Raw genomic sequence first — 57,671 nt, forward strand, 5'->3', positions numbered from 1 at the left:
TAAAAGTAATATTAAATGTTGCCTAACATTAACACTGAGACAACGAATATTTTCCAAATAACGATTTACCGTTCCATCAATATTATTACCAGACAAAAATGCTACATAAGCTTCTGCTGAGGCTAATAAATCATTCACAAATAGAATAGGTTCAGTATTATATCCACATCTATGTTCATTTTTGAGAAACCAATCATAGACTTCTTTTTCTGCAATATAATTTCCATCTTCTGCATATCTTGCCAAAATAAAATAGCGCAAAAAACGCATCGGTCTTTCCTGAGAATGATAGAGTAAATCTATCATTTTTTTCCATTTTACTTTGATTTTCTCATAGTCTGTTTGTTTAGCTTTAGCAAAAATCAAATTTTTGAGTAAATCCATATCATCTAGGGGTAAACCACGATGATTTAAAGTTGAATATATTTTCAAAGCATGAGCAACACTAGCTGTTTTTACGCGAATTAATTTAACATTTTTGAGAAAATAGGCATAAAATTTTTTGATATGAGAAATAGCAACTTCATCTAATTCAAATTTAAGAGAAAGAAATTTTCTAATCTCAGCATAAGCATTCTGAATATGTTTAACAGAACGAGTAGGAGACCTTTGGTCTAAATCTGTTTGCATAGCAATACTTTCTAGTATTCCCCTACTTTCTTCATATTGTAGTTCTACCCTATGTTTAAACTGGTCATTACCCCAGTCATCTGTATATAGAGAAGTAATCTTATTTTTTAATGCTTCAATACGTTCATTTGAATTAATAGTTAATAAATAATCTCGAATTGCACAGAGAACTAAATAAGCAGTAGTCATCCGTTGCTGCCCATCAATTACTTCATACAAATTATCCCCACGACTACAAACAATTATACTGCCAATAAAATACTCAGAATAAGAATTTTGATTTTGCTCAGAAAATTCTTCATATATATCTTGAATAAATTCATTTACTTCTTTTTCCTCCCAAACATATTCACGCTGATAATCAGGAATGACATAAAACTCATCAAATAACTTTTCTAGAGTCATGTCTTGAGATTCGATAGTTGCCATATAATGACCTCAATAGTTTTAACTAGCGAGGCGATCGCTATAATTTTTCAAGCAACCGCCTAAATTAGTAGGCGCTATATACAGTGTCTTTGCGTAAGTCCTGATTAACAAGAAATTAATAGCAAACTCCTCCATTGAATGAAGAAGTTATGGTGTTTTCTTTATAGTTTTATGACAATTTTATAGTTCTTTATCCTGCGAATTTTGATGATTTCAGCTTACGTTTTAGGGCTGCGGTTACACCTAAAGTTGCTAGAGCAAAAAGACTTAGATTAGAAACTGGTTCAGGAACACTTGAAATATTAGATACATTAGATAGATTAGATGAAAATACATTTAAACTACCTTGTGTTTGATTGGTTAAACTACCGTCTATAAAATTCATGTTTTCTTCATCTTCAAAATTTAATGCTAAAGTAAAGTTGTCTTCTCCTACTGCAAAATCAAAAGTATAAATCCAACTCCCAATCACATAATCAGGTGTTACTACAATAACGTGTTCTGATGTTGATGACGTTAAACTATCAACATTTATTAAATCCCTAGAAGAGTCAGTAAATTTAAATTCTTCAACTAATATATTTCCATTTGTCTCTTGATTAAAATCTTTAGTCAAGCTAGGTTCTTCACTGAAAAGAATTTCAAAATTACTACCAGAAAGAAGATTATGTCCTTCTTCTAGCGAACCCTTTACTTGAAATTCTTCAATTATTGATGAAGATGACGCACTAGCAGGAAAGCTAAAAACAAACTGTAAAGCTATTAAATTCAAACCTATGATTCTAGAAATTATTGATTTTTCACCTTTGCTCTTTTTCATTATCATTCGATTTTTCCTCCTAATGAACTAAGTGATTTTCCTTTAATATTATTAAATCCCATATTTCCAAGATTAAATCAAGCTATAAAAAACTATCTTCATAGAACTTTATAAAACTTATCAACTATTCTAAAAATTAGCTGATATTAATCCTGGGAGTAGTAATTTCGAGCTGATTTATAGAGAGAATATTCTGTATTAGCTACAATTTCTTCTTTAACATTTCGACCTAATTCCTGGTGATCAAAATTTTCGATTTTCAAATAACGATTTATCGTGTCATGGCTAATATTTTCTAGGTGATTGGCTAAGTTTGTGATAGTATAATTCGTATGATAATTGAGTAAATATTGGTATGGGATCAATATAATTAAAATCCATATAGTAGGCTCAAATTAACTAATATAATCTCCTCATGATTAGAGTATTTTGGCAAAATTTATTTACAGTTAGCAACATTTATAATCATGAAAATCAACTATATTAGCCTGTCTTGATATAAGTTATGATGATTTTGTCATTTAGGCGATCGCTATAATTTTTCAAGCGATCGCCTAAATTAGTAGAGGCTATATATAGTGTCTTTGCGTAAGTCCTGATAATATAGCGCTACGCATTAAAGTTAGGACATGAATAGAAGCTAAAACCCTTTTGTATTTCCCTGTTGCCTATTGCCTGTTACCTGTTGCCTGTTGCCTTGCGCATAGCGCTATACTAATTAACCGAAGTAGGTAGACCCTCATGGGTCTAACCCTAGACAGTAAAAAAGAACTAATTTTCCGAATATCCAGCTCCCGATAGATTTCACAAAAATTTTCTTTCTATTAATTTTTAGTGAAGATTAAATTCTCCAAATTCTTCCCTCCCAAAAATAGTTAGGAAAACGCGAGCTAGTATCTCAGAACAGCAAATTCTAACGAAACATACTACTAACTGAAGTATCTTCGTGAATGCGCCAAATAGTTTCACCCAATAAATTTGCCACCGAAAGAACAGTCAACTGAGGAAAATTATGTTCCTCCAAGAATGGGATAGTATTAGTAACAATCACCTCTTCAAATACCCCACTAGAAAGACGCTCAACTGCTGGTGGTGAAAATACTGCATGAGTAGCACAAGCATAAACTTGTCGCGCCCCTTTTTCGCGCAAAAGTCGTCCCCCTTCGGAAATAGTACCACCCGTATCAATCATGTCATCTACCAACACAGCAGTTTTTCCCTCAACATCACCAATCACATTTAACACTTCTGCCACATTGTGAGCTTGACGACGCTTATCAATAATTGCTAATGGGGCATCATTTAACTTTTTCGCAAAAGCTCTAGCTCTTGCCACCCCACCCACATCCGGAGAAACAACAACAATATCAGATAAATTCTTACTTACTAAGTAATCTAAAATTACCGGTAAACCGTAAACATGATCGAACGGAATATCAAAATAACCCTGAATCTGGGCAGAATGCAAATCCATTGCTAGAATACGATTAGCACCTGCCTCAGTAATCAAATTGGCCACTAATTTAGCAGTAATTGATTCTCGACCAGCAGTTTTACGGTCTGCTCTAGCATAACCATAGTAAGGAATAACCGCAGTCACTTGTCTGGCAGAAGCACGACGACAAGCATCTACCATGATTAACATTTCCATCAAGTTGTCATTAACTGGACGACAACTAGGCTGAATTAGATAAACATCACAGCCTCGAATTGATTCCTGAATTTGAACATATAGTTCTCCATCTGCAAATCGTTTACGCACCATTGGGCCTAAGTCTAAACCCAGATATCTAGCTACTTCCGTAGCCAAAGGAACGTTAGCAGATCCAGAGAAAAGCCTCAATCTATTATGATCGTTAGCAGTAGCAGGCACAGGAGCCTGAATTGGTAAAGTAGCACGGATCACGGCAAGCCCTCGCAGCACCTTTATTCATTGCGATCTTATCATCTCAAACTAAAAATATTCTTCCGTATTTTTATTGATAGAAAGATCGTTTTTTTTAGTAATATACCAAGAATATTTGCTAGGTTAAGTCAGATGAATGTTGAATATTTACTAAGAAAATTACAGAGGTCTTTAAAAAACGTAAAATCTCTTAAGTAAATTCAATTTTTCTGATAAATACTAACTTCTTAAGTCAAAAGTCACAGTTCCAAAGTCAAAAGCAATATATGTTTGACTAAAAAGCTTAACAGAGTATTAATATAGCTTGTAAAATGACTTTAGAGTGAATTGGTATCCGGAGTGAGATTATGAGTTTAAAGGACAGAATTACAGAAGATATTAAAGTGGCGATGAAGGCCAAAGATAAGGTTCGTCTGGAAACAGTTCGTAGCATTAAAAAAGTAATTCTAGAAGAGGAAGCCAATGCTAGGGCAGCAGGAAAGGATTCTCTTACAGAAGCTCAAGAAATGGATATATTGACAAGATTGGCTAAACAACGCCGGGATTCCATAGAGCAATATACTAAAGCAGGTCGTCAGGAACTAGCAGATGGAGAGGCCGCAGAGTTGGCCATTCTTGAAGAATATCTACCAAAACAATTGTCTGATGAAGATATTGCTCAGATCGTTGATGAAGTTATTGCTCAGGTAGGGGCGAATTCTCCTAAAGATATGGGTAAGGTGATGGGTCCCGCCATGCAACAGTTGAAGGGTAAGGCTGATGGAAAGAAAGTGCAGGAAGCAGTTAAGGCTAGGCTTAATTCATAGTTAAAAATTAAGCTCACCTCAATACTATAGTTAAGGTCATAAATCTTGCCATTTTTAATGGCCTTAACGACATGGGAAGGGAGTATGATTTGATGGAGTATCTTCATTCTTTTCCTAAAATTAAACTCTATTATCAACAGCTAAAATACTAATTAAATGGATTACTAATTTCCCACAAGTATAGGAACTTTTAATCTGTTAATAATAGAGTAATTTGTAGATGTAGGCATCTACAGATAATTCAGAAATCAAGTGTTTTGGAGAAGAGGAGTGTCAACTACTATTGGATAAGATCAAGTAAGAGTAATTTTTTCTATGTTTGAAAAGGAGAAAGTGGGTGGGGATAGTCAACAACCTACCACTTCGTGTTTTATAACTCTAACCAATTGTAAACACCGCTTATGAGGTGTGGGATATTAAACCCAAAAGAAAAAGATAATAGAGATAATTGATCGGGAGAAATAAATCATAAATATCTGAAAAAATTACTCTGGTTTGCTCTCGAAATCGATCGCTAAATTTATTTATTCATACAAAAAATCTTAAACTAAAACACATTTCAATTATACCAATTACTAAAAGTCATACTATACTTAGGCGACACTTCAATTATTAAATAATAAATACAGGCAGAAAAATATTTTTGATAATTCTTAGTCAGTTCGTGTTAATTATTCTTATGTTTATTATTCCCCTATTCCCCCACTCTCTCACTCAAGAAAATGTAGAAAAGTTTTTGAGAAATGATGTTATCTATTGCCTGTTCCCTATTAAATTAAATTTATTATTATGCAACCACCAATTCCTGTAGGAACTATTTTACAAAACCGCTATCGCTTGATTAATATTCTCGGTCAAGGTGGGTTTGGACGTACCTACCTAGCAGAAGATACAGGTCGTTTTAACGAGCGTTGTGCCCTCAAAGAATTTATTCCCCTACAGACAAATGCCTATGCAGTAACTAAATCTCAAGAACTATTTTCTCGCGAAGCAGCTATTCTCTATCAAATTCAACATCCCCAAATTCCCAAATTTCGAGCCACTTTTGAAGAAAATCAACGTTTATTCCTTTTACAAGATTATATCGAAGGCAAAACCTATCGCAGCATATTGCAAGAGCGTCAAATAACAGATAGTTTGTTCTCAGAAGCAGAAGTGCTAACTTTTTTACAACAAATTTTACCCGTCTTAGCTCATATTCACAGTTTTGGTATCATTCACCGAGACATATCTCCCGACAATATCATTAGGCGAGAAAGCGATCGAATGCCAGTATTGATAGACTTCGGAGTAGTTAAAGAACTCGCAACAAAAGTTCAATCTTCCCACTTAGCAGCACCCTTGACAAATGTAGGAAAATTTGGCTACGCTCCCTGGGAACAAATTCAACTGGGAAGAGCAACAGCAAATAGCGATCTGTATGCTTTGGCAGTTACAGTAGTTGTACTATTGACGGGAAAAGAACCCCAACAATTAATCGACCAAACCACATTAACTTGGAATTGGCAACGGTGGGTAGCAGTTAGTCTAGGGTTAGCTGAGGTCATCAATAGAATGTTAAGTCATCAACCGGGCGATCGCTATCAGTCTGTTACTGAGGTAGATCAAGCTTTGGAAAGATTACCCCATATCAAATCTCAGCAATTACCTACCATAAATCAAGAACAAAATAATCCTTCATCTTCTCAACAACCAACAATAGGAGCAACTCCAAATCAAAACCTTAACCCCAATAGCAACCATAGCTTTTTTGATAATCACCAGTGGGTTGCAACTGCATTAGTAGCAGTATTAGTTGTTTTATCTGGCGTCGTATCTTGGAGTGCAGTTAATTTTTTCCTCAAGCGCAGACAACAAGAAGCTCAACTTCAGCAACCAACGAAAATGAATCCTATACCAGTACCGACCCTCGCCCCTCCTCCATCATCGCCAATACCCACTTCATCCCCATCTCCAACAACTACATCAACACTATCACCTACTTTGCCATCACCATTACCTGTTGTTCCTGTACCATCTGGAACACCAGAAATACCTATCACAATACTACCGAATGCTACTCCTATTCCGGAGACTCCTGCTCCTGTGATAATTCCATCTCCATCAATTACTTCAGAAGAACGTTTGAATATATCCCCAGGAGAACCGATATCTATTGAAGGTCGCTTGAGAGGGAATGAAAGTATTGACTATATAATTTCTGGGAGTCTTGGGCAAAATTTGAATTTATTAGTTACAGGAGAAGGAGTATTAATGAGTTTAGTAGCAATAGACGGTGAACCAGTAGATGGAATTTCTGAGAAAGTATCTATCTGGAAAGGAACTCTACCTAATGATGGCGACTACAAAATAACTCTCGCTCCCTTACCTGGTTTACCTGGTACTGACTACAAGCTAGACATTAATTTAGTTAACCCTATACCTAAAGTTATTCCTAGCTCTGAACCAGAAGCAACTGAGTTACCCGCACCCATACAAGAACCGGAAGCAACCGAGTCACCTTCTGGTCTACAACTCAATAAACCTTCTAAGAAGGAGAGCAAAAAATCATTCCCCATATCAACTCCACTTGAAGAGCTTGATAAACCTTCTAAAAAGCCTAAAAAGCAAATTGTGATTCCAGAAACAGAGGCAACAGCTTCACCAACTCCAGCAGAAGAAACTTCATCTGATGCTCAAATTTTAGTTGAATAGTTGTTATTTGCAGAACTTTTAAAGTAGTCAGGACTTATACCAAATTGATAAATGTTTGCCACAAATATCTAGGGTATTTCTTAGGAGTCAGGAGTCGTATGGGAATAGCTTTAATACCATTTTTTAGGGCGTAAATTACCTTTTTAGTCAAAGGAATATCTCCTGCATTTGTCTTTTTATTGCTCTTACTATTCGTAACATTCTTTTTTCAAATTGGTATTACACATAACCACCAAATATAGGGTTAACGGCCGTTAACTCCTACAAATGGTGTATAATTTCGTCTGCGTGCGTCAGAATTAGAAACAGTTAACTAAGAGATTTCTTGAAAAAAATATCCTCCTATACTTTAATTTTTTAATTTATAGCAAGGAACAAGTTACTTAGGACTTATGCCGATCATGAACCTCAGACAGGGAAATATTTTGGCATTGCTCAAATGTAATGTTAAGTAGCTGAAGGTAAAATTGAAAAACTGATGTTTAGCGTTGAGACTTAATCTAAAAATCATTACCACTCAGCAACGCCAATGTTTTTCCCTGTTCCCTATTCCCTGTTCCCTATTCCCTGCTATTTATTTTCATCCAAATTATCAAGATTGAAAATAAAAGGAGCTGTTTGAGATTTGTCATTTCCCAGAATTAAAACTTTAGGCATCTGAGAACCACCTGCTTTCCAAGCTTCGATCGCTTCTTTTTGTAAAACCAACTCACCACCTTGTGCTTTTAGTGTTTCAGCTAATAGTTTTTGAGCTTCTGCTTTACCCTTTGCACGGTTAATATCTGCCTGAGCTTCTTGTTCTGCTTCTTCAGCAACATATACTGCTCGTTGTGCTTTTTGTTCGGCAATTTGCTTCTCTTCAACTGCTCTAGCAAATTCAGGAGAAAATGTTAAATCAATTACGCTAGTATCTAACACAATAATGCCATATTTATCTAAACGAGAACCTAAAGCATTATCAAAGTCTGCTTTCAATTCTACTCTTTTAGTAATAGCTTCTTCAACAGTTCTTCTAGCTGCAGCAATTTTAAAAGATTCTTGAGTTTGTGGTGCAATTACTTTCGCAACTAAATTCTGTAGAGTTCCTTGTTCTCTTCTGATTTTTACTACCAGCACGGGGTCTAAGCGAAAGTTAATTGCAAAACTTGCTGATAATTGTTGTAAATCTTTTGTAGAACTTTGGGCTGGAACTTCAAACTTTTGTACAGTCACATCATAGATATCAACTTGAGAAATCAAAGGAGGTTTAAAGTGAATGCCTTCTAAGAGAGCGCCATCTCTAGCTTTACCTAAAATACTAATAACACCAGCTTGACCAGGATTAATAATTACAAAGGAATTGAAGCCAATTAGCAATACGAATGATAACACAGTTGCTAATATTAATGTTTGTAAACTTTGTTGTTGATTTTTCAATTTTTTTCTCCGAATTTTGAGACTATGAGTTATTGGTATATTTTCTTTGTTAATCTTAGTTCAAATTGAAAATTACCATTCAAATTATATAATATTTTTAGACTTGTTTAAGAAGGAAGAAGGAATAAGGAATAAGTAAGAAGAAAGAAGGAAAAAAGAAGTAGAGAAAAGTGAATGGCGACTCAAAACCCAAGGAATTATAAACACCCTGTAGGCGGTAAGGTATTAACCCCAAAAAGAAAAAGATAATTACTACTTTTTTGACTAATGTGCTTGATATTAAGTAATAGTATTTTTTGCACATTAATACTAAGTTTCAAAATAACAAAAGTTATGAAAGACTAAATACTGCCATTGAACAAATCATATTGGGAATAATTAATATAGTTGAAATTTGTACTACTTTTACTTTGAATAAAGCGATCACAATATACATATCCTAATTCCTTGCCTACAGAGAGAGAGTAAGACAAAATTATTTGTCAGATTATGTCCGGTAGCATCGGTATTGTAAGCGCGAAGGTAAGGAAGAAGGAAGAAGGAAGAGGCAAGAGGCAAGAGGTAGGAAGGCTTAAGTTAAGAGCAAGAAAAAACTTCAATTTGCTATATATATTCATATATTCATGCTTGGGTTTACACAAACGCGCCCCAACGGACATGATATCATTGATACTTAATATCATATCCGTTTAATTAGCTATAAAAAAACTTTCTTCTCCTTGTCCTTCTTCTTTCCTCCTGACTCCTGACTTCCCCTCCTGGGAGGGGGAGGGGCGAGGGGTGGGTTGACTCCTGACTCCTGAAATGGTATATTTATTTTTAATTCACAATAGCAAGTTTTCTAGGCATCAGTCTTTCCAAAATTTGTTTCAGTACCATTGCTGTCCAATCAATATCTGCTTCCGTTGTTTCTCGTCCTAATGTTAAACGAATACCTCTAGTTGCAGCCTCTTCTGTATATCCCATTGCCAGTAATATTGGACTTGGAGTTACCTTTCCACTATGACAAGCTGAACCAGCACTAATACCAATTCCAGCCAAGTTTAACTGTCGCACCAAAGTTTTACCTGTAATTTTATCTTCCGTTTCCTCTATTTCAACTTCTGGGGGAACAATGCAGAAACTAACATGATGAGGTAGTCTGTGCCATCTATCCCCAGTAGAAATTACATAAGGAGTTTGTGCCATCTGTTCAAATAAGCGATCGCGCAATCTGATTAACCTTAATGTTTCTGTCGTCATTTCCTCATTAGCTAATTCTGCTGCCACTCCAAAACCAGCGATCGCTGCTACGGCCTGAGTACCAGAACGTAATTTCAATTCCTGGCCACCACCAGTCAATATCGGTACTAGCTCTACACCTTCTCTGATATAAAGCGCCCCCACACCTTGAGGACCATAAATTTTATGACTTGATAAAGATAATAAATCTACTGGCAGTTTTTGTACATCTATTGGTAAACGTCCTACCACCTGAACAGCATCAGTATGAAATAAAACCCCATGAGAACGACAAATATTACCTAGTTCCTCAATAGGTTGGAGAGTGCCTACTTCACTTTGACCATAAATTATTGATACTAAAACTGTATTTGCTTGTAATGCTGCTTGTAGTTTTTCTGGATCTACCCTTGCTTGTCTATTGATAGGTAATCTTGTAACTTGCCAACCCCAATTTTCTAACATTCTTGCTGGTTCTGAAATCGCAGAATGTTCCACACTAGAAATAATGATATGTTGGGGTTTTTCATAGCAACGTGCTACACCCATGATTGCCATATTATCAGCTTCAGTCCCCCCAGAAGTAAAAATAATTGACTCTGGCACTGTATTGATCAAATTAGCTACTTTTATTCTTGCCCTCTCGACTAATGTTGCCGATCTCTGGCCCCATTTATGTAAGCTAGATGGATTACCCCACTGTTGGGTAAAAGCTTGTTGCATAACAGCGATCGCTTCTGGCCTTGTTGGTGTTGTGGCACTATAGTCTAGATAAATTTGCATCATGTCTATCCGTTTTTATCATTAACTTCTACAATATAATCAAAATATTGTCACAGAATTTTTGAGATAAAGGAGTGAAAAAGTAAATAAAAATTGTTTAAGTAGTCAGACAAAATTACGCGATATATCTACTCTGTAAATTCCCAGATATTTGCTTAAAAATTCTAATAGGACTGCTATATATATGAATTATTTTTAATGTGGCTGTTGTAACTCAGATATTTCTATACTTTTAATAGTTAAATTCTAAAAAGTTAGCGAATAATTAAGGTTTAAAGCCTCTCCTTTAAAGGAGAAAAAAGCGGTCGAGGAATAGCAATGTCTCAGAGCAATATCCATGATAGCAAGATAAGAAAAAATTTTCCTGTCTCGTTAATCCTCTTGTTTTCAAGGAGAGGCAATTATTAATTATTAATTATTAATTATTAATTGTTGAATAGCTACTTAGGTTTACAAACATTATAATCTTCATGTGACATAACTTTCTGTGGTATGACAAAATTACCATAATCTTGACAAATCATTCTATAGTTGCGAGTAACAGGTATACTTACTATGAAACGATTATGGCGGAGCCGTTTACCTCCAAATTCTCGATAGCTTTGATTATCATTTAATGCAGAAATAATTGACCTGGCTTTAACCACTACATAATCTGGTAAACCTCTCAAGTCTATCAAATCACCATCGAAAGAAGCTTCCCATTCTAACTTTTTTTCTCGCTTTTCCGCTATTTTTTCATCAACTCTTTGCTTTGCCATCTCCTGTTGTTCACAACGATGGCATTTTCTCCCATATCCCTTATGGCCACACGGAAAAGTCCTTTTTCTTTTCGGCATAAAACAGCAAAGTTAGTTGTTACCAAGTTCTCTCAGTTTTGGTCATCGTTAAATATTTTGTTCAAGACCTGATTGAAAAATCCACAAACTACTTATTACACTTTAGTAGCATCATAGTGCACTCTCAATTTAACATTATCGGCCATTATGACACAATATTCAACATCAATATTTTCTAATGATTCAAATAGAACTAACAAAAATGTTTAAGATTCAGGCCACTGCACTAGGTATTATAAATTAGTGTAGTTCTTTAGTTAATAGGGCTTACGCACCTGCAACCTAATTTTTATCCGAAGCGACCTACAGGGTTTGCAGGAGCAGTCCGGAACGGAAAGCAATATCAAATCCTAGTTTTTTGTACCTCATGGAGATGGGGAGGTGGGGAGATGGGGCAGGACTCATTCATTGTCACTAGAGAAAAATTGATAGGGAGATGGGCAACCACCCCTAACTCCTTCCAGGAGGGCAAGGCTGTTTCATCCGATGCGAAAAACAGAGAGGGAGATAGATAGATGGGGATAACTAGGAAATTTTGGCACACATAGTCAGGATTTCAGTCAAATTTATCAATTATCCTTGAAGGTCAAAAATACGAATTTTTGTCATTTAAGCGACGTTGAACCAGATATCCTCTCAGAGTTTAACTACAGCTATTGGCTAAAAAATCGGCAAATTTTAGTAAATTTCAGTGTTTCCCTATTCCCTCATCTCCCGTTCTCCCTAAATCGTTAATATACTATACTTTGAAACAGCCCTCCTTACAGGAGGGGGGAGATTCGTATATTTGCACAATTAAATGTATTTCATAATTCATATAAATATTATCTGACGACAAAAAATTAGCCCTGGGGAGATGAGGGGAGAAAAGCCTCTAAATTAAATACGTTACCAAAATATTCATTTAATGGCATTTACATAACTTCCCTCTTTTGTCAAGTTTTATCTTAAGAAATATGTTTATAAACCATAGCCCTTTCAGGGGGACTTTTGCTAAGATTTCTGTGGGCAGGTCATTTCAGTTATCATTTAGCCTCCTATGGTCGGAACTGCGTTAACAGTACCTCTGCAATAAGGAGACTTGATATCAGAAATATTCTCTTTTTTATCCCCTTAAAAGGGGAGACTTTAGACCACAATTTTTCGGTAAGCAGAAATACATTCAAACTCATAATATCTACGCTTTTTTCTCCCAAGTCATCTTTGTCCTCCAAGTCTAGTCCAACCAGAAAGTAAAAAACCTACCCTTGTGAACTATCTCACCCTAATTAATAGGATATTGGCTTTCCTTAAATCAGTGCTATTTTTTTCTACTCAACTGCGCTTTGTTTATATTTTACTATTGGTTCTGAGTCTCACTGCTTGTCAGAATACAAATCAGCAGTTAGTTCCTCATTTTCCCCAATTACCACAAGACCCCTTAATTGAAGCTTATTTTAATCAGTCCCAAGCTTCAACCTATACTGAGTCTGATCGCCAGCAAACTAGGTTGGGAGATAATCTTGAGGAAATAATCATTGATACTATTGCTAATGCTACTTCTAGTGTAGATGTGGCGGTTCAAGAGTTACGTTTACCTGGTATTGCTCAAGCTTTGGTCGAACGTTATCAAGCAGGGATAAAGGTACGAGTAATTATTGAAAACACCTACAATCGTTCTTGGGGAAGCTTGACTGAATTTGAAGTAACTCAACTATCTGAACGGGAGCACGAACGCTACATAGAATTTTTTCAGCTTGCTGATAACAACATGGATGGTTATCTTAGTCAAGATGAAATTAACGGCAGTGATGCTCTTGTGATCTTAACTAATGCAGGGGTTCCCTTGATTGATGACACTGCCGATGGTTCTAAGGGTAGTGGCCTTATGCACCACAAATTTGTGGTTGTGGACGGTCAAACTATTATTGTTACTTCAGCTAATTTTACTAATAGCGGTATTCATGGAGATTTTTCAGAATCTATGAGTAGAGGAAATGCTAATAATCTTTTAAAAATAGAAAGTTCTGAATTAGCTGAACTGTTCACAGAAGAATTTAATCTCTTATGGGGAGACGGACCTGGTGGAAAACAGGATAGTAAGTTTGGCGTGAAAAAACCATTTAGACCTGTCAGACAAATATTTATTGGAGATACGAAAGTGGCAGTAAAGTTTTCTCCTATTTCTAATACTAAATCTTGGCAGCAAAGTACTAATGGTTTAATTAATCAAACATTAGAATTAGCACAAAAATCTATTGATTTATCCCTCTTTGTATTTTCATCACAACCATTAGTTAATACTCTAGAAAATCAATCTAAAAAAGGAGTATTAATTCAAGGTTTAATCGATCCAAGTTTTGCCTATCGCTATTATAGTGAAGGATTAGATATGATGGGTATTGCCTTGGCTAATAAATGTAAATATGAAGCAGATAATCGGACTTGGGAGAAACCAATTTTTACAGTAGGAGTACCAAATTTACTCCCTGGCGATCGCCTGCATCACAAATTCGGAATTATTGATAATTCGATTGTTATAACTGGTTCTCACAATTGGACTGAAGCAGCTAATAAAAACAACGATGAAACTTTATTGATAATTGAAAATTCTACAGTAGCAGCTCATTTTGACCGTGAATTTCAAAGACTTTATCAAACAGCTACTCTGGGTATACCATCCTGGTTGATTAAAAAAGTAGAGAAACAACAAAAAGAATGTGGCAATCAATTAACAGAAACTCAAAATCCCACAATAGATACTAACACTAAGATTAATCTCAATACAGCTACTGCTAAAGAATTGGAAACATTACCTGGTGTTGGACCAAAATTAGCAGAGCGGATTATTCAAGCTAGACAAAATAAACCTTTTACATCTTTAGCTGACCTAGACCAAGTGTCTGGAATTGGACCTCAAATATTAGATAAGTTAAGCGATCAAGTCACCTGGTAAGTTCAACAATTAATCATTAATAATTAATAATTAATAATTAACAATTACCTCTCCTTTAAAACTGATAGGATTGACTCAAAAAAAAATTTTTCTTTATTATCCCCTTAAAAGGAGAGGCTTTAAACCACAATTTTTCGGTAAGTAAGAAGGAAGAAGGTTTAAAAGTATGAAAAAACTTACAGCAGTTTTCGAGTCTTGGAGGTACAAAGTTTGATTGCCCTAGGGAAAACTTAACTGGGAAAGAAAAACATAATAAAAAAGAGGGAAAAAAGTTGAATTTTTAGAATTTATGGAATTTATCATTTTTTTATTGTACGAATAAATCTTTCTAATTCCTCCTGACTCCTGACTCCTGACTCCTGACTTCATGACTCCTAAAAAATATCCTAGCTATTTGTAGCAAACATTTATCAAATTGATATTATGGCAATTTCATTTTATAGCACTCTGAGCAGATACGGTTGTTTTTCCAATTGTTCTGCTCATGGTTTTGAATTAGATGGTTATTGGTGGCCAACTAGCGAACATTATTTTCAAGCTCAAAAATTTCCAGGTATGCCTGATGCTGATGAAATTCGTTTAGCAGCAACACCAGGAGAAGCAGCAAATCTGGGAGGCGATCGCAAACGCCCATTACGTTCAGATTGGGAACAGGTAAAATATGATATTATGCAAAAGGCAGTATTCAACAAATTTGCTACTAATTCTGAGATTCGGGAAATATTACTGTCTACTGGGAATGAAGAAATTGTTTATAAATCTCCCGTGGATTTATATTGGGGTCAGAGAAAAGATGGTAGTGGGAAAAATAAATTAGGCAAAATTTTAATGGCAGTACGAGATATGTTGAGTTCAACAATTAATAATTAACAGATAAATTAAACAGTTAACTGGTATAGGATTTTGTCAATTTCGTCAGGCGATTGCTCCTATCTTGAGAGTTATATAAATTATATAGTCATTCCAGTTAAGATTGAGACAAGGGTTTCTTACCTTGAAAGAGTTTCACCTAAAAAAGTGTTCCAGTCTTATTCAGAATGACTATAAATAATTTTATAGATAACTTCAATTTGTATAACTCATAATTTTGATATGGGAGTCATATTTGAGTTTTGTAGAAAATATCCTGAAAAAAGGAGAGAGCTAACAAAAGTAAAATTTTGAGACTGTTTATCTATTTTGGGATTTTTTACAAATTCGACAATGATTGCCATAGTTAAAATTAAATTTAATAAATTTTACAAGTCATATAATGTTTTAAACCAGTTAATAAATATTTGAGCTTGGGGATGTTTGGGATTTAATATTCTTTCCATAACAGCATTATGTAATTGGCGACCGGGAGTATTTTGCCATGCTAACCATGTATGAATATTAGGTTTATCAGTATGATTTTCTATGAATGGCGCACCTTGATTTTTAGCTTCTTTAACTGCTGTTTGTGCATAATTCCAAAGCAATTCTTTTTCGTCAGGAATTATATAAGTCAGAAATGTTTCTAACATTCCAGAAATTTTATTATCTGGCATCACCCAAACTCCAAATTTAACACCAAAACTTGTCTGATGAATTAGACCTATTTCTGGTAAATTTTCAGGAAAATCAGGAAGACTTGGTAAACAAACATTTCTAATACTTTGCCATCTATCCTTTGAATTATCATCTGCATCAACCATTAGACCTAATGCAGAAAGTCCAGATGCTTTTAACTCTGTAGAAATTACATTTTTATTTAGCAGTTTTTCTATGCCATCAAAGGATTCAATATATACAAATGGTTGTTTATTTTTATCTTCCCAAGGAATATCATTAGCTTCTATCAAATATGGAATAACTCTTTGATCCTCAGCACCCTCTACCAATAGTTTATTTTTAGGAGGTAATTTTCTTGTTTTTGTTGCCATTACTATCGCACCTCGATGTGACGTTGTGCAGCAATAACAATTTCAGGTTCTGTGAAAACTACAGAAGCATTTTTATTAGCTTCTATTCTGTGAATTGTAATTTCTTCACCCTCTAAATCTTCATTTTGAATAACATCAGCAAGACTACTCCAACAATCACTATTATGAGTAGTAGCAAATACTTGAACATCTAATTTTTTTGCTGTTTTCCAAATAAGTTTCCACATATCAGACATTGTAGAAAAATGTAAACCCGTATCAATTTCATCTACAAGTAACACTCCACCTTAAGCAGAAACAAGAGCGATAGCTAATGCTAAAATTCGCCACATTCCTTCTCCCATACTGCCAATAGGTATGGGTTGTTTTTGGTCAGAAACTTTTACTAGAAACCCACCTCTTGCTCCTACAATTCTATTATTATAACCGTATTTTTAAGGGCTTATTGAAGCAATACGTTCAATTTTAGATTCAATAATTTGTAATGCTTCTAGGATAAATGTTTCCTCTAGTGTTAAAACAATCTTATCAAATAATCGAGTCATTTCATTAATATCCAAAGATAAAGGTGTAATAAATTGAGATTTTATAACTGCTTTTGTAGTTATTCTAGATGACCTTAACATACGAATATCCATACCTCCATCTGGTGATAATCTGCGTCTTATGCTAACTTCTTTTTTTTTCCAATCAAGCATAAAAAAAATATCTTCTAATTCATCTATTTCTAGTTCATCAGTAATTTCTTCTACATTATCAAATAAACTTAATTGTCCCTTCAATTTATTCGGTGAACCTACTTGTATTGAAGCAATTAGATTTTCCTGATATTTATCATTAATTCCTACTACAGAAAACTCACTTCCTCCTGAAATTTCACGCCCATAAAAAAGGTGACGAATATCTAGCAGTTTAGAGCGTTATTTCAATAAAAACTCTCCTCGATAAAACATAATTTTCTGGAATTGTTCGGGTTGGTACGAGCAATATAAAAGTTGAATAGCTTCTAAAATTGAAGTTTTTCCACTATTATTCATCCCCACCAACAAATTAACTCTGCTAAGTTGTTGAAGTTCAAAAGATTGGAAGCAACGAAAATTATTTATACTCAACGATTTCAACATATTTATTTCCTGTTTATATCTACTTAAAAATAAAAAAAAATTAATTTTAAGACGATAGTAAATTTTCAACTTTTTCTTTAAGAGATAGATAAATCCTTTTCAATTATAGCAATTTAAGTAAAGGTGAGGACATTTCTAAATTATCACACTCAGTCATCGATTATTTTTGACTTTTGCTTTTTGACTTTTGCCTTGCGCGTAGCGCTATACACCCCAAACTCGATTTAGATTAATGTTTAAATAGTTATGAACCAGAACATCTCTAAATCCAGCTATTTGTCGCCATTGAATAAACGCTTCTACTCGCCATTGGGGTGATTCAAAATCATCAATAGAAATAAAGGTTGGCTCCCCTCCGGTAGTTAACCCCAAACCCAAACGTCTTAGTTTTTCCTCGACTTGCCGACCAAGGGTGTTAATTTTTTGCCATTGCGTTTCGGTATAAGGTTTGGTAGGTCTGGGTTTTTCTTGATAGCGAGAAACAGTAACGGAAAATTCCAGGTTAGACTCGGAAGGTTCGGTGGTGCCTCTTACTGGGTTTGCTGCAGTGGGTTCGGGAGTACAGACCAGAGGAATGTGATTTTCTGCTGTCAAAAAACCAGAGGTGATGTCTAGAACAACCCAACCAGCTCCTGGTAAATAAACCTCGGCCCAAGAGATAATTTTAGTTATAGCAATGTATAGAGAAACACTAAAAATATAATTTAGGTATTTATAGTTAATAATTTTACTGATTTTTTGAGATTTAATAATTATTTATTTATGAGTGGGTTAGCAGATAATAAATGGCTGTGATTAGAGGAATCAAAGATGATTTTTGAGTTGATTTTGATTGATTTTCATTCTTGGAACTTTGGCAAGAGATGTAATTATATTAGCATAAATAAATATAAATAATTACTATATCAAAATACTGACTTAGAAGTAATAAAATTTTATATATTATTTATATTTTTGAGAAAACATTATTTGACTACAAATAGGAAAAATTAGTTGACCGGAAGTTATGAGAATTTCTAATTGTCATCGAAATATTTTTTGCCAAATATTGATAAGTGAATTAACTGAAAATTGATGATTTTGATTTAGGCTGATTAGTAAGAAGATTAGTTAGTTATTGATGTAATTACCTCAATGAATAACCACTTCTCTAATCACTTTAATGGAAGGGAATTATGAATCCTACTGCTGAAAATATTTTAAAATTGGCTGCGCTAGCTACTGTTGTAGATGGTCAAGCCTCTGAACAAGAAAAGAACTTCATTGTTGATGATGGTTCCTATCTGTTGAGAACTTCTCCAGATGAAGTAAGACCCTTTATCGACCTATGTATTAGAATTTATCAATCTAAAGGTGCTGCAAACAATCCTGGAACAGCACTTAATTTTGCTTTGGAGGCATTAAAGCCTTTAACAGATTCTGAGAAGCATCTAGCCTTTCACATTTGCTATAAAGTAATTCACATAGACAAAGAAGTAAAAGAGTCTGAAATGAGATTCTTTTTCCAATTACACAGATTGGTATTTTCTTAATTATTAGAATTAACTTTTTACAGTTTTTAAATTAACAAGTAATCAACATTATTCTATACTAAATTTTACATTATGGTGGAGAGTTTTTTATATAGCAGAAGAAAGAAGGAAGAAGCAATAAGCAAGAAGGAAAAATCTGGCTTTGTCTGATTTTTAAGCTTTTGATACAGCAGACTCTAAGTATATAAAGTACAGAGATTAACAATTGAATGAATGCAAGTGCGGGCATCTTGCCCGCTTCGGGGTGTACCTCACCTTTGGTGGAATCTGCTGTATTTCCGCGCGGTCTTTAGACCCCTCTCAAAAGCACTTAGCCTTTTATATTTGTGAGAAAGTAATTTACCAAGACGGAATAGAATCTGGTGAAATAGAATTTATTAACCAATTAGACCAACTAGATAGAACTGCATTTTCTTAATTATTAGAGTTAGTTATTTCCAGCCTTTCAGCTAACAACTAATTAACATTATTCTCTACCAAACTTTAAGATTATGGTGGGAATTTTTTTTCGTTAAAGCGTGCCTGATAGAATTTTTCCTAGGTGCTCAGAAAATACCTTAACTGCATAAAAAAAATTATATAGCAGCTCATACTGCTATAAACTTTATTTATCAAAAAGTCTAATTAAGTGTCATTTTTCAATTATTAACAGTCAATAAAATCAGCAAAACTTGATAGCCGAAAATTATTGCGATGATGCTGTTTCATATAGCAATCCTAAATAGGTCGTGACAAATCAAAAAGTAAATAAAAAAACTGAAACTCTTACCTGTTCCCTGTTCCCAGTTAAGTGTTCCCTAAAAAGCAGTAAGATTTTTGACACGAATAAAATAGGATTGCTATAGATATTATTTATCTCGTAGCAATCGCTAATTTCTAATTCAAAAATCCTAGAAAATGAACTTAACCAAAGCTTAACATTAATCTAGTGGAGGATGGTGGAAATAACTGACCAGTTACAAAATCCTAAAACAATTACAAATCAAAAATGATTGACTTTTAACTTCCGCGTAGCGGCACTCTAATAATGTATTAGACAGATTGACCTGTCTCTGAAAAAACAAAAGCTGATTGCTACTGAGCTATAGCTGTTTAATAGCTAGTATTTATTTCGTAGCGATCGCCAATTTCTAACTCAAAAATTCTCGAAAGGGAGCTTAACCAAGGCTTAACATTAATATAGGATAATCGATCGACGGACAAATCTGTCTGTAAAAAAACACAAAAGCTGATTGGTACCAAACTATAACTGACAACTACTAATATTTCCAGAGAAAAGAACCCTATGGAACGACGTAAATTTGTTAAAAATTCATCTCTATTTGCTCTATCTTTAGCCGGAGCAAAATTAGCTAATTTAACTTTCTCACCCCAAACATTAGCTCAGGTAAAAGAACTAAAATTTGGCATTATTTCCACCGAATCTCAAAGTAATCAAAGACCCATTTGGGAACCCTTTATCAAAGCACTTTCTGATTCTATTGGTTTACCAGTTAAAGCATTTTATGTGACTCAATATGTAGCAGTAATTGAAGCCATGCGAACTGGGGATGTCCACCTAGCTTGGTATGGAGGAAAATCCTATATTGAAGCAGCAAAACGTTCTAATGCTGAAGCTTTTGCCCAGGTAGTAGATACAGAAGGTGGTAAAGGTTATTACTCTCATTTAATTACTAACAAAGATAATCCTATAGTTGCTGAAGCTAAAGCAATGGGAGGCGATAAATATGTGATTAAAAATGCAAGTAATTTAACTTTTGCTTTTAATGACCCGAACTCTACATCCGGTTTTTTAGTACCGAGTTACTATGTTTTTGCTCAAAACGAAGTTGACCCCAAAAAAGCATTTAAACGCTTAATTTTTTCCGGCAGTCACGAAGCAACAGCTTTAGCAATAGCTAATAATCAAGTAGATGTAGCTACTAATAATAATGAAGCTTTAGACCGACTCCAAAAAACAAATCCAAAAGCAAGAGCTAATATAGAAACTATCTGGACTTCTACTTTAATTCCTAGCGACCCAATTGCTTATCGTCAAGATTTACCAGCAGATTTAAAACAGAAAATTCGTGATTTTTTCTATAACTATAAAGAAGCAAAAGTTCTCGAACCTCATGGTTGGTCTGGTTTTGCTCAAGCAAATGATAAAACTTGGAATCCGATTCGGGAATTAGACCTAGCTAAAAAGATTTTAGAGTTGGAAAATAAGGAAAATATGACTGCTGAGGATAAACAAAAATTAGAGGAATTCCGCCAACAATTAAAAGCTATAAAAAGTAATTAGACTTCTTGCATAAGTCAGGGAATAGGGAATAGGGAATAGGGAATAGGGAATAGGGAATAGGGGGATGAAATCAAGAATTTCATATCTTGAATTTATTTAATTAAAACTTTTGCAAGAGGTCTATTGAATGACAAAAGTAAAACAGGATTTACAGATGATAAGTAGGTGGCTCTAATTAAACGTTAAAAAAATGGTTTATTTATGCTTATCTACTTAATCTTAATCATAAATCTGTTGTATTACCAGAAGTCTCCATGGAATTAAGCAACAAAGCAAATATTTACTTTGTTGCTTTTTTTGTTAAAATGTTAATTAAATAAATAAAGGTAAGAGCAAAATGTTAGGAGCAATAGCTGGTGATATTATCGGATCTGTCTATGAACATAATAATATTAAAATCAAAGATTTTCCCCTATTTAGTAGTCAAAGTCAATTTACAGATGATACAGTTATGACCGTAGCAGTTGCGGATTCTATCTTCAATAATCGCGAATATATTGATACAGTTAAAGAGTATTTTCGTCGCTATCCTTACGCAGGTTATGGCTTCAATTTTAGACAGTGGAATAAATCTGATAGTAAGCAACCTTATTATAGTTGGGGTAATGGGTCAGCAATGCGAGTTAGTCCAGTGGGATTTGCTTTTAATGACTTGGAAACAGTATTAATGGAGGCAAAAAAGAGTGCAGAAATTACCCATAACCACCCAGAAGGAATTAAGGGTGCTCAAGCTACAGCAGCAGTAATCTTTCTTGCTAGAATAGGAAAAAGTAAGGATGAAATAAAGTCTTATATTGAGAGTAATTTTAACTATAATTTGAGTCAAACTTTAGCATAAATTAGACCTACTTATAAATTTGATGTTTCTTGTCAAGGTTCCGTTCCCCAAGCAATAATTTGTTTTTTAGAATCTACAGATTTTGAAGATGCAATTAGAAATGCTGTTTCTATAGGTGGAGATAGTGACACTATTGCTTGTATTGCTGGAGGTATTGCTCAAGCATTTTATGTAGCTGTACCAGAATCTATTACTGAGAAAATATGGGAGTTTCTAGATGAAAGTCTTCAAAATTTGACTCTGGAGTTTATGTCAAAATATTATATAGCAATGTGATTTTAGTTGTGAGATATTGGAGATTTTTAGGCAACAGGCAACAGGCAACAGGCAACAAAGAATAAGAAAAAAACAAATATATATGAGTAAGATAACTGCTATATTCTATACTTTAAAGGAACATCTCAATTCTCACATCTGATTCCTGATTGCTATATGAGTTCTAGTTTAAATTGATATATATCTTCAACCTTCAATTATTAAAAACAACCCACCAATTAGAGCTGACAAATCAGAATATTTTTAAACCTTACCGAGATAATTAGGGTTTGCTGAAAAAGTATTTTTCAGGAGTAGGGAAGTAGGGAGTAGGGAGTAGACGGAAAGAATTAATTATATCAAATCCGTTTTATTAGACATAAAAAAATTCTTCAATTGTCATAACTACGCTCATCTTTGTAATTCTCTCTCCTCCTGACTCCTGACTTCTGACTTCCCACAACAGTTATTTATAAGTATTTAACCGAACATGATATTAGACATCTTTCTGAATTCTCTTCCCTCCTGACTCCTGTGCGGGCGTTAGCGGAGCTTTGCGTTAGCAAATGCCATTCGCCCCTACAACTGCTGACTGCGAATCAAACACTATCAGTCACACTACTAAAATTAAACGCCTTTACCCTTAGTCCAGGCAAAACACTATCACCATAACGTTGCACTTGACTAACAGCATCCACATCCCGCAACATATCCGGCAAAACCTGATTAAACCGCAAATTTTTAATCGGATAAGCAATCTTACCATCCTCAATCCAAAAAGTACCATCTCGTGTCATACCAGTCATCTCCAATGTCCGAGGATTAACATAACGCACATACCACGAACGATTTACCAAAATAGCTCTTTCTGTCTGGGCAATTAAATCGGCCAAACTTTGTTCAGAACCCTGCATCACCACTGGAAACATATAACCCGTGGGTTGTTTACCTTTTTGTGCTGCCCAATAACGACTGTAAGATAAAGTCTGTGGTACACCATCCTTAATCACTTCCAGATAATGATTACTCAACCCATTATTAGAGAAAGTCTCCAACTGCAACAAAGGATGTCCTGGATAGCGCTGCATCTGCACTAAAGGACTAAACATTTTTTCCCCAACTCGGTTGCCCACTGGTTTACCTGTTTCATCAGTGCGCGACATAAACGATCGCCCCTCATCTGCCGCCCGCGCATCTAAATTAAATATTAGCCAAATCAATAGATCGCTTAAAGCTGCCCCACTGAAAATCACAGGATAAACACCAGGGTTAATTTCTCTAGGTTGGCGAGAGGCAAAAGCACGGTTTATCAATTCCTCCGTTAGAGTTTCAGTGGGTAGTTGGTTTATTCCCCAGGCAGTGCTACGACTCCAACTAGAACCATTTTCAATTCTTGCCGTCAAACTAAAATCTGCTCTTGTATATTTACTATAAGCGCGTAACCCAACCGAGTTAGCGATCGCTCCTGAAAATGTATTTGTACTCAGAGTACCGGAGCCATCAACTCCTGCTTTGGCACTCATCGCACATACTTGTTGTACTATTTTTCCTCGCTCTAGTGGGGAGATAGTAGCGGTCAATTCATCAAAAGCGGGAGTACGTTTTTCATATTCTTGAGGTTCAAGCAGTGGCACCCATTCTGGGTCTTGTGGAGCAATGCGGGCAAGTTCCTCGGAACGACGAATAGTGGCTGTAATGGCATCCGGGTCTAATTCTGTGGTGGATGCAGTGGCGCTGCGAGTTCCGAAGTAACTGGTAATGTTGAGTTCAAATTTTGTTTTGGTAATATTCTGACTAATTTGATTTTCTGAGTAGCGACTTAGGGATGATTCGTTGTTGCTAAGACTAACGACTATACCTTCTGCTTCAGATTTTTTTACAGTTGTTTCTACTAAAGATAAAGCTTCGTCTTGACTAAGAAGATTTGCTTTAATGGCTGTGGTCATTTCAGTTATCAGTTATTAGTTATTATTAGGACTTACGCAGTACAAAGTATTTCCGTCATTGCGACCGACAGGGTTTGCGGAGCATTCCGGAACGGAAAGCAATCTCAAATCCTAATTTTTCGTACCTTATGCGTAACTTCTGATTATATCAAATCCGCTTAATTAGGTCAGGACTTATATCATCTGCGGTTGAATACTTATAAATAGACTACGGAGGAGTCAGGAGTCAACCCACCCCTAACCCCTCCCAACCCACCCCTAACCCCTCCCAGGAGGGGAGGGGAAGGACCGAGTCAGGAGGGAAGAAAGAAGAAGAAAAGGAGAAAGTTTTTTTGATCGCGCTCTTATCCGGACATTATATTACGCAGAGACTCTACTTATGGCAAGGGGGAATACCATTTGCGCTCCGCAAAGCTCCGAATTGCGCCTCTACAGATGGTGGTTTAAAAGTCAATTTGCGGAAGTCCTTTTATTAATTGATAATTGATAATTGATAATTACCTCGGGTTTTAACCGTTACGGAATTGAATATCAGGAAATATTATTTATTTTTTCCCCGATCAAGGGGAGGTTTTAAACTAGAATTATTTAATTATTAATTATTAATTATTCGGTAAATATCAAAAATATTCCATCTCTCCTACTCTCCTACTTTGTAGTATAGCAATGAGCGCTGGTATATTTACAAATTGCAGGAGAGGCCAAATAGCTAAAATCTTATATGATAGGCAATTTATTCCCCCTGTTGCCTGTTGCCTGTTGCCTGTTGCCTGCGCACAGCGCTATAACAGTCTCAATTCTTTGCCTAGATTGATTTACATAGGTTGTCGAACTATAAGAAATGAAGTATAATTGTAATACGAAAGGCACTCGTCTGAATTAGCTGTTTCATAGAGCGCCTGGATCGAAAATCAAATCACAAGAGGATTATATCATGGTTAGTTACGTTGGTATTCAATCCACTCATTTTTCCAATGAAATAATTTCAGAAATTCAGCCACTTGTTTAAATTGATTTAGCAGTTAAGGTATTAACCGATTTTAACTTTAGTTTTTCATCAAAATGCTCTCTGAAGCTATAGTTTAAAAATCAAAATTTATCTATATAAAAATTTTTTTTCCTTTTCGTCAATTATATCTGTTTTAAGAAGAGGTAATTGTTAATTATTAATTGTTGAAACTTTGTCAGATTTTGGGGGCGATCAAAGTAGATCAAATGAAAATGGCGGCCAAAAAGTTCCTACTCAGTACCGTTACTTTGATTGGGTAAGCGGACAAGGAGAAGATTTCACTCTGACATTCGACGACGGTATCCTCACCTACGAGATTGGTGGAAAAACTTTGGAATACAGTATTACAGATACTTTCAACGATCTATTTATCCGCACAACAGCTCGTAAATAAAATAATAGTGTTGTGGTAGATAAACTAATGCTAAATGGTGAGGCAATCGGGGAAAATTCTAGTTTTGCCTGCGACGAAATGTGGTCATTTGTTGGGAGTAAAAATCACAAACAGTAGCTCTGGCTGGCGATGGATATAGAAACCAGAGAAATAGTGGGTTTCTGTTTAGGAGAAAACAGCGCATTAGGGTTGTGGAATTCACTGCCTGGTGTCTACAGGCAATGTGCAATTTGTTATACAGATTTCTGGTCAGCTGATGATTTAGTTTTTCCTGATTATAGGCATAAATCAGCAGGTAAAGAAACTGGTTTAACTGCCTATATAGAAAGATTAAATAATACTTGATGTCAAAGAATTTCTCGGTTAGTCAGGAAAACTTTATACTTTTCTAAAAAATTAGAAAATCACTTGGGTGCTATTTGGTATTTTATTCACCATGATCATGAAGCGTTGGCGGAGGGAGCAAGTGCGGCAGCTATATCGCTTCACTGTAATTTGATCACTACATCTACAGGACTACCAGCATTTCTAGCTTCTGCTAAGGTACAGTTGTCTTTTTCTTTCTTATTGTCTGTTGCTTTCTGGAACTATTGCCTAAAACCTAGAATTTTTTTGTACCTCAATAGAAAAAAGTTTAATTTTTTAATTAATATCAATATCTGAAATATTTGTATTTGCTTCTGTTTATGTGTAATCTGACTGAAAAATCAAGAGGGAGTAGGAAGTGGAAAATTTATCACTAGATACTACTCCTCATCTATAAAGTAACTCTAATTCATTGCCATTTTCAAAAATATTTTATCAAAATAATTGGGTCTAAAACCCCGCCTTTTAAGACGAAATATTTTTGGAGAGTTGCTCACGCATCCCCCTCCTGGGAGGGGTTAGGGGTGGGTTAACTTCTGACTTTTGACTTTTGACTTGGTTAAAGTCTCTATCTTCATCTGTCATTTTTTGATCTAGTAACTAGATAAGAAAGTGAATGTACAAGCAAAGATTAAGACAGTATATTGGCTTAATATTCGGTATGTTCGGTGGGTTACGGCAGACAGTTAAGATTTTGGTTCGCGACTCATAATTATTGTTAATTATTGTCGCCTAACCCACCCTACGCCTGGATTTAATATTCCTTTTACAAACAGCCTCTAATATTTGATAAATAAGGTAAATAAAATTTAAAAAACCTCTGCTCCTTCAAACTGTTTAACTTGCTGAACATTAGCAGACTCTCCACAAGTTCGAGGTGTAGGAAAGATTTTTTCAGGATTAGCTAAACCCTTGGGATTAAAAACACTTCTTACCCATTGCATCGTTTCTAAATCTGTCTCATTAAACATTAAAGGCATATAACATTTTTTATCTGAACCAATGCCATGTTCTCCAGATAAACTACCACCAACTTCCACGCAAATCTTGAGAATTTCTCCACCTATTTCTTCCACAGTTTCAAAAGCACCTTCAACAGCATCATCATATAAAACTAACGGGTGAAGATTCCCATCTCCAGCATGAAATACATTAGCAATACGATAACCATATTTTTGACTAATTCCTTCAATTTCACCTAAAACATAAGCCATTTTTGTCCGAGGAATTACTCCATCTTGTACATAATAATTTTTACTAATATTCCCAGCAGCAGCAAAAGCAGCTTTTCGTCCTTTCCATAATTTCATCCTTTTTTCTGGTTCATGAGCAGTAGTAATTTCTATAGCTCCGTTTTTTTCGCATATTTCTTTGATGCGCTGTTTGTTTCGATCCACTTCTACTTCTAAACCGTCTAATTCTACTAATAAAACAGCAGCAGCATTTCGGGGATATAGATTGGTTTTGACGACATCTTCCACAGCATTAATACTGAAATTATCCATAATCTCCATCCCCCCAGGAATAATGCCAGAACTGATAATATCTGACACAGTTTGTCCGGTAGCTTCAATATTAGGAAATCCTGCTAAAAGCACGCAAACTGATTCGGGAGATTTGAGAATTCTGAGAGTAATTTCTGTAGCTATTCCCAGGGTACCTTCGGAACCTACAAATAAACCTGTTAAGTCATAACCAGGCATCTCTGGAATTTGTCCGCCAAGATCAACTATTGAGCCTTCGGGAGTAACTATTTTTAGTCCTAAAACATGATTGGTTGTTACACCGTATTTGAGACAATGAACCCCTCCAGAATTTTCGGCAATATTCCCACCAATAGAACAAATAATTTGACTGGAAGGGTCAGGAGCATAATAAAAACCAGCTCCACTAACTGCTTGTGTTACCCAATTATTTATAATTCCTGGTTGTACAACAACTTGTTGATTTTCTAAGTCTATTTTCAGGATTTTTTGCATTAATGAAGTGACAATTAAAACGCAGTTTTCTATTGGTAATGCCCCTCCAGAAAGACCCGTTCCTGCACCTCTAGGAAGCCAAGGAATATTTAAGCGATCGCATATTTTTACTGCTGCTGCGACTTGTTCAGTAGTGCGTGGTAATATTACTAATGCGGGACGTTGACGATAGCTAGCTAGACCATCACATTCATATACTAATAATTCTTCTTTGCGTTGAACTACGCCTTTTTTACCCACAACAGTTTCAAATTGTTTGGCTATTTGTTTCCAATTTTGTTTTGTTTGTTGTTGATTTTTGGTAAGCATTTTAGTTTTATTTATAATATTTGAACTTTAATTAGGATTTATACCAGCTTAAAAAAAGAATTCTACAAAAAGGTGCATCTCAATCAGAGATACTTAAAAAGAGATTCTCCAATTCATTTTAGATAGTTATATCTATTTATTTTTACCTTTTTTTTCTTCAATATTTTTTTGCTTCTTTTCTCTTCCTTCTGACCTACGGACGTTGCATACAACGTTCCTACCATTTGTCACAAACACTTATCAAACTGGTATTACACAACGTATGAATTATAAACACTATATATCTATAACGTTATAGTTTTTATTCACTATATATAGCGTTTTTGTGTGAATCGTATTAAATTAAGATTTTTCAATTATACCATCTAATTAAGGGTTTTTTTAGGGAATGGTTTACTCCCATTTCTCACTAATTAATTTTAGAAACTGATTTATGGCCTAAAAATAGGCGTTTAAGAAAAAACAGAAAAATTTAGATATTATATTGAGAAATAAATATAAGGTAATATTTCATTCATAAATTGCCCTATAATATAATCTACTATTTATCTATAATTACTATCTCTTTTTTCCATTCTTCTGGAATGCCGTAAATTTGAGATTTTTGACAACGTTTGAGATAAAGTTTTACAGCTTTGTCTTCCAGGTTGATGTGGAAAATATTTAAGAAAATTTCTTTTGCTGCTGAATATTTTTGTTGATAATAAAGAATAATAGCTTGTTCAAATTCAGTTTTGGTTTGAATTTTTAATTGCTTTTGTGCTTCAGCATCTCCATCCAAAATTTCAAATACTGCAACTGCTTCTTTTTTCCTTTTTACTTTAACTCTATCTAAAAAATGATAATTATATTTATCGAATTCTTCTAAATCAAATAAAGTATTTCCACTGATTAAAATATTAGATCCATATAACTTAGTTAAATTTTCTAAACGAGAGGCTAAATTAACAGCATCACCGATCACTGTAGTATCAATAGACATAGGCGTGAAAAAGATATAGACTTTTTGCACATAGCAGGCAACAGGCAACAGCTCCGGAAAGTAACAGGGAATAGATTTTTAGGAAAAAGGTACGAAAAATGATTTAGGGAACTGACTTTTACAACTCTAGCTTATGTTAAATAAAGGGTAAGTTTATTTTCACCAGATGTCTAATTCTTTTCCCACCTCCCACAGTTCCTAACATTAAATCATCGGTATTGATTCCAATTCCAATTCTAATGGATTGCTGTTGAATTTCTTGACGTTCTTGATTATATATAGCCAGACGCTTTAACATATTAATTCCGGGATTAATTGCATCATGTACAAGTTGCCGATAAAAAGAGCGCAAGGAGCAGTTATCTAATTGGTTAATTAAAACTAAATGGCAATCTCTTAAAGACTTTATTTACGCTATATCCACAAAATAATTTCAAGATTTTATTCACAAGTGGGAGATTAAAGACGAATCATTTACAAGTTATCCAGTAATTAGTCAAAATGAAATATTAACTAGTGAATATGAACCAATAAACCAAAATAAATTTCCTCACAAACAAATAAGAATCTCAAATAATTTGTTCATGGTAATATTTTTTTGTCGCAGCTATTATTGTTGGAATTGTTCTTTATTTCAGATAAATAACTTTAAACAAGTTCGGAGTTATATCATGTCCGGTTAAACAGTGATAAATAAATAACTACGGAGGAGTCAGTCCTCAGGAGTCAGGAATCAGGAGGAAAGAGGTAATAAAGAAGAACAACAGGAGAAGAAGGAGAAAGTTTTTTTATAACTAATTATCCGGACATGATATTAAATAAAATACAAGAATTTTTACTTTTTATATTTGCAGCAGGGTCTATTTGAGACTTTGCTACCAGTCTTTTAGGTATAATTGGTGTATTTGGAGTAACTGATTAACTGATTGGAGACAAGAACATATTCCTATTTATATCACTGCTCTTGCTGGTAGTGCTTTAATTTTAGGGTTGAGCATAAATGCAGAAGATATTTGGTCAAAATCTGGAAATAATAAATACAAAATTTTAATCCTATAGTCATACATAAAACCCCCTTACCAAAACAAGTCCGTTTCGCTTTAAAGTTAATTTTCAAGCTGATAAAAATACAAAGTAAGCAAGACTTATTAGTAGAACCAAAAAAATCAATACAGAAATTAGCGATCGCGTGAATAATGCCATTATTAAAGGAATGGAAATTCAACCTGAATACCGCCCTCAAACTGTACAGGAATGGTTGACATTACTTCAAGTTCAACCTCAGAGTATTATTTCTCAAATATCTAAGGTTTCTCGAACAATTATGTCTCAAATGGCTACCTTAAATATTCCAGGTATCAAACCTCTTTATCAAAATTCTGTCAAAACTTTTGATCGAGGAGAAACAAATATATTACTAACTGGAACAGGTATATTCATATTTATTGTTGCGACTTATATCTATTCTCCCAAACTTAATTTTCCTATAATTTCTCACCCTTCACCCCCTCAACCTATTCCTATTCCACAACAAAAATTTCATCCTACTATACAACCTCAAAAATCACCCCAACCTTTACCCGAAACTAATATTCCAGATATTTCCCAAACAACTATTAACTATGATGAATTAAGGTTTGCTGAAAAAATCTTTTGGTAAGGGTAGAACCCAGAACTAAGAACTCAGGAGAAATGGGAATTAATTAGGAGATGGTTGTAAGAATTGTCCCTTAATTTTTTTGCCCTTGTCTGCCCAAAATACTAACTTTTTGAGCTTTTAGACCGAAAATCTGGGATTTTTTTCCACCTAAAAAGACACTTGCATTTATCTGTCAATGCTTTGAGAGTTAATCAGCAAGTCCTAATTATTGAAGCTTTCACTCCGGATTAGTCGCTAAATAGAAAATACAAGAAAAATAACATCGATTAATTGCTAGATTTATTACTTCTCAAGTATTCCAAATATTAATCATGAATCAAGGGAAAAGCATCAGGATAAGCCTGCCAAACTTTCCTCACAAAATGTTGTAATTTTTGGTGTGAAATTTGCAGATTTTTCTCTTGACTATCTAGCAATTCTAATTCAGTCAAAAGTGGAATAAACTCTGTATCAATAGCTTCCCTGAATAAACATATTGGCCAAACCAAATCAGCACCATCTCGCACATCCCATAAACTTGATTTTTCTAAATTTTTTTGATGATTTTCACACCTAACCTCTGAAGTAGATAATTTCAACAACAAAGGACGAACCCAACACATTTTGCGTGTTTCTAATACTTGAATTACTTCTGCATATAAACAAGTATTTTCATACTCCAAACACACAATTTGGCTAGATTTAAAATTAGGGATTAAATTTGTCAATACTGGCTTCATATACGAAATATCCTCATATAGTAGTCTTAATTTTACAGAAGTTTTCGACTAAATTAAGTACAAATTTTGAGAATTTTTGGGAATAAGAAATAGCGATCAATCTTAAACTGTTCCTAACTATCGGTGCAAACTTTTATAAGTTGTGCAGAAATACAGAAAAGGTAAAAAAGATAGGAACTTCAAATTTTGGTAGTTCTGCAAATGTAGTGATATTGATAAGTAAATCCCTTTCACTTTTAGAAACAAAACTATAAAAATCACTACTTGTACATCACTACTCAAATATTTAATCTTATAATGTTATAGAAGTCAAAGGAAAGAGCGCGGATATATCAAAAACTTAAAACTCAGGCAACACCAGATTTTTCCTTGTTCCTTCTTCCTTCTGCCACATATCCACATATGAAATATGAAAAATAATGCTACGTAATACCTCCCTTAAAACTCTTTGACAAGAAAAAGGATACATAGCAAAAATTTTAGTATTTCATATTAGTTTTGGATTTTTTCCAAATTATTGATAATTATCATACTATACCATTTTGAAAAAAAATTATTACAAATAGTGTAGTTAAGGAATAAGGCTTGAGTTATCTAGAAACATAGTCATTTAATTCTAGATTTTGGCAATAAATTTATTGATTTTCAGACAGCGAAAGATCAATTTACTAAAGTTTGAAATAACGTAGTTTCGTCAATACATACAATATCACAGTTTAGAATGAAACAGCCCAGAACTAGATGTGAAATCAAACAAAAGAGGGAAGAAGTTAGAAAAAAGCAATAACAATAACAATAATATATTTTCTCACTCAATTAGCTCGATAATTTTTCACAAAAATAAACCAACTCCATACCAAAATCATCTATTATTTGTAATCAACATTTATCAAGCTAGTATTATATATATTTTTTTGACAGTATTCAGGTGTGCTGAAAATTGAGGATAATCAAGAATCTTTCAAAATCACTATAAATAAATCAAAGCCTTTTCTATATTCTTGGCTATAGAATATTGATGTTGTCATCAAATTCAAAAACTTTAGACTCACAATGAAAATTAATTATTCACCCTGATTGGTGAGAAAAAGTATATTTATAATCCTCCTTCTTTCTTCTCTGATTTACCAAATAATCAAGATTTATAGCCTCTGATTTAAAGAATAGATAAATCACAAAAATCTTATTCGCCAATTCTATCCGTTTTCAGGAGAAGTAATTATTAATTATTAATTATTAACTAGACAGTGCAAAGTTCTGGGAATAACTATTGCTAGTCAAGGGTTTCACGGACTCAAGGTTAAAAATTCTCCATTCACAGAGCGTAGGTGCTGTAAACCTTTCCCAGTAACACTTTCAACCTTGAGAGCCAACTGTTTTTTAGCAGAACTTTGTACTCTCCAGTTATTAATTATTAATTATTAATTGTTGAATGCCCATCTATATTTTTAAGTGCTGCTTCTAAATCCATAGTTAAGTTTTGTGCCTGCTTTTTCCCCGATCCATAAATATAATCATTTACAGATAAAGGAACACCAATACGAACCATAACATTACAACCACGGCGTGGAATAACTGGGTTGTAATTCAAAGATATAGGCACTATTTTAACACCAAGATTTTGTTGATAAGACTCAGCTTGTAATCCTATTCTAGCTAATCCTGTTTTGAGAGAATGAACTTGATTATCGCGATAAATTTTACCTTCAGGAAATATCACTAACATTTCCCTCTTTAACATTAATTCTACTCCATAGCGAAAACAAGAAACTGCCGGATTTTTTGGATTAAGAGGAAACCCGCCCAAATGTCTAATCAACCATCCTTGTAAACATTTCATTTCATCCATACTAACCATAAATCTTAGGTCTCGACCAGTCACTAATCTACCTGTAGTATAAGGTATGATTAACCCATCCCAACGAGAACGATGAGTGGGAGCTAAAATCACAGGTCCATCTTTCGGAATATTCTCTTTTCCAATAATATTTATTTTACGAAAATACAATGGCATTACTATATGATGACCTAAAAAATAAGATAAAGATGCTAACCAAGGAGAAATGCTAGAAGGTTTTGAGTTTACTGGAGAATGTAATTTCCTTAAAGAAGCTTGGATAAAGTCAAGATTTATCATAGTTTTTTTAGCTCAATCATCTAATTTAATTTCTTGACTCTAAGGTAAACTTTATTCCTGTTCTAGTGGCATCCTTAAATGACACTTCTTATACTGTCAGCTATAGAAATTAACACTTCAGTTATCATCTTTTTTATTTTTATCTGCCTATTTTATGTAAACATTCAGCTATTAGCAGTCAGCACTTCCCTGTGGGATGCTACGCAAACAGCAATCAGTAATCAATAATTACTTCTCAGGTTTGGCAAGGGAACACATGGCAGTAACTTTTTATTCAAAATCAATTTCAAAGGTTGCTTTTACCTTCCACAAAATTAGCTGAACTCCGCAGTTCCGACCTGATGCGGCTAGCTAATAGCTGGCTGCTGAATGCTGACTATTTTATAGTAGAAGGAAGAAGGCTTTAATTATCTAGAAGAGAAGAAAAAATTTTGTTTTATCTGAGTTTTAAACTTTTGATATCAAATCCGGTAGCATCTGTATAAAAGGGTGTATCTCATATTTGCAAAAATACTTTTTTCCTATATATTCCCTGTTCCCTATTCCCTGTTCCCTGTTCCCTAAAAGCGATAAATTTTTGGCTTTATTCAAAATTGAGATGCACCCGTATAAAATCTTTTGAAGTAGGAGTCAGGAATCAACCCACCCCTAACCCCTCCCAGGAGGGGAACTCAGGAGTCAAGAGGGAAAAAAATTTATAAAGATTTGGTAATGGTGAAGATGGAGAATGTTTTTATACCAAATTCAACGGATTTGATATGATATATCTTAATACCAAATCTCAAAAAGTTTGCTATATATCTTTGTAATGTGGAGATAGGGAGATGGGGAGTTAGGCAGTAGTTATATAGCAATCAAACATAGGATTACTATTCAGAAATGGTATAACCTTTCCTGAGACTGCTATATTTTCAAAGTTAATTTACTTTACTTAGATAAACACAAAAATTGCTCATTATCTGTCATTGTGGATAGCAGGTTTCACCACAAAATAATTCCCTTTCTTGTTTACCGAAGGTGAGCAAACCAAAACTGTAATTCTTGACGACAAACAGATTCCATTATTCCTCCCAATACAGCCAGACGATGATGAGAAAAAACACTATCTGGAAAATTAGCAACAGTTCGTATTGTGCCAGTTTTCGGATCGTCTGCTCCATAAACCAATAAACCTATTCTTGCCTGCAATATTGCCCCCGTACACATCGGGCAAGGTTCGAGATTAACGTAGAGAGTACATTTATTTAAGTGCCAATTCCGCAAAATTTGTCCCGCTTGTCGCAAAGCCAATATTTCTGCATGAGCAGTAGGGTCAAAATCTCGCTGCCGTCGGTTTTGAGCTTCTGCAATCAACTTGCCATCTGAGTTTACTATGACAGCTGCAACTGGTACTTCTCCAGCATTACCAGCAATTTTGGCCAATTCTAATACTCGACTCATCCACTTTTGATGGACTAGATAACTTGGATGGTCAATCATCTAAAATCTCCGATAAAACCTGACAGGATTTTAGCAATAGACTTGGGCTTAGACAATCTAGCAACTTGTTTATCTAACAATAGTGCAGGATAGCGGAAATAACTGACCAGACAAAATCCTAAAACAATTACAAATCAATACTTTTGACTTTTAACTTCCATGTAGTGGTACTAGGTCGTTGTTCACCTGGGACGGGAGAAAACTTAAATCCATCAACCATAGTACAACAAGAAAATACTAGTTCAATATAAGCAGGATGTTAAAGGATTGACTAAAAAACAGGTGGTATTACAGTAAATCGAAATAATAAGGTTTGAGATTAGTTAAATAAAGCTGTTAGATATCTAGTAACCTGGTGTACTGAAAACAAAATATCTATCAACTTCTAAAAATATGAGTAATCAGCCTTTGCAAATAAAATGGCAAATTGTTAAAGAGTATAGCGATATTCTTTACCACAAAACTGATGGAATTGCCAAAATAACTATTAATCGTCCCCACAAACGCAATGCTTTTCGTCCTAAAACTGTGTTTGAACTTTATGATGCTTTTGTTGATGCTCGTGAAGATCCAAATATTGGAGTAGTTTTATTTACAGGTGCTGGACCTCACACAGATGGTAAGTATGCTTTCTGTGCTGGTGGAGACCAAAGTGTAAGAGGTACAGCAGGTTATGTTGATGAGACTGGAGTACCACGACTGAATGTATTGGACTTACAACGCTTAATTCGTTCCATGCCCAAAGTTGTCATTGCTTTAGTTGCTGGATATGCTATTGGGGGGGGTCATGTTTTGCATATTATTTGTGACTTAACTATTGCTGCTGACAATGCAATTTTTGGTCAAACTGGACCTAAGGTAGGTAGTTTTGATGGTGGGTTTGGGGCAAGTTATTTAGCTAGAATAGTTGGTCAGAAAAAGGCACGAGAAATTTGGTTCCTCTGTCGGCAGTATACAGCTCAAGAAGCTTTGGAAATGGGCTTGGTTAACTGTGTTGTACCTATAGAGGAACTAGAAATAGAGGGCATTAACTGGGCTTCAGAAATTCTGGAAAAAAGCCCGATCGCTATTCGTTGTCTCAAAGCTGCTTTTAATGCTGACTGTGATGGGCAAGCTGGTCTACAAGAATTGGCTGGTAATGCTACTCTTCTTTACTACATGACAGAGGAAGGAGCTGAAGGTAAAAAAGCATTCCTAGAAAAACGACCTCCAGACTTTCGCAGATACCCTTGGTTACCTTAGAGATTGTTTGTCAAGAATTATAAAGTGTTTTTACTCCTCACCAATTCAGTATTTCAAAGCACAAAGTTTGGGATAAATAACCAAGTAGTTACAATTTAAAGAGCGTTCTTTTCCCTTACAAAACTTTACAAAAAGTCTCTTAGAGTCAGGATAAAAATGTAGCTTTTTTTTGACATGGATAAGTTACTGAGACCTTAACTTATATTTCTCATAATAACTAACCCCAATTTTGTTAGTTAGTTGAGCTAAAAAAAATTGGAGACAAACCTTGTTCTTATAGATAGAAGGGTATCAAGTACCCTCTTGAAAGAAACAAGGCTTTTAACTTTCATTTTAGGTAAAACTAACTACTTCCAAATTTTGATCGATTTGCTGATTCCAGATAGCTATACTCTCAAGATTTTCCCAGGATTTATTGAAGGGAGATGAAGCTAACGAACAGGCTTTCCAATTACTTTCAACTGGTGTAGTTAACTTTTGACAAACACCACCACGTCTTCCTTCTGGTAAATAGTATCGGCAATTACGACAAACTAAAGTGGGTTTCATAAAAAATTTTCCTAAATTTAATTGAGTCTATCTTAATTATTTTGAATCCAAGAGACTCGTGGTTTTAATCTATTAAATCCATTGTGACACCTAGATTATGAATATCCCTATCAATTAAATAAAATTTATATTATTTTTATAATTACTTTATAAACAGAAACATTTATGCGAAATCTAGTACGTAAAAATGTATTAATTCATACATTATTTCGGTAAACTTGATAGGGATCAAGTTAAAAGATAAGTCAGATCGAAGTAAAATAGATAATATTTAAACCAAGTAATGGAAAATATTTTTGGCTTAAAGCCCATAAAGATAGACTCAAAAAACTATCAAAAATTTCTAGTCACCCACTTAATATAAAAATTAATGTTTTTGTCTTTTCAATTACATTTGAGGAGTTAAAATTATGAAATAATTAAAAATTAACTTGATGACCACTGTTTAGTGGCACAAATTGCACATACTGACCAACGTTGAATTTCTCCCGGGGGTGTAGGACATTGGCATTGAGGACATAGAGGTAAACCTTGAAAGCGGGTATTGATAGTTTTAGCCCAATTTTTAAATGTGGTTTGAGGACTTTGATTTTTATGAGTCGAGTCTTTCAAGGTTGCTTTTTGAGATTTAGGAATCATGCTAGGATGCTGTAGCCAATCATTTTTGTCAGTTTGTCTCGATTGATGAGATTGAATTGTATGCCAGTGAGCAGCAGAAAACCGGATATTGTTTAGAGGTGTGGGTAAAAAATGATTGAGCTTATCTAAAAGTTGGGACACCCGAAAACTAAGTTCTTGAGATAAAGCAGCACTAGATGTTGCTACATATAAAACTTTTCCCTCTATATATAGAGGCTTAGTTTGGGTAGCCATAACTCCTAAAACTTGTTCCCAACATTCCATCAGTTTCAGAAACTGTTGTTGTTGAGGCGATCGCTCCATAATTTGGAGATAGCCTAAAATCTGATTGAGAGATTGAAAATCCATAGTCGTTTTACAATAGTTGGGACATTCTATCTCAAATATAAAATTTATTGAGTCGGTAACAGGAGTTCTCAAATGAGTCAAAGTTCTTTGGTTAAGTCCACTAAAAGCTCTACAGACCAATTGAATCCCACTTTGCAAGCTGTAATGGACAGTTTAGATGTACAACTAGAAGCAGAATTAACAAGATATCGCAAGTACCGCAGGCGAACAGAACAATCACAAGTTTCTCAGCAAAATAGTAATAAACAAATTTATAAAACACCCGAATTAATTTCTGTATCACCGGTAGATGACCAAACAGCATCCCCATTACCTTTATCAGAACCAAAATTATCACTAGAAGACTCTGAAATATCTAACACTTCCGCCAACAAAAATTCACCAGTAGCGATCGAACCTCCAACTCCATCAGAACTTACTATGGCCAACAGAGCTGATGCAGAAAATCAGGATGGTGAGAAACAGAAATCTCAACTAGGTACAGATAATTCCACAGCGCCAGATGACAACCTTGAATCTTCAGAACAACTTCTACAGAGTCTAGACAAATTAAAATCCCGTCGTCAGGAGCAACCTACTTACTTAGCAAGTTTGTTTACTCCTCTAGGAATAGTTTCCATGTTTCTATTTTTGATTTCTTGTACAACTTTGGGTTATGTTGTGATGAATCCATCAGGTCTGAAAAATCTTGGTTTAGACCGTTTGTTAAAAGATACTTCAGCTCAAAAAGATACAGATGATACTACTGGTGGTAATGGTCAAAATAGAGAGGACCAACCTTTACCAAAATCTCCTGACTTGGCATCTCAAGAATTTGTAGATTTAGATTTGAATACCCTAAGTAATGTTAATCCTAAATCTAGCCAGTTTCCATCTCCCACTGCAACATTGAAACCTGTGGTACCACCTCCAATATCCGGAAGTACTAATACTGTGGCACAACCTACTTATAAACCAAGGGCAGAACTTGATAATCTCAGCAGCACCTTATTGCCTCAGTCTACTCAATCTCCTAATCAACAATCTGTTGTAACTACTCCATCTTCTCCAGTACCATCTCCAACAGTAAAAAATTCTGACAGTTCTGAAATAACTACTCCTATACAGTCAGATAATGGTTGGTATTATGTTGTTGTAGATTATGTGAATGAAGAGTCTTTGTACAATGCACAGCAAATAGTCTCAGATGCTTATATTCGTGAAACGACTAATGGTATGAAGATACAAATGGGGGCTTTTTGGGACCCAGAAAAAGCAAAGAAATTTCTCCAAGAATTACGGCAGGAAAGAGTTGATGCGAAATACTATAAGTTACCACCTGAGAATTATTAAAATGACTTGGGCAAATAATTTTAGCTACCAGTCAGAATTGAAAAGTTAACTCTGTTGAAGTAATAGGTAATATGATGTAGTTGATATGGATTGAAATATCACTACTAACTACTGAAAAAAGAATCAACTGGATACAGAGCTAAGAAACTTAACCCGTAGAAATGGAAAAATGCTTTGAGTCTGGCAAGCCTTCATCCATCAATAGACATCTCCTCCAAAAGAGGGAATAGGCAATAGATAATAGGTAATAGGGGAAATAATTGATAATTTATGGATAATAATTGATTTTATTTTTGATTCTTACCAGAGGTCTAATAGGCTTTTAATGCATCAGTTTTGACTTCTGCGAAGCAGTTAGCTTATTGACTACTAAATTATAGTGAGGTATTTCACCAGATTTATATGACTCCTAAAGCTTATTTTCGGCGTTGCATATTTGGGGGATAAATTGTAGGTTCACATGAAAGAGTAAGTAGGCTTTACCTATTCCTAAAAAATTCATCTCTGAATTCAGCAGCCCTATTTTATTACTCAATTAACTTAAGCTATAGACAGGTAGATTAGGACAGAGACTAATGATGCTCCAAATCAGGGGGGTAGTTGTGTATAGTAATGCTAAAGGAAGCACCGGGAGTGTGGGGAACACCGGGAGTGTGGGAGAAATTAAAAAATATATATCCTCACAATTACCATGCAGGACTACCATCAGGGTAAATGTTTTTCTCGCTGTTCCCTGCTATAGATAAATCAAAATATAATAAATAATAATGAAGAGGGATAGTCTTTATGGGACTTTTAGACCGTGTTTGGCGGGTAATTCGTGCTAATATTAATACTTTAATTTCTGGTGCGGAAGATCCAGAGAAGGTTCTGGAACAGACAGTGACAGATATGCAAAATGACCTGGTGAAACTACGCCAGGCAGTGGCACAGGCGATCGCTACTCAAAAACGTACAGAACGACAATGTTCTCAAGCTCAGTCTACTGCAGATGAATGGTATAGGAGAGCGCAGTTAGCTCTGCAAAAAGGCCAGGAAAATTTGGCACGGGAAGCTCTAACTAGACGCAAATCTTACCAAGAAACTGCTAAATCAATGAAAATTCAGGTGGAACAGCAAAAACAGGTAATGGAAAAGCTGAAGCAAAATATGAGACAGCTGGAACAAAAAATTAGTGAGGCTAAACTAAAAAAGAATATGTATATTGCCAGGGCACGTTCTGCTAAGGCCTCGGAAAAGCTAAATGAAATTTTGGGCACTGTGAATACTGGTAATGCTTTGAGTGCTTTTGAGAAGATGGAAGAGAAGGTAATGCAGCTTGAGGCTAAGTCTGAGGCGATCGCTGAGTTGGGAACTGATAGTTTAGAAAAACAATTTGCTTCTTTGGAAGAAGGTAATGATATTGAGACTGAGTTGGAGGCGATGAAGGCGGAAATGTTGCCTGGGGGAAGTAATTCTCAGTTACCAATTCAAGATAGTTCTAATCTCAGAAAAACAGAATCATAATTTGAAGATATATGGAATCAATTTACATGAATTATAGAGGTTTTCTTATTTGGGTTTAAACTATGAAGAAGAATCTGTCTTTTTACTTGAAGTATTCTAGCTACTCAAGATAACTAAGGTTCTGGGGATTCTTATTATACTGTTTTGCTTTAAACAAACTAATCTTGCTAAAGGACAAAGCAACAGACTTTTTCTCATCCAGCTAAACCCATCTTCAATATTTCAGTCTTAATATTTATGTCCGATGTTTTTCGTTGATACTTAATCTAAAAATCATTACCACTCAGCAAAGTCCTGATTTTTATGGGTAGTTCGCGGAGAAAGAAAGACTTAAAATGAATGTATAGCTATGGGGAGAGTATCCTTATCTATTACTAATGAAAAATTTGGCTTATAGTAGTTAGTATTGGCCAGTAAGAGCTAGAAGCTAAATTAAACATCAAAGGAAAAATAAAATTATGGGATTATTTGATAGAATTGGTCGCCTTGTCAGAGCTAATGTTAATGAAATGGTAAGTAAAGCTGAAGACCCTGAGAAGGTTCTAGAGCAGTCTATTATTGATATGCAAGAAGATTTGGTACAGTTGCGTCAGGCTGTTGCTAGTGCTATTGCTACTCAGAAACGTAGCCAACAACAATATAATCAAGCTCAATCTCAAGCTAATCAATGGTACTCCAGGGCACAGTTAGCTCTACAAAAAGGAGATGAAAATTTGGCCAAGGAAGCTCTACAGCGTAAGAAGACTTATTCTGAGACAGCAGACACTGTAAAAGTATCTTTGGACAGTCAAACAAGTCAGGTAGAAGTTTTAAAGCGGAATTTAACTGCTTTGGAAGGTAAGATTTCTGAAGCTAAGGCGAAGAAGGATATGCTGAAAGCGCGAATGACTGCTGCTAAAACTCAGGAGCAACTCAATAATACCATGGGTTCTCTGAATACTAGCGGGGCAATGGCAGCTTTTGACAGGATGGAAGAAAAAGTTTTACAAATGGAGGCCCGTTCCCAAGCTACAGCAGAGTTAGCTGGTGGCAGTGGTTTGGAAGAGGATTTCCGAAAGTTGGAAGCTAGTAGTGATGTTGATGATGAGTTAGCGGTGATGAAGGCACAACTCTCTGGAGGTTCTGTAAGTCAGAATCAACTACCTGCGTCAAATCAGGGTTCAGCAGAAAAATCGGAGGTTGATGCTGAACTGGAAGATTTGCGTAAACAACTTGACAAAATGTAATTTTTGTTTATTTTCTAAATGTGCTGATATTTCGGCAATACTTTGAGCCTTGATGGATATTATAGCGATTTTCAAATATATAGACTACAGTGGCCTCCTAATCGATACTCCCTAATCCAAGAGAATTTTGTAGTCTACTTAAATGAAAAGTGTTATAAGTATAATCTGTCAAGGCATTTTTCTGTTAAATTACACAATTTTGGGCAAAAATACTGAGGTTTTACTATTGGCATAGTTATCAGATTGGGCTATGTACTATATGGGGTAGTGCAGAGCGCAAAGTGTGGGAATGGTAATTAGATCATTCCAGTTCCAAGGGGCGATATAGCTGCCGCTAGGCTCCGCCAACGCCAGCCCCGATCTTTGGGCTGCAGTATTGTCCTTGCGACTATGAACCCAAATCCAATTAAAGTAGGCGATACGCCTGACGCCACGCTCCGCGAACGCTAACCTCACTGTTACTTCCGTTTGCTGCCAGACCTTACCAAACTTATTCTGGGGTGCGATGCCACCGACCTATCTGCTGTCGGACAATTCTATTAGTTCGTTCTAATTGCTGAGTCTGGTCTTTACCGATGATATGTTCTACTTCTGGTGGTAAAACTCGTTCATACCCACCCCAATCATCTGTATAATAATGTTTACAGCTAGTTTTTCCTTCTGTATTGGCGATTAATTCTGTATCGGAACTCGTGACTTTGTTTGCCAACTCTAGTAGCCAAAATTAATCCACGTTCTGGATCCTTGAGTCATGCCAATCCCACAATCCCCTTCTGTTAATTCATTTGCCTGAGAATGTTTTTGTGTCTTGAGTGCGTCTTACATTCTGGGGAGACCTCACCAATTAGCACTCGCTTTTTTTAGACGAATGACCAAAACTCATAAGTAGCTAGGCAGAATTAAATAGAAAACGTTCTGTGGTATGTTGGTCTTGTTGAGCGCGAGCTTCTACACCCTCTATAACAGCCATCGCCAAATCATATTCATCTTCAAAAATCCGACCAGCTAGTAGCAATGAGCGCTGGTATATTTACAAATTGTAGTAGGGGCAAAAGAGCTAGAAGTCTTATATGATCGGCAATTTATTCCCCCTGTTCCCTGTTCCCTGTTCCCTGTTCCCTGCGCACAGCGCTATATATAGAATCCGGTTATATAGTATATGTTTATAACTATACTTCAATCTCTCGACACTTCCCCCTCTTCCCCAACTATATAATAAGTATTCAACCGGATTTGATATTACGGGGCGATCGTTAAAATCTGGCAAAGTTGAATTGTTGACGTACTCCCCGGCATAAATGCACGGGGATTCTCAAGCGGATGTTACGAAGCGGGATAAATCCACGCTTCTCCACCCTTTTTCCTGTTTCTTAGGCTCTTAACTAGACCGTTTCTAGTCCCCGTCAGACCGCCTCCCCAGGCAACTTCTTTAACGTCCAAGATGCGCCCCACCTCAGACACCCCTCTATTTCTCACAATCAGCGCGGAGGCCACGTCTCGATGAGTCATATAACCACATTCAGGACAAGAATGAACTCTAAAGCTGAGTTTTTTCTTCCCTGTATGAGCATTGCAATTGGGACAAATTTGAGAAGTATAATCTTTATTGACCTTCCCGAAATAGACTCCTCGCTTCCAACAAACCCATTGCAGGATGGTGACAAACTGACCGAAACCTGCATCTAAGGTATGTTTTCCCAACATTCTTTTGGCCCATGCCTGAAAATTAAGGTCTTCAACAAAAATCATTCCTGCTTGGTCACATAAATGATGGGCTAACTTAAAATGGAAGTCTTTTCGAGTATTGGCTATCGTTTCGTGTAAACGAGCAATAATCTTGCTTAACTTTTGCCAGTTATTTGACCCAATCTGTTTCTTCTGGAGTCTGCGTTGCAGTAATTTCATCTGGCGGTGCAAACTGTTAAAGAATCTGGGTCGTTTAATTAATTCTCCCTCTGATGTGGCTAGGAATTTATCGAGTCCCAAATCAATCCCAATGGGATCACCATGAGGGGGGACATCGGGAACATCCACATCACACTCTAAACAGAGAGTTTTGACTTAGTTAACAATTTACGTCATAACGCGGCACAATACGATAGTTGTCTCGAACAATAACTTAGTGAAATTTATCAAACCAAGAGCATTGACTTAATCAAAAAATAACGATATTATACGTTATAAACCGTACTATTAGACCGATTGTGTTTGCTGCGCACATGAAACACAAATAAATGAAATGAAATCCATTAGAACCAAGCTCAAACTGAATAACCAGCAAAAAACTCTGATGGCTCAACACGCGGGGTATAGCAGATGGTGCTATAACTGGGGTTTAAGTTTGTGGAATGCTGCATATATTCATGGTTACAAGCCTAATGCTCGAAAGCTAAGAGAGGTTTTTACCAATCACACAAAACCACTTTATCCTTGGATGAAAAACTTGTCCTCTAGGGTCTATCAATATGCTTTCATCAATTTAGGTGAAGCGTTCAAGAGGTTTTTTCAAGGGTTGGGTAAACACCCAAGGTTCAAGAAGAAAGGTAAACATGATTCCTTCACAATTGATAATTGTGGAAAACCAATAGAACTAAATGGATGGAATCATAAATTACCTTTTATTGGTATTGTTAAAACTTATGAACCAGTTGAAGCTACAACTAAAAAAATCACCATTAGTAGACAGGCAGGAGATTGGTACTTAAGTTGTAGCTATGAATTCACTCCTAATCCAACAGAAAAGACCACTGAAGTTGTAGGTGTTGATTTAGGTGTAAAAACCTTAGCAACTTTAAGCACGGGAGTTGTTTTCCCTGGCGCTAAATCTTACAAGAAATTTGAAAGCAAGCTCTCTAAGTTACAATACCTTAACCGCAATAAAAAGATTGGTTCAGCTAACTGGAAAAAGGCGCAACTTAAAATTGCCAAGCTACACACAAAGGTAGCTAATATCCGTAAAGACGTGCTTCATAAATTGACAACATATCTAGCTAAAAACCACAGCATTGTGTCAATTGAAGATTTGAATGTTCGCGGTATGTTGGCTAACCATAAGCTAGCTAAGTCTATAGCCGATCAAGGATTTTATGAATTCAGGCGACAACTTGAGTACAAGTGTGAGTGGTACGGCTCTGAATTAGTAGTCGTTGATAGATTCTTTCCATCATCAAAAACTTGCTCAAACTGCGGTCATGTCCAAGATATGCCGTTAAATGTAAGGACTTATGACTGCCCTGAGTGTGGCTTGTCAATAGACAGAGATTTAAACGCTAGTATTAATTTGAGAGATGCGGTCGGCTTGACCGTGAATGCCTGTGGATGAGTAGCCGCCGACGGCCTCAGTTGAAGCAGGAAGTAAACAGTAAAATGTCATGTTATGACGTTTTATATCGGTTTTATGAAGCAGAAGCTACATATAATTCTACATTAGGCAAATCTTCAAGGATTTGTAGATATAGTTCTTGGAGTTCTGTAACAGCTTTTATAGATGAATCTCCTTGTTGTATGAAATCATTTACTCCTGCCATTAATAAAATAATATCAGGAGTATCAGACTTGTTCCAAGCTTCATTATTAACTATTCCATCAATAGTTATACCTGGTCTGCCTTCATGTTTTAATGGTTCATTTCCCTGTGTTCCAACAAATTCAAAGTCAATATTTTCTTCTTTGAGATCAAAGTATAAAGATCCTCGATGAATCAGTGTATCAGTAATTGAATCTCCTAAAGGCATTATTTTTAAAGTAGCTGCTAAGGTAGCAGAACTTACAGTGGTAAGTAAAGATGTTGTCATCATTACTACTGATACTAAAGCTCTCTTGACTTGTTTCATTAGTGTCGTGAGTTAAGATTTTTATTGATTTAGTTGACATGGTTAACAATAACACTAATAAAACAATACCAAACCAGTATTTTTGCTGAACCTATTTGCTTTGTTGCACAAACAGAGCAAATAGGTTCATTAATTAATAATTAATAATTACCTGGTGGTTAAAACCGTTACATAATTGAATATATAAGGAAATTCAAGAGCACTTTTTTCTCCACAGCGAGTGAGAGGCTTTATCATTTTCTTTGTGGGTTTAATACCCCACCGTCAACGGGGGTGTTCAAAATTACTTGGGGTGAGAATCCCCATGTAATTTTCCTCCTGTCTCCTGTCTCCTGTCTCCTGTCTCCTTCTTCAAACCTTGATTTTTCGGTAAAAATATTGGAATTTTAGGGGTTATGAATTTATCAAAATAATTAGCTCTAAAACCATGCTTTTTAATCAGTTATCAGTTAAATCTTTTTTCTAGTTTGATCAAAAGAATAAAGTGAGAATTTAACTTCTGAATTATTACTTCTGACTTGATCAAAAACTTGATTTTTTCCTCTCAAATCACACAATCCCAAAAGTCCCAAAATTTACGTCAAAAATACTAATTTCAACAAGTACCTGCTAATTTCGACATAATAGAAGTAATATAGTTAACCTAAGAGAAAGTTATAATTCAGCTCCTCACTGCCATTGTGCCTAATTCTCAAGGAGGGACAAAATGAAAGAACAAAATCAAACTCGTAATTTATCTGTTGGTATTGTGGCCAGTGTTTGTGCATTGGCAGTGGCGGTAGGTGGTGGCATCGCCTTATGGACAAATTTACAATCAACCACCACAAAAACTTCTGATAATTCTCAGACTTTTACAACTCCCTCAACTCCAAAGTCGCCTGATGAGACTTTGCCTCCCCCACCTCCTGCTAAAGTTGAATCTCCAGACTCTGTTCCTTTATATGTGCCTCAACCCAAAGCAGTTACAGAAAAAACTGTAGAACTTTATTGGGTTAAAGACACTACTGGAGAAATTGATTTAGTTTCTTCTACAGTGAAATTAGAAACAGCAGACGAACCGGAAGCTATTTTAAAAGCTGCTTTTGACCGCTTGCTCGTAGGTCCAGCAAATACCGATGTCCTTAGTGCTATTCCCACAGGTACAAAAGTTCAAGCACTTACTGTTGAAAATAATGGGGTCTACATCGACTTATCTGAAGAATTTACTTCTGGAGGCGGTAGTGCTTCGATGATGAGTCGCTTAGGACAAGTTATTTATACTGCCTCTAGTTTAGAACCAGATGTAAAAGTGTGGATTTTTGTGGGTGGTAAACCTTTAAAAATGCTTGGGGGTGAAGGTTTAGAAGTATCTCAGCCCATTACTCGTGATAATTTTCAGCAAGAATTCCAATTTTAGATATCATATACCATTTTAGGGGTGGTTTTAAAGTAAACAAATAGTTCAAAGCCGCTCCTGACAAAGTCAATTTTTTCAGTATCTACTCAGAATCACGATTTACAGTATCAGGGGAAAAAGCAGGTAAACAAATAGCAATATATTCTGCTCCCTCAGCACCAGGTGTACTGTATTTTACCCATTCTCCCTTACGAGCTATTACTACTTGGCCAGCATTAACTTCTAACTGACCGCCTTCATACTCAACACATAGTTTTCCTTGAAGTACCAGAGTAAATTCATCAAATTCTGGCCTTTGACCTGGTTCCATCCAGCCACTAGGAGAGCGCATTTGGGCAACGCTAATAGCATCTGTTTGGCTATTGACATGACCAATATATTCGTCAATTTGCTTCGGTTTGTTACCTACAGGTTCAATCCGAGTAGGCTTTTCAATCAATTGTGGCATGATTTTTATACACTTTAGTTGGGGTTAACTAACATTAAAGGCTGATTATATTCTACGGGTTGCCCATTTTCGATTAAAATTTCCACTATTTGTCCAGAGACCTCTGCTTCAATCTCATTCATAACTTTCATCGCTTCAATAATACAAACTGTTTGGCCAGAAGTAATTCGATCGCCCACTTCTATAAATGGTGGCTCATCAGGAGCAGGAGCGCGGTAAAAAGTGCCCACAACTGGAGATAAAATTTCTTCAAATTTGTTTGAGATCGTAGGAGGTGCTCCTGAAGTTATAGGAGCAGTTTTTATCGCTGTTGTATCTAATGAGGTAGTACCAGGAGAAACAAATTCAGAAGGGTCAGTCCCATCGGAAGAAGGTAATGAGAGGCGATCGTTAAATAAAGTTCCTTTTCGTACCGTTAATTCCAAATCTCCACTTTTTAAAGTCAACTCCGAAATATTAGTTTGGTCTATTGCTGTTAGTAGTTCCCGCAGTTGATGTAAATCTAATTGCACTGTTTTTATATCCTCACTTAATCGGCGTTCAACTCAATTAATACTTAATAAAAAGAAGAGTTTATTACTGTTTTAGTATAGATGTAGAAGCGTGAAATTCAAAGCCATAAATTTTTTTTACTTACAGAAGTGAGGTTGAGATTTAGGTTTTAGCATAATTACTACTTATTAATAAAAAAATGTAGCAGTTTAAAGAAAAAGACAGGAAGCTTATTCCCTGCTAGGAATACTGAATTAGATATCCGATCAAACCCAAATTAAAATCAATTACAATAAATAAATTATCAATTTATCTTTTTTATTCCTCTCTTAAGTCTATCTTAATCTTCTAAAGGGGCTTTGTGCGGTGGTAATTATGCACATTTATTAAGCCCCCATAAAGATACCTCAGAATTACACAATCAATGCATAACTTACTTCTAAAATAAATCTAGTTTTCTGCTATTACTCTCTACCCAAATAAGAATCATTTCGAGTATCTATCTTAATCCGTTCTCCCTTAGATATAAATAAAGGAACCATAATTTGAGCTCCTGTTTCGACAATAGCAGGTTTACTACCACCAGTAGCAGTATCTCCTTTAACACCAGGGTCAGTGTCAATTACTTCTAAAGTTACTGAGTTGGGCAGTTCCACTTCTATTACTTGTTCGCCCCACTTAATCACATTAACCTCCATACCTTCGCTTAGATACTTAACACGCTCGCCAATTTGATCGGAACTTAAATTGGCCTCCTCATAAGTTTCCATATCCATAAACACAAATTGGTCAGCATCTTTATAAGTATGTTGCATAACCCTTTTGTCCAAAGTAGCTTGAGGTACTGTTTCTCCAGCTCTAAATGTTCGTTCCACTACACTACCAGTTTGTGCATTTTTGAGCTTTGTTCGGACAAAAGCAGAACCTTTGCCTGGTTTAACGTGCAGAAATTCTACTACCCGCCAAACTGAACCATCCAATTCAATCGTCACACCGGGGCGAAAATCATTACTAGAAATCATATAACAACGTTATTGCGGTTTTTAATTAAATTATCAGATTAGAACTTAACATTAGACATCGTACAATATTCGGGAGTCAGAAAAATTGTCAAATATCGTGGGAGTAGAAAGCAATTTTTAGCACCTCGTCAAAATAATTTTATGTAAAATTTCTGATGTCTGGCGATCGAAATCAAAAGTTTTTTTGTCTGAGACATATTAAGGCATATAGTAGTACTTTCTGCTGTTAAGACAATAGACTTGAGTTATTTGCGCAGCATTCTGCTAGGAAAAGGCAACAACTCTAGAAGGCATTTTGCCTTAACCTTAAATGCGTAATGTCATCAGGACTTACGCAAAGTACGAAATTATACACCATCTGTAGGGGCAAACGGCCGTTTGCTGGCGCATAACTATAGTTAACGTCCCTACTATATGCGGTGGTTATGGGTAAGTCCTGATCATGTCCGGGTAATTAGTGATAAAAAAACTTTCTCCTTCTATTGTTCTTTCTTCCCTCCTGAGGACTGACTCCTGAATTCTGCTGAGTGATTTATTTATAACTGTTCAACCGGACATGATATAACTCTATATCTCTACTCTATTGCCTATTGCCATATATCAGCAAAACTATAGTGCTGCGCGCAGGCAACAGGCAGTAGGGAACAGCTCATTTGGGGGAATAAAAAGCTAATAATATAAGACTTTTAGCTATTGGACACCTCCTGCAATTTGTAAATATGCCAGCACACATTGCTATAAGTCGTGACCAAATCTAAAACCTAATTTTTGCCCCCAAAAATCCGATGAGTGTGGACAGCCATGTAATATTAGTAAGGGAACAAAAATTCATAAATATGCTAAATCTTCACAATTCCGTCATTAACACTTGTAAACGCTTGCTTAAAACTGGCATCCTAGCACTATTACTTTTCACTTTGTCTGTTGGTCTTAGTGCTGCTTGGTGGGACTTTGGTGGTAGCACAACAACTCGTGAAAGTCGTTTGCCCCAGGGCGATCCGATTACTGATGGTAAGGCATTATTGAGGTATGCTCTACCGATAGACAATGAACCAGTGCGTAAAATACAAAGGAGTCTGGAAGATATTGCTAATAGACTGCGAGCAAAACGTTGGTCTTCTGTTAGTAGTGATATTGCTGCTGCATCTAGGGTTCTTAATATTAGTAAGTCTCAGTTATTAGCTAGTGTTTCTGAGTCGAAACAATCTGAGGCAGAGGCCATAATTGAACAACTTGAGCAGGGCATTGTTAATATTCGAGAAGTTGCTGAAGCTAAAGATGGGGAACAAGTATTGGAGCAACGGGCACAACTACTGGCATTAGTTGGTCAGCTTGAAAAGTTGATGCTAGGAGGATTTCCGTTTGAGGTTCCTTCAGAGTTTGCTAATTTACCTCAACTCAAAGGTCGCGCTACTATTGAGATGGAAACGGAAAAGGGTTCTTTGACTTTGGTTGTTGATGGTTATAGTGCCCCTATTACTGCTGGTAATTTTGTAGATTTAGTTCAGAGGGGTTTTTACGATGGCCTAGAGTTTATTCGCTCAGAACAGTCTTATGTTTTACAAACTGGAGACCCTCCTGGCCCAGAAGTTGGTTTTATTGACCCTGATAGTGGTGAGTACCGTAATATCCCACTGGAAATTTTGGTCAAGGGAGATGAGGAACCAATATATAGTTTTACTTTAGAAGAAATTGGTCGTTTTCGGGAACAACCTGTTCTGCCTTTTTCTGCTTATGGTACAGTGGCAATGGCTCGTCCTGAATCTGAAAATGATGGTGGTTCTTCTCAATTTTTCTTTTTCTTATTCCAACCAGAATTAACGCCTGCAGGAGTAAATTTACTGGATGGTCGTTATACGGTTTTTGGTTATGTGGTGGAAGGGAAAAAGGTTTTGGAAAAATTAGGTAAAGGAGACAAAATTATTTCTGCTAAGGTAGTTGCCGGATTAGAAAATCTTGTCGAACCTGGAGTTTAAGCAAGGTTCTTTATAATTTTTAAAATTAGGGTAATTGGATAATTTAGCGACTAAAATAATCTTGAGATTTTCAGACTAAGCTACCAATTACTCTAATTAATTTAAAGTTTAAATAATAAAAATTACAGTTATAAAAATAGGAAAAATTTAGGAAGAAGGAAGAAGGAAAAATCTGGCGTTGTCCTAGTTTTAAGCTTTTGATATGTCCGCACCTTTTCCTTCGACTGCTATTACAGTTGTTATAGGTAAAAAAAGTTTTACTATACATCTATAGTTTCATTTTCTCTTCTGGATTTTGCTATAGCTAATCTTCTAATTTTATCTCTCGGATTTTTGGTTTATTCTGATTTATTATTTCTTACTTATTTCTCTTTTTGATTAAATGGCTGTTATCGAATTCGTAATATTCACAGGATTAGGGATTGTATTAGGTGCATTTATATTTAATATATCTAATGACAGAGAACAAAAGCGTATTTTAGATGATGCCTTTTACAAATTATTAGAACTTCAAAATGGTAAAATTTCTCTAATTCAATTAGCTGCTGCGGCTAAAGTTGATGCTCAAATAGCTCATAAATATCTTGAAGGTCAAGTACAAGTTTTCACTGCAACCTTAGAAATTGATGAACAAGGAGATACATTCTACAAATTTCCTAAACTTAGTTTACCTCCTGTTTTAGATAAACAACAATGGTAAGGAATTTAGGTATTAGGTTTTCGGTATTAGGTTTTCGGTGTTAAGTTTTAGGTCTTATACAAAATCCGGTTTAGTAAGGAGATATTCAAAAAAATCAAAATATTTGTCTGATAAGGATTTGAATATTTAGGTAACTACCCTATAATAACCGGATTTAGTATTAGGTATTAGGTTTTAAGTATTAGGTTTTAAATGTTAAGTTTTAAGTGTTTTACTAAGGGTGAAAAAAATTATACCATGTCCGGATGATGATGATGATTAAGTATAATAAAAATGTTTGATTGAATTTATTGAAGCGCTCTTGAGAGAATATCTCAAATTTCTGCTTCCTTTATTTAACCTTTTTGATTTTTTTTCATATACTTATCTTGGCTATGCTGCCTACTCCCTGTTACATGAATGTCGCAATATTTTATCAAATTGGTATTAGGTATTAGGAGAATTATTTCGGATTTAACGCTCCTAATCTTTGATAAGGCCAAAAGCGAATTATTGCCCTACCTATAATATTTTTCTTAGGCAAAAAACCCCAAACATGAGAGTCATTACTATTATTACGATTATCTCCCATTACAAAATATTGATTGTTAGGAACTTCGACTGAAATTGGCAAAGTATATTCAGGAGGTTCAGCAATATAATTTTCAGTCAGCGGTTGGTCATTTATATACACTAGACCATTCTCAATTCTAATAGTATCTCCTGGCAGGCCAATAACTCTTTTGATAAAAGCTTGATTCTTATCATAACCATAGCGTTGTAACTGTTGAGGTGGTTGAAAAACAATAATATCACCTCTAGCAGGTGGATGAAAATGATAAGATACTTTTTCCACTACTAGGCGATCGCCTACTTCTAAAGTAGGTATCATTGAGTCTGAAGGTATATATCTTGGTTCTGCAATTAATATTCTGACTAATAAAGATAAAGATAAAGCGATCGCCAAAACTTTAATATTTTCTTTTTGTTGTTGCCATATTTTTAGCCACCAGGGAGTTATGGAGTTAGCTGTTATTGGTTGATTTAAGGATTCTTTTTCTGATGTCATTTCTATGATTTTATTCTTGAGTATTTCTATACTATAGCAAAACTCCTGGGAATGAGAATTTATCTATTCTAAATAGATATAGTAATCCTATTTGAGTTGCTGGTAAAAATATCTTTGAATTTAAGAAACAGGAAATAGGGGTAAAAGTTTGAGAGTTTTTATATATCCTGAATTTTTTTACAAATGATTTATGATTGCTATAATACTATGATTTTTCCCTATTATATATGTCAGCATTCGGCTATTAATATTCAGCATTTCCGTTTGTCATGCGCTCGCATTCAGATGCATGAACATAATAACTTACTAAGGTTAGCTGATAACCTTTTTATTTCGGTGCGAAATGCCTAAGCAAACATATTTTACTCTTTGGAAATTAATTTCTCCTTCGGTGCGATAATAAGTTAATAACTCATAGCTGATAGCTGAAGTCCGCAGTTCATCTGTAGAAGGTTCGCTGACATCTCTTTGCGCAGCATGACAAACGGAAATACTTACCTATATACAATGCACATATTAAAATTGTTTATATAATCTGAAAGATTAAAATATTAGCTATATATTTTCTCCCTTTTCAGGGGGTGTTATGTGAGATATTCCGTAGAGGTAATTATTCTATTTCATATAAAGTAATCATCAATAGTATAATTAGTTTAAATTTGTAATTTTTTCACAAATTTACCACTCGATCTATTCTTTATAATTCTATGCTGATTCAATTCAGTGTTGGTAACTATTTATCTTTTAAAAAAATTGTCACTTTGAGTATGGTGACTACAGATTTAACTGCTAATAATAAAAGTGTTGATGAAAATAATGTTTTTCAGGTTGATGATGAATTAAATTTACTGAAAAGTTGTGCTGTTTATGGCGCGAATGCTAGTGGCAAAAGTAATTTGGTTAAAGCATTAGATTTTATGCGTCGGTTTGTGCTTAATTCATCAAAAGAAACTCAGATAGAAGATGCTATTAACGTCGAAGAGTTTAGATTAAGTACGGAAACAGAAGGAGAGCCTTCTTTTTTTGAAATAGTTTTTATTTTAGACCATAAATTATATAGGTATGGTTTTGAAGTCGATAAAAAACAAGTGGTTTCTGAATGGTTATTTTATGTGCCAAAAGTTAGGGATACTAGACTATTTGAACGTGATGAAAATGGCATTGAGATGACTAATGTATTTAGTGAAAATCAGTATTTCGGTAAATTTATCGCTGATAAAACCAGAAATAATGCTCTTTTTCTGTCTGTTAATGCTCAATTTAATGGCAAAATCTCTACAAGTATTTTGCGGTGGTTTCGAGATTTGAATGTAATTTCAGGATTACATAGCGATTTTTATCAACAACTCACAATTGAATTTTTCAAGGATAGTCAATATAAAAAAGAAATTATTCAATTAATTAGGAAGTGGGACTTAGGTATTGATGATATTAAAATTGATACGAGGAAGGTTTTGCTAGAACAAATACCTAGTTCTATTTCAGAAGAGTTGAAGAAAATTATGCAAAATTCTGAATTACAAACCGATGATATTCAAAGTCTTCATAAGAAGTATAACTCTGAAGGAAAAGTGGCATCTTTAGAAGTATTTGATTTTGATGAGGATGAGTCAGAAGGAACTAAAAAATTGTTTGCTTTTGCCGTGCCAATTTTAGATACTTTAAAAAATGGAGAAATTTTAATAATTGCGCGAGTGATGCTAGGTTACATCCAATCATCACTCGCGCAATTATTGATTTATTTAACTCTAATACAACAAATCCTAAAAACGCCCAACTTATTTTTACGACTCACGATACTAATTTACTTAGTAATAAAATTTTTAGACGAGACCAGATATGGTTTACAGAAAAAAATCGGCAGGGAGCGACTGATTTATATTCTTTAGTTGAATACAAAGTACCGAATGATGCACCTTTTGAAAGTGATTATATTAAGGGTAAATATGGAGCTATACCTTTTCTTGGTAATTTCACTGAATTATTTGAAAAAAATGGCTAAAAAAAAAGAATATAAGAGAAATTATCAACATTCTGGAAAAAGTAAATATAGTCGTTATTCAAGAAATGACACAGTAGCAACACGAGAAGTTATTGAGCGTTTTTTGATAGTTTGTGAGGGAAAAGAAACGGAACCAAATTATTTTCGGAGTTTTCGCGTGCCTAAAGATGTGATTGACATACGAGGATTGGGTAAAAATACAATTAGTTTGGTTGAAGATGCTCTAAAGATTATGAAAGAAGATGGTAATTACAATCAAGTATGGTGTGTATTTGACCGTGATTCATTTCCCGTAAAAAATTTTAATCAAGCTATAAAAGATGCTAAAAATTATAATATTGAAGTTGCTTATTCAAATGAAGCATTTGAAATTTGGTATTTGTTACATTTTGAATATCGAGATACTGCCATGTCTCGCAAAGATTATAAAAAAGCTTTAACTGAGAAGCTGAATAAAAAATATGAGAAAAATAGTAAGGAAATGTATGAAATATTGAAAAATAAGCAACTTCAAGCAATTAAAAATGCTGAGAAGTTATTAGAGCAACATAATCCACCTAATCCTGTTAATGATAATCCTTCCACAACTGTACATTTATTGGTTAAAGAACTGAATAAATTTGTTCGTCCATAGATGGGAAAGTAAGCACCTGGGCAAAAATTTATAGCAGTTTTGACTAATGACTATTGCGACATCCGCAACAGAGAGAGGAGGTAGATATTTTCTCCACCACAGACCTCAAGTTTTGGTGCTTCACAAAATAAAATGACTATTGCGACATCCGCAACACAGAGAGGAAGTAGATATTTTCTCCACCACAGACCTCAAGTTTTAGTACTTCAGAAAATGAAATGACTATTGCGGCATCCGCAACACAGAGGGGAGCTAGATATTTTTTCGATGCTTCAGAAAATGAAATGACTATTGCGACATCCGCAATAGAGAGAGGAGGTAGATATTTTCTCCACCACAGACCTCAAGTTTTGGTGCTTCACAAAATGAAATGACTATTGCGACATCCGCAATAGAGAGGGGAGCTAGATATTTTTCCGATGTTTAAGAAAATGAAATGACTATTGCGACATTCGCAACACAGAGAGGAAGTAGATATTTTCTCCACCACAGACCTCAAGTTTTGGTGCTTCACAAAATGAAATGACTATTGCGACATTCGCAATAGTAGAGAGGAGGTAGATATTTTCCCTCCACATAATCCATATTATTCATTATTCAAAAATCTCTTCCCTTCTACCTCCTAACTTTAATGATAGTAGTCGAAAGAAAAGACGTGGACATATTAACAGCTTAAAACTCAGACAACGCCAGATTTTTCCTTATCTCCTAGATTGCTAAACACCTTCTTCCTTATCTACTTCTTCCTTTTCTACCTCTCTCCTTCCTCCTTATTTCTTCTTCCTTCTTTCTTCATTTTTTTACACAAACTTTATCTCGACCACCTTCTGTACAATCTTCAAACTTCAGTTTTCCAGCCAACATTTGTTGCTGAACTTCTTCCACTTTTTGCTGAACTTCTTCTGGCAAAACATCATTAAAACGACCCAACTTAGTAATATCTGGATTTTCAATTCCTAAAATATATTTTTCTCCCTTAACTTGATTATTTTTAACAAGATTAGCAACATAAGCGATCGCTCCTCCAACATCCTGCACTGCACTGGTTAGCACTGCTTTTGGCGCAACATCAAGCTGGTCAGTTGTATTACCCACCGCATAAATTCCTTTTTCTTGTGCCGTTTTCAAAACTGCTGGAGCAGCATTATCTAATAAGTGATAAATCACATCAACCCCAGTAGAAATTAAAGCCAAAGCTGCCTCCTTTCCTTTAGCAATATCATTAAAATCTCCAGTGTAACTAATTACAACTTCAACACTGTCATTTACTGACTTAGCACCTAACTCAAACGCCTTACCTTGTAAGTTAGTTCCTTTAAAAGATAAACCTGTAAGATAAGCAACTTTATTAGTCTTAGTCATCAAACCAGCAATTACACCAGCAAGATAACCCATTTGGAAATAATTTGTTGTCACCGAAGCGTAATTTTCACCAGCAATATTACCATTAACTCCCAAAAAAAATGTATCGGGAAATTGACTAGCTACTTGTTGAATAGCAGCATCAAATTGTCCGCCATGACCTACGACTAAATCGTAATTTTTCCTAGCAAAATCAGAAAGGGTTTCTACCTGGTCTGGTTGGGCAATATTTTCTACATAAATCATCTCACCATTGAGAATTTCGGCTGCTTTTTTTACCCCTTCATAACCAGATTGATTCCATCCTCCATCAGTAATAACTCCAGGTAAAGCAATGGCAATTTTAAAAGTTTCAGAATTATCTATAGAATCATTACTAGGATTTTCTGTCCGAATCATTGTAGAAGGAGAATCAGCACAAGCTTTTAATAATAAGCTAGTTATTAATGTTGCTGTACTATAGGAAATAAATGAGCGTCTATTTAATTTTTTAGTCATATTAAGGTAGTCCTATAAATTT

The 57,671-nt window shown here is 35.1% G+C and carries 50 protein-coding genes and 4 pseudogenes (1 of these 54 running past the window's edge); 22 read left to right on the forward strand and 32 right to left on the reverse strand.

All coding sequences use genetic code 11. The annotated features are described in order from the left end of the window. The 4 genes from F6K06_RS05445 to F6K06_RS05460 form a co-directional block, all read right to left on the reverse strand. Positions 1 to 1,059, reverse strand: the 5' portion of a protein-coding gene (locus tag F6K06_RS05445; protein ID WP_287240532.1) for a DUF262 domain-containing HNH endonuclease family protein. 723 nt of this gene lie to the left of the window's left edge; the window shows 1,059 of its 1,782 coding nt (coding positions 1–1,059); it begins with the start codon at positions 1,057 to 1,059; the stop codon falls past the left edge of the window. 190 nt (positions 1,060 to 1,249) lie between these two features. Continuing rightward, positions 1,250 to 1,885 (reverse strand): hypothetical protein, encoded by a 636-nt coding sequence (locus F6K06_RS05450; protein ID WP_287240530.1) that lies wholly within the window; start codon positions 1,883 to 1,885, stop codon positions 1,250 to 1,252. 140 nt (positions 1,886 to 2,025) lie between these two features. Beyond that, positions 2,026 to 2,244, reverse strand: coding sequence for a hypothetical protein (locus F6K06_RS05455; RefSeq protein ID WP_287308811.1), 219 nt, complete (start codon positions 2,242 to 2,244; stop codon positions 2,026 to 2,028). A 548-nt stretch (positions 2,245 to 2,792) separates the two neighbouring features. Then, positions 2,793 to 3,785 (reverse strand): ribose-phosphate pyrophosphokinase, encoded by a 993-nt coding sequence (locus tag F6K06_RS05460; RefSeq protein WP_205127185.1) that lies wholly within the window; start codon positions 3,783 to 3,785, stop codon positions 2,793 to 2,795. A 347-nt stretch (positions 3,786 to 4,132) separates the two neighbouring features. Here F6K06_RS05460 and F6K06_RS05465 point away from each other — a divergent pair, with 347 nt between their 5' ends. Continuing rightward, positions 4,133 to 4,591 (forward strand): GatB/YqeY domain-containing protein, encoded by a 459-nt coding sequence (locus F6K06_RS05465; protein WP_287240528.1) that lies wholly within the window; start codon positions 4,133 to 4,135, stop codon positions 4,589 to 4,591. A 789-nt stretch (positions 4,592 to 5,380) separates the two neighbouring features. After that, positions 5,381 to 7,285: a serine/threonine-protein kinase gene (locus F6K06_RS05470; protein ID WP_287240526.1), complete on the forward strand. Its 1,905-nt coding sequence runs from the start codon at positions 5,381 to 5,383 to the stop codon at positions 7,283 to 7,285. A gap of 570 nt (positions 7,286 to 7,855) precedes the next feature. On the opposite strand, the gene F6K06_RS05475 is transcribed toward F6K06_RS05470, so the two are convergent. The 4 genes from F6K06_RS05475 to F6K06_RS05490 form a co-directional block, all read right to left on the reverse strand. Continuing rightward, entirely contained in the window at positions 7,856 to 8,701 is an 846-nt protein-coding gene (locus F6K06_RS05475) for a prohibitin family protein (RefSeq protein ID WP_124142686.1), read from the reverse strand. Between the two features lie 819 nt (positions 8,702 to 9,520). Next, on the reverse strand, positions 9,521 to 10,705 hold the full coding sequence (locus tag F6K06_RS05480) for a cysteine desulfurase family protein (protein WP_124142692.1): 1,185 nt from the start codon (positions 10,703 to 10,705) through the stop codon (positions 9,521 to 9,523). Between the two features lie 440 nt (positions 10,706 to 11,145). After that, positions 11,146 to 11,466 carry a hypothetical protein gene (locus tag F6K06_RS05485; protein ID WP_240038720.1) on the reverse strand — a complete coding sequence of 107 codons (321 nt, stop codon included), beginning with the start codon at positions 11,464 to 11,466 and terminating at the stop codon, positions 11,146 to 11,148. Continuing rightward, positions 11,436 to 11,570 (reverse strand): hypothetical protein, encoded by a 135-nt coding sequence (locus tag F6K06_RS05490; protein ID WP_275670255.1) that lies wholly within the window; start codon positions 11,568 to 11,570, stop codon positions 11,436 to 11,438. The genes F6K06_RS05485 and F6K06_RS05490 overlap by 31 nt, the downstream gene beginning before the upstream one ends. A gap of 1,271 nt (positions 11,571 to 12,841) precedes the next feature. Between F6K06_RS05490 and F6K06_RS05495 the strand changes: the two genes are divergently transcribed. Then, positions 12,842 to 14,479: a DUF655 domain-containing protein gene (locus F6K06_RS05495; RefSeq protein WP_124142688.1), complete on the forward strand. Its 1,638-nt coding sequence runs from the start codon at positions 12,842 to 12,844 to the stop codon at positions 14,477 to 14,479. Between the two features lie 423 nt (positions 14,480 to 14,902). Then, positions 14,903 to 15,349 carry an NADAR family protein gene (locus tag F6K06_RS05500; protein ID WP_124142689.1) on the forward strand — a complete coding sequence of 149 codons (447 nt, stop codon included), beginning with the start codon at positions 14,903 to 14,905 and terminating at the stop codon, positions 15,347 to 15,349. 368 nt (positions 15,350 to 15,717) lie between these two features. On the opposite strand, the gene F6K06_RS05505 is transcribed toward F6K06_RS05500, so the two are convergent. The 5 genes from F6K06_RS05505 to F6K06_RS05525 all read right to left on the reverse strand — a co-directional run bounded on the left by F6K06_RS05505 (position 15,718) and on the right by F6K06_RS05525 (position 18,101). After that, positions 15,718 to 16,383, reverse strand: coding sequence for a DUF3226 domain-containing protein (locus tag F6K06_RS05505; protein WP_287240519.1), 666 nt, complete (start codon positions 16,381 to 16,383; stop codon positions 15,718 to 15,720). Between the two features lie 2 nt (positions 16,384 to 16,385). Further along, entirely contained in the window at positions 16,386 to 16,664 is a 279-nt protein-coding gene (locus tag F6K06_RS05510; protein ID WP_240038722.1) for an ATP/GTP-binding protein, read from the reverse strand. Between the two features lie 153 nt (positions 16,665 to 16,817). Then, entirely contained in the window at positions 16,818 to 17,165 is a 348-nt protein-coding gene (locus F6K06_RS05515; RefSeq protein ID WP_287240515.1) for a hypothetical protein, read from the reverse strand. Positions 17,166 to 17,303: 138 nt separating this feature from the next. Continuing rightward, positions 17,304 to 17,507 carry an AAA family ATPase gene (locus F6K06_RS05520; RefSeq protein WP_287240513.1) on the reverse strand — a complete coding sequence of 68 codons (204 nt, stop codon included), beginning with the start codon at positions 17,505 to 17,507 and terminating at the stop codon, positions 17,304 to 17,306. Between the two features lie 204 nt (positions 17,508 to 17,711). Continuing rightward, positions 17,712 to 18,101, reverse strand: a complete 390-nt coding sequence (locus F6K06_RS05525; protein ID WP_240038724.1) for a DUF86 domain-containing protein — start codon at positions 18,099 to 18,101, stop codon at positions 17,712 to 17,714. A 581-nt stretch (positions 18,102 to 18,682) separates the two neighbouring features. On the opposite strand from F6K06_RS05525, the gene F6K06_RS05530 reads away from it, so the two are divergent. Beyond that, complete coding sequence (locus F6K06_RS05530) at positions 18,683 to 19,039, forward strand: hypothetical protein (RefSeq protein ID WP_124142691.1); 357 nt, start codon at positions 18,683 to 18,685, stop codon at positions 19,037 to 19,039. 1,092 nt (positions 19,040 to 20,131) lie between these two features. Here the strand turns inward: F6K06_RS05530 and F6K06_RS05535 are convergent. Further along, complete coding sequence (locus F6K06_RS05535) at positions 20,132 to 20,281, reverse strand: hypothetical protein (protein ID WP_161564402.1); 150 nt, start codon at positions 20,279 to 20,281, stop codon at positions 20,132 to 20,134. Between the two features lie 43 nt (positions 20,282 to 20,324). Between F6K06_RS05535 and phnD the strand changes: the two genes are divergently transcribed. Both phnD and F6K06_RS05545 read left to right on the forward strand, forming a co-directional pair. After that, positions 20,325 to 21,323 carry a phosphonate ABC transporter substrate-binding protein gene (gene phnD, locus F6K06_RS05540; protein WP_124144012.1) on the forward strand — a complete coding sequence of 333 codons (999 nt, stop codon included), beginning with the start codon at positions 20,325 to 20,327 and terminating at the stop codon, positions 21,321 to 21,323. A gap of 337 nt (positions 21,324 to 21,660) precedes the next feature. Continuing rightward, a pseudogene (locus F6K06_RS05545) lies at positions 21,661 to 22,437 on the forward strand (ADP-ribosylglycohydrolase family protein). Positions 22,438 to 23,015: 578 nt separating this feature from the next. Here the strand turns inward: F6K06_RS05545 and F6K06_RS05550 are convergent. Next, complete coding sequence (locus tag F6K06_RS05550) at positions 23,016 to 24,362, reverse strand: TldD/PmbA family protein (protein WP_124144011.1); 1,347 nt, start codon at positions 24,360 to 24,362, stop codon at positions 23,016 to 23,018. Positions 24,363 to 25,543: 1,181 nt separating this feature from the next. Between F6K06_RS05550 and F6K06_RS05555 the strand changes: the two genes are divergently transcribed. Both F6K06_RS05555 and F6K06_RS05560 read left to right on the forward strand, forming a co-directional pair. After that, positions 25,544 to 25,765: a choice-of-anchor W domain-containing protein gene (locus F6K06_RS05555; protein WP_124144010.1), complete on the forward strand. Its 222-nt coding sequence runs from the start codon at positions 25,544 to 25,546 to the stop codon at positions 25,763 to 25,765. A 72-nt stretch (positions 25,766 to 25,837) separates the two neighbouring features. After that, positions 25,838 to 26,221: pseudogene (locus F6K06_RS05560) on the forward strand (IS1 family transposase); the annotation flags it as partial. Positions 26,222 to 26,940: 719 nt separating this feature from the next. Here F6K06_RS05560 and glcD read toward each other — a convergent pair. From glcD to F6K06_RS05575, 3 genes are all read right to left on the reverse strand, one after another. Then, complete coding sequence (gene glcD, locus F6K06_RS05565; RefSeq protein WP_124144009.1) at positions 26,941 to 28,419, reverse strand: glycolate oxidase subunit GlcD; 1,479 nt, start codon at positions 28,417 to 28,419, stop codon at positions 26,941 to 26,943. A 541-nt stretch (positions 28,420 to 28,960) separates the two neighbouring features. After that, a complete protein-coding gene (locus tag F6K06_RS05570; protein ID WP_124144008.1) occupies positions 28,961 to 29,401 on the reverse strand; it encodes a DUF3808 domain-containing protein in 441 nt (146 codons plus the stop codon). Positions 29,402 to 29,537: 136 nt separating this feature from the next. Next, positions 29,538 to 29,753, reverse strand: a complete 216-nt coding sequence (locus F6K06_RS05575) for a hypothetical protein (protein WP_124144007.1) — start codon at positions 29,751 to 29,753, stop codon at positions 29,538 to 29,540. Between the two features lie 837 nt (positions 29,754 to 30,590). Here F6K06_RS05575 and F6K06_RS05580 point away from each other — a divergent pair. Then, a complete protein-coding gene (locus F6K06_RS05580; RefSeq protein WP_192901078.1) occupies positions 30,591 to 31,061 on the forward strand; it encodes a hypothetical protein in 471 nt (156 codons plus the stop codon). A gap of 305 nt (positions 31,062 to 31,366) precedes the next feature. Here F6K06_RS05580 and F6K06_RS05585 read toward each other — a convergent pair whose 3' ends face one another. The 3 genes from F6K06_RS05585 to F6K06_RS05595 form a co-directional block, all read right to left on the reverse strand. Beyond that, a complete protein-coding gene (locus tag F6K06_RS05585; protein WP_240038846.1) occupies positions 31,367 to 31,729 on the reverse strand; it encodes a hypothetical protein in 363 nt (120 codons plus the stop codon). A gap of 1,465 nt (positions 31,730 to 33,194) precedes the next feature. Further along, the gene (locus F6K06_RS05590; protein WP_124144005.1) at positions 33,195 to 33,917 is read right to left on the reverse strand and encodes a 1-acyl-sn-glycerol-3-phosphate acyltransferase; all 723 of its coding nucleotides are present in this window, start codon (positions 33,915 to 33,917) and stop codon (positions 33,195 to 33,197) included. A 1,008-nt stretch (positions 33,918 to 34,925) separates the two neighbouring features. Beyond that, positions 34,926 to 35,396, reverse strand: coding sequence for a nucleoside deaminase (locus F6K06_RS05595; protein ID WP_124144004.1), 471 nt, complete (start codon positions 35,394 to 35,396; stop codon positions 34,926 to 34,928). A 408-nt stretch (positions 35,397 to 35,804) separates the two neighbouring features. On the opposite strand from F6K06_RS05595, the gene menB reads away from it, so the two are divergent. After that, positions 35,805 to 36,638, forward strand: a complete 834-nt coding sequence (menB, locus tag F6K06_RS05600; RefSeq protein ID WP_124154173.1) for a 1,4-dihydroxy-2-naphthoyl-CoA synthase — start codon at positions 35,805 to 35,807, stop codon at positions 36,636 to 36,638. Positions 36,639 to 36,971: 333 nt separating this feature from the next. Here menB and F6K06_RS05605 read toward each other — a convergent pair whose 3' ends face one another. Both F6K06_RS05605 and F6K06_RS05610 read right to left on the reverse strand, forming a co-directional pair. Then, positions 36,972 to 37,187, reverse strand: a complete 216-nt coding sequence (locus F6K06_RS05605; RefSeq protein ID WP_192901077.1) for a hypothetical protein — start codon at positions 37,185 to 37,187, stop codon at positions 36,972 to 36,974. A 426-nt stretch (positions 37,188 to 37,613) separates the two neighbouring features. Next, positions 37,614 to 38,174: a DUF721 domain-containing protein gene (locus tag F6K06_RS05610; RefSeq protein ID WP_124144003.1), complete on the reverse strand. Its 561-nt coding sequence runs from the start codon at positions 38,172 to 38,174 to the stop codon at positions 37,614 to 37,616. A gap of 72 nt (positions 38,175 to 38,246) precedes the next feature. On the opposite strand from F6K06_RS05610, the gene F6K06_RS05615 reads away from it, so the two are divergent. From F6K06_RS05615 to F6K06_RS05625, 3 genes are all read left to right on the forward strand, one after another. Beyond that, positions 38,247 to 39,506: a hypothetical protein gene (locus tag F6K06_RS05615; RefSeq protein ID WP_124154171.1), complete on the forward strand. Its 1,260-nt coding sequence runs from the start codon at positions 38,247 to 38,249 to the stop codon at positions 39,504 to 39,506. Between the two features lie 786 nt (positions 39,507 to 40,292). Then, a complete protein-coding gene (locus F6K06_RS05620) occupies positions 40,293 to 41,012 on the forward strand; it encodes a PspA/IM30 family protein (RefSeq protein ID WP_124144001.1) in 720 nt (239 codons plus the stop codon). A 458-nt stretch (positions 41,013 to 41,470) separates the two neighbouring features. Continuing rightward, a complete protein-coding gene (locus F6K06_RS05625) occupies positions 41,471 to 42,238 on the forward strand; it encodes a PspA/IM30 family protein (RefSeq protein ID WP_124144000.1) in 768 nt (255 codons plus the stop codon). Between the two features lie 490 nt (positions 42,239 to 42,728). Here the strand turns inward: F6K06_RS05625 and F6K06_RS05630 are convergent, their stop codons facing one another. The 3 genes and pseudogenes from F6K06_RS05630 to F6K06_RS05640 all read right to left on the reverse strand — a co-directional run. Next, positions 42,729 to 42,947 carry an IS1 family transposase gene (locus F6K06_RS05630; protein WP_124143999.1) on the reverse strand — a complete coding sequence of 73 codons (219 nt, stop codon included), beginning with the start codon at positions 42,945 to 42,947 and terminating at the stop codon, positions 42,729 to 42,731. A 180-nt stretch (positions 42,948 to 43,127) separates the two neighbouring features. Then, positions 43,128 to 43,253 (reverse strand): hypothetical protein, encoded by a 126-nt coding sequence (locus F6K06_RS05635; protein WP_287323188.1) that lies wholly within the window; start codon positions 43,251 to 43,253, stop codon positions 43,128 to 43,130. Positions 43,254 to 43,561: 308 nt separating this feature from the next. After that, positions 43,562 to 44,290 (reverse strand): annotated as a pseudogene (locus F6K06_RS05640) (RNA-guided endonuclease InsQ/TnpB family protein); the annotation flags it as partial. A 187-nt stretch (positions 44,291 to 44,477) separates the two neighbouring features. On the opposite strand from F6K06_RS05640, the gene F6K06_RS05645 reads away from it, so the two are divergent. Next, positions 44,478 to 45,560: an RNA-guided endonuclease TnpB family protein gene (locus F6K06_RS05645; protein ID WP_124154458.1), complete on the forward strand. Its 1,083-nt coding sequence runs from the start codon at positions 44,478 to 44,480 to the stop codon at positions 45,558 to 45,560. A gap of 73 nt (positions 45,561 to 45,633) precedes the next feature. Here the strand turns inward: F6K06_RS05645 and F6K06_RS05650 are convergent, their stop codons facing one another. Beyond that, positions 45,634 to 46,071, reverse strand: a complete 438-nt coding sequence (locus F6K06_RS05650; RefSeq protein ID WP_124145882.1) for an SGNH/GDSL hydrolase family protein — start codon at positions 46,069 to 46,071, stop codon at positions 45,634 to 45,636. Between the two features lie 706 nt (positions 46,072 to 46,777). Here F6K06_RS05650 and F6K06_RS05655 point away from each other — a divergent pair. Continuing rightward, entirely contained in the window at positions 46,778 to 47,467 is a 690-nt protein-coding gene (locus F6K06_RS05655) for a GerMN domain-containing protein (protein WP_124145883.1), read from the forward strand. Between the two features lie 82 nt (positions 47,468 to 47,549). Here the strand turns inward: F6K06_RS05655 and F6K06_RS05660 are convergent, their stop codons facing one another. From F6K06_RS05660 to efp, 3 genes are all read right to left on the reverse strand, one after another. Then, positions 47,550 to 47,915, reverse strand: coding sequence for a cupin domain-containing protein (locus F6K06_RS05660; RefSeq protein ID WP_124145884.1), 366 nt, complete (start codon positions 47,913 to 47,915; stop codon positions 47,550 to 47,552). 14 nt (positions 47,916 to 47,929) lie between these two features. Beyond that, positions 47,930 to 48,427, reverse strand: coding sequence for an acetyl-CoA carboxylase biotin carboxyl carrier protein (accB, locus tag F6K06_RS05665; protein ID WP_124145885.1), 498 nt, complete (start codon positions 48,425 to 48,427; stop codon positions 47,930 to 47,932). Between the two features lie 444 nt (positions 48,428 to 48,871). Then, complete coding sequence (gene efp, locus F6K06_RS05670) at positions 48,872 to 49,429, reverse strand: elongation factor P (protein ID WP_287240396.1); 558 nt, start codon at positions 49,427 to 49,429, stop codon at positions 48,872 to 48,874. A gap of 836 nt (positions 49,430 to 50,265) precedes the next feature. Between efp and F6K06_RS05675 the strand changes: the two genes are divergently transcribed. Beyond that, positions 50,266 to 51,405 (forward strand): peptidylprolyl isomerase, encoded by a 1,140-nt coding sequence (locus F6K06_RS05675; RefSeq protein WP_287240395.1) that lies wholly within the window; start codon positions 50,266 to 50,268, stop codon positions 51,403 to 51,405. 382 nt (positions 51,406 to 51,787) lie between these two features. After that, positions 51,788 to 52,105, forward strand: a complete 318-nt coding sequence (locus tag F6K06_RS05680) for a hypothetical protein (RefSeq protein ID WP_287240394.1) — start codon at positions 51,788 to 51,790, stop codon at positions 52,103 to 52,105. A gap of 442 nt (positions 52,106 to 52,547) precedes the next feature. Here F6K06_RS05680 and lepB read toward each other — a convergent pair whose 3' ends face one another. Further along, positions 52,548 to 53,153: a signal peptidase I gene (lepB, locus tag F6K06_RS05685; protein ID WP_287240391.1), complete on the reverse strand. Its 606-nt coding sequence runs from the start codon at positions 53,151 to 53,153 to the stop codon at positions 52,548 to 52,550. A 917-nt stretch (positions 53,154 to 54,070) separates the two neighbouring features. Between lepB and F6K06_RS05690 the strand changes: the two are divergent. From F6K06_RS05690 to F6K06_RS05705, 4 genes and pseudogenes are all read left to right on the forward strand, one after another. Continuing rightward, positions 54,071 to 54,781 (forward strand): annotated as a pseudogene (locus tag F6K06_RS05690) (ATP/GTP-binding protein); the annotation flags it as partial. A gap of 104 nt (positions 54,782 to 54,885) precedes the next feature. After that, on the forward strand, positions 54,886 to 55,155 hold the full coding sequence (locus F6K06_RS05695; protein ID WP_287240670.1) for an ATP/GTP-binding protein: 270 nt from the start codon (positions 54,886 to 54,888) through the stop codon (positions 55,153 to 55,155). Next, positions 55,148 to 55,789 carry an RloB family protein gene (locus tag F6K06_RS05700; RefSeq protein WP_287240389.1) on the forward strand — a complete coding sequence of 214 codons (642 nt, stop codon included), beginning with the start codon at positions 55,148 to 55,150 and terminating at the stop codon, positions 55,787 to 55,789. The genes F6K06_RS05695 and F6K06_RS05700 overlap by 8 nt, the downstream gene beginning before the upstream one ends. A gap of 218 nt (positions 55,790 to 56,007) precedes the next feature. Beyond that, complete coding sequence (locus tag F6K06_RS05705; protein WP_161564611.1) at positions 56,008 to 56,163, forward strand: hypothetical protein; 156 nt, start codon at positions 56,008 to 56,010, stop codon at positions 56,161 to 56,163. Between the two features lie 418 nt (positions 56,164 to 56,581). Here the strand turns inward: F6K06_RS05705 and F6K06_RS05710 are convergent, their stop codons facing one another. Then, a complete protein-coding gene (locus F6K06_RS05710) occupies positions 56,582 to 57,649 on the reverse strand; it encodes a BMP family protein (protein WP_124145890.1) in 1,068 nt (355 codons plus the stop codon). Between the last annotated feature and the right edge of the window lie 22 nt (positions 57,650 to 57,671).

The organism is Okeania sp. SIO1H4 (genome assembly GCF_010672695.1).
In the GTDB taxonomy this organism is placed as follows: Bacteria; Cyanobacteriota; Cyanobacteriia; order Cyanobacteriales; family Microcoleaceae; genus Okeania; species Okeania hirsuta.

Excerpts from the sequence above, each read along its gene's own strand:
- F6K06_RS05450 (WP_287240530.1), bottom strand. The coding sequence starts at position 1,885 with ATGATAATGAAAAAGAGCAAAGGTGAAAAATCAATAATTTCTAGAATC.
- F6K06_RS05465 (WP_287240528.1), top strand. The coding sequence starts at position 4,133 with ATGAGTTTAAAGGACAGAATTACAGAAGATATTAAAGTGGCGATGAAG.
- F6K06_RS05470 (WP_287240526.1), top strand. The coding sequence starts at position 5,381 with ATGCAACCACCAATTCCTGTAGGAACTATTTTACAAAACCGCTATCGC.
- F6K06_RS05480 (WP_124142692.1), bottom strand. The coding sequence starts at position 10,705 with ATGCAAATTTATCTAGACTATAGTGCCACAACACCAACAAGGCCAGAA.
- F6K06_RS05485 (WP_240038720.1), bottom strand. The coding sequence starts at position 11,466 with ATGGCAAAGCAAAGAGTTGATGAAAAAATAGCGGAAAAGCGAGAAAAA.
- F6K06_RS05500 (WP_124142689.1), top strand. The coding sequence starts at position 14,903 with ATGGCAATTTCATTTTATAGCACTCTGAGCAGATACGGTTGTTTTTCC.
- F6K06_RS05505 (WP_287240519.1), bottom strand. The coding sequence starts at position 16,383 with ATGGCAACAAAAACAAGAAAATTACCTCCTAAAAATAAACTATTGGTA.
- F6K06_RS05520 (WP_287240513.1), bottom strand. The coding sequence starts at position 17,507 with ATGTTGAAATCGTTGAGTATAAATAATTTTCGTTGCTTCCAATCTTTT.
- F6K06_RS05530 (WP_124142691.1), top strand. The coding sequence starts at position 18,683 with ATGAATCCTACTGCTGAAAATATTTTAAAATTGGCTGCGCTAGCTACT.
- phnD (WP_124144012.1), top strand. The coding sequence starts at position 20,325 with ATGGAACGACGTAAATTTGTTAAAAATTCATCTCTATTTGCTCTATCT.
- F6K06_RS05550 (WP_124144011.1), bottom strand. The coding sequence starts at position 24,362 with ATGACCACAGCCATTAAAGCAAATCTTCTTAGTCAAGACGAAGCTTTA.
- glcD (WP_124144009.1), bottom strand. The coding sequence starts at position 28,419 with ATGCTTACCAAAAATCAACAACAAACAAAACAAAATTGGAAACAAATA.
- F6K06_RS05570 (WP_124144008.1), bottom strand. The coding sequence starts at position 29,401 with ATGTCTATTGATACTACAGTGATCGGTGATGCTGTTAATTTAGCCTCT.
- F6K06_RS05590 (WP_124144005.1), bottom strand. The coding sequence starts at position 33,917 with ATGATAAATCTTGACTTTATCCAAGCTTCTTTAAGGAAATTACATTCT.
- F6K06_RS05595 (WP_124144004.1), bottom strand. The coding sequence starts at position 35,396 with ATGATTGACCATCCAAGTTATCTAGTCCATCAAAAGTGGATGAGTCGA.
- F6K06_RS05605 (WP_192901077.1), bottom strand. The coding sequence starts at position 37,187 with ATGAAACCCACTTTAGTTTGTCGTAATTGCCGATACTATTTACCAGAA.
- F6K06_RS05610 (WP_124144003.1), bottom strand. The coding sequence starts at position 38,174 with ATGGATTTTCAATCTCTCAATCAGATTTTAGGCTATCTCCAAATTATG.
- F6K06_RS05615 (WP_124154171.1), top strand. The coding sequence starts at position 38,247 with ATGAGTCAAAGTTCTTTGGTTAAGTCCACTAAAAGCTCTACAGACCAA.
- F6K06_RS05620 (WP_124144001.1), top strand. The coding sequence starts at position 40,293 with ATGGGACTTTTAGACCGTGTTTGGCGGGTAATTCGTGCTAATATTAAT.
- F6K06_RS05625 (WP_124144000.1), top strand. The coding sequence starts at position 41,471 with ATGGGATTATTTGATAGAATTGGTCGCCTTGTCAGAGCTAATGTTAAT.
- F6K06_RS05645 (WP_124154458.1), top strand. The coding sequence starts at position 44,478 with ATGAAATCCATTAGAACCAAGCTCAAACTGAATAACCAGCAAAAAACT.
- F6K06_RS05650 (WP_124145882.1), bottom strand. The coding sequence starts at position 46,071 with ATGAAACAAGTCAAGAGAGCTTTAGTATCAGTAGTAATGATGACAACA.
- F6K06_RS05655 (WP_124145883.1), top strand. The coding sequence starts at position 46,778 with ATGAAAGAACAAAATCAAACTCGTAATTTATCTGTTGGTATTGTGGCC.
- F6K06_RS05660 (WP_124145884.1), bottom strand. The coding sequence starts at position 47,915 with ATGCCACAATTGATTGAAAAGCCTACTCGGATTGAACCTGTAGGTAAC.
- efp (WP_287240396.1), bottom strand. The coding sequence starts at position 49,429 with ATGATTTCTAGTAATGATTTTCGCCCCGGTGTGACGATTGAATTGGAT.
- F6K06_RS05675 (WP_287240395.1), top strand. The coding sequence starts at position 50,266 with ATGCTAAATCTTCACAATTCCGTCATTAACACTTGTAAACGCTTGCTT.
- F6K06_RS05680 (WP_287240394.1), top strand. The coding sequence starts at position 51,788 with ATGGCTGTTATCGAATTCGTAATATTCACAGGATTAGGGATTGTATTA.
- lepB (WP_287240391.1), bottom strand. The coding sequence starts at position 53,153 with ATGACATCAGAAAAAGAATCCTTAAATCAACCAATAACAGCTAACTCC.
- F6K06_RS05700 (WP_287240389.1), top strand. The coding sequence starts at position 55,148 with ATGGCTAAAAAAAAAGAATATAAGAGAAATTATCAACATTCTGGAAAA.
- F6K06_RS05705 (WP_161564611.1), top strand. The coding sequence starts at position 56,008 with ATGACTATTGCGGCATCCGCAACACAGAGGGGAGCTAGATATTTTTTC.
- F6K06_RS05710 (WP_124145890.1), bottom strand. The coding sequence starts at position 57,649 with ATGACTAAAAAATTAAATAGACGCTCATTTATTTCCTATAGTACAGCA.